We start from the raw sequence: 57671 nt of genomic DNA, 5'->3' as shown, positions 1-57671 counted from the left end.
AATGGTAAAGACATGCTGGATTTGTCGAAATTCTTCCCGGTAGCTATAAAATGTACGGCAGAGAAATGGCAGTGCAGCAGTGTGCCAGTCATGGCTATGGATAATGTCTGGAAAGTAGTTGAGGGCTTCTAACAAACGGCAAGTTGCGTGTTGGAAGAAACCAAAGCGTATGGCATCGTCATCGTAACCGTAGAGTTCGTCGCGTTCAAAGAAATCACGGTGTTCGATAAAGTAGAAGGTAACCCCGTCCACGACTTGTTGATAGACATTGGCCATAGATTGAATATCACCAGCTCGCACATCAAAACTCGAAACATAGGTAAAGTCTGCGTGATTGTTTTTGGCAATTTTCAAATAGAGGGGAAGGACCACACGAACGTCCATTCCTTGCTTGACCAATTCCTTTGGAAGGGAACCGATAACATCCGCCAAGCCACCTGTTTTGATAAAAGGGAGCCCTTCAGAAGCCACAAAGAGAATCGATTTTTTTGACATGGTGTATCCTTTCTCTTAAATGAGGTGGTGTGCCTTGATGTAGGCAGGTGCTTCCGGTGTCCCCTTGATGTCGATGGAGTGAGTGATGGTAGTCGACTTGTCAATAATAGCATTTTCAATGGTTGCACCAGATTTGATGGTCACTCCATTTAGGATAATAGAATTTTTGACAGAGACACCTTCTTCGATAATGACATCACGGTCAATGACAGAGTTTTCTACCTCACCGTTGATATAAGCACCGTTGGAAATCAAGCTGCCGGATACTTCTGCCAGAGGGCCGTAAAGACAAGGAGAACTGTCGCTCGTTTGCGTATGAATCGGCCAGTTTTGCTTGAAGAGGAGTCGGCGCGTGTTACGGTCAATCAATTCAAGCTGGGTATTAAAGTAAGCCTCAACAGTATTGATACAGGCTACATAGTCACGGTGCGCATAGCCCATAATCTTGTATTGGTCTACTACGTCACGAATAATGTCCTTGAGCCAGTAGAGGACAGAAACCTTGTTAGCGCGCTCAATCAATTCTAAAAACAGGCTACGTTTCATGAAGTAGGCTTCGAGTGATACGGACCGATTTTTATATTTTCCATGATTTTCGTCGAATTCGATAATGCGCTTGTCATCATCAAATTTCAATGTTTGGCAACCGATAAAGGCTTCTTTGGCATTGGTCACGTTTTTGTAGAGAACGGTAATGTCTGCACCAGTCTCCACATGTTCTTCCATAACCTTTGTATAATCCTGGCTATAGATAAAGTAAGATGGAGCGATCAGGACGTATTCCTTGTTTGACTTTTCAATGTAGTGGACATTGTCTGAAAATGCTTTGACATCGTGCTGGTAGATAGAGTTTGGATCTGTCACACTATTGAGCAGACGCAATTTGCCCCGTTTGCTGTTGATGTTGTAGTGCTTTCCGGTACCGACGTGCTGGATAGTGGAGCGCATCTTGGCAGGCATGTAGACTTGGAACTCAGTAATACCAGAGTTGGACATGTTGGACAAGACAAAGTCAATCAAGCGGTAGCGCCCGAGAAATCCAAAGGCTTGCACACCACGGTGTCCCATAATATCTCCAAAATGAACGTTTGTACCTTCGATGTTGACGATTCCAAGAGTATTTCTAAGCATCTGTATCCTCCTTTACTTTGCTTACATTTTTGTCAATGAGGAGGATTGCATCTGGTGTTCCCGCAAGCGAGCTACCGTCAGCAATTTTAATTCCTTCAGCAATGATAACATAATCTAATTCAACATTTTCTCCAATCTGCGCATTCGGTAAAATCACAGAATTTTTAACGACAGCTCCCTCCTTGATTTGGGCATCTGTAGACACAATAGAATGTTCTACATAGCCATCGATGATAGCACCTTTGTCGATATAGGCGCTCTTAACCGTCGCATTTGAGCCAATCACTTGAGCGGGAGAACCAGTGTCTTCAGAGTAGATTTTCCAAGTAGGGTCAAAAAGATTGAGGTCGTCATTGTGGTCAATCAAGTCCATATTGGATTCCCAGAGACTATTGACCGTACCCACATCTTTCCAGTAGCCACGGAATGGATAAGCATAAAGCTTGCGACCGTCTTCAAGGTATTTTGGAATGAGGTCATGACCAAAATCGTGAGAAGAAGTGTCTAATTTTTCATCTTCCAGTAGGTATTTTTTCAAGGTTTTCCAAGTGAAGATGTAAATCCCCATGGAAGCAAGATTGCTCTTAGGATCCGCAGGTTTTTCTTCGAACTCTTCGATGCGGTAATCTTCATCGGTATTCATGATACCAAAACGAGACGCCTCTTTTATCGGAACTTCGATAACGGCAATGGTGGCATCTGCCCCTTTTTCAATGTGAGATTCGAGCAATTTGTCATAATTCATCTTGTAGATGTGGTCACCTGACAAAATGAGGACATATTCTGGCTCATGTAAATCGATAAAATCAATATTTTGAGTGATTGCATCAGCTGTACCTTGGTAAAGTCCAAAACCTTCGATTTTTTCACGTGGAGGCAGGACAAATACACCTGAACCATGTACATCTAGTCCCCAGCGTTGCGACTGGGCAACATAAGAGTTGAGCAGGACAGATTCATACTGTGTGAGGACACCAACAATATCGATACCCGAATTAGCACAGTTGCTGAGAGGGAAGTCAATAATGCGATATTTGCCACCGAATGCTACCGCTGGTTTTGCGACTTTGTGTGTCAAACCTTCCAAGCGCGTCCCGCGTCCGCCGGCCAAAATCATTGCTAATAACTTGTTTTGTGCCAAAATAATCACTCCTTATTTGTTTAATAACTTCATTATATCATTACCAAGGGATAAAAGAAAGCGTTTTCTTGTATAAAAATGAAAATCTTTCATCGTTTAAAAGAAAACAGTATTTTCAAAAAAGGATGAAAAAAGACAACCCGAAGGTCGTCGTATTTAGTCTTCTCCAAAAAGCTTAGTTTCCGTTCGTCCGATACAGTGATGTTCCTCATCCCAGTAATGTACCCGCTCAAAAGAGCCTTTTCTCCAGTAAAGGGGAAGTCGGTTACGGATGTCATCCTGCATTGGAATAGTGTCCAATACATCAATGGACCACCACTTGGGAGTGCCTTCCGCGGACTGGTTGAGGACCTGCCCTTCAAAGTCTGTACATAAGAAGTCGTAGTAGACATAGCGCTCAGGAATGGCGGGATTGATGAAGCCAGAGATTCCCTTTAGTTCCAAGTTTAAGGCGGTCAATCCTGTCTCTTCCTTTAACTCTCTTAGAGCAGCACTGAAGACAGTCTCTGCAAATTCAACCTTGCCGCCTGGCTGAATCCAGCCTTTAAAATTATCGTGTTGACGATCTAGCAAGAGTACCTGATTATCTTTTTTTACGCAAATGTTTACCCAGCATTTGACCCTTTCCTCAGTCATTGAATTGGACCTCTTCTAGTAAGTAGTTGATAAACCGTTCTCCCATATTGGACAGATTTGTTTTTTCATGTTGGATGTAAATCAATTCGATTTCGTCGTCAATTTCAAGCGGGATAGATACGATATTATCCCCATTGAGATTACTGTTGAGAATCCCCGTCGCAATGGTATAGCCATCGAGACCAATCAAGAGATTGAAAAGAGTGGCACGGTCAGAGACGACAATGGACTTTTTATGGTGTTCTTGTGACAGGATTTCCTCAGAAAAATAGAAAGAATTATGAATCCCTTGTTCGTAGCTGAGGTAAGGAAATTCAGTCAAGTCATCCAATCGCACAGAGGTTTTCTGGGCAAGCGGATTGGTCTTGCTGACAAAAACATGGGGATGGGCAGTGAAAAGTGGTGTGTACTTGATCCGATTGTCCTCAAACATTTTCAGCAAGACATCGCGGTTGAAATTATTTAGAAAGAGAACACCGATTTCTGAACGGAAATTTTTGATGTCGTCGATAATTTCCCAAGTCCGTGTCTCCCGTAAAAAGAGTTCATAATCTGCCATGTCTGTCTTTTTCAGGAGGGAGACAAAGGCATTGACCACAAAGGCGTAGTGCTGAGAGGACACGCTAAAGAGCTCTCGCTTGGTATTTGGATTTTTATACCGTTCTTCCAAGAGTTCTGTCTGTTCCACTACTTGACGGGCATAGGAAAGAAATTCCATACCATCCTTGGTTAAGGTAATTCCTTTTGGATGACGGTGAAAAATCTCAATCCCCATCTCTTTTTCTAGGTCACGTACAGCGTTGGAAAGACTGGGTTGGGTGATAAAAAGTTGCTTGGAAGCCTCGTTCATAGAACCAGTCTCGGCAATCTTGATGATGTAGTGTAGTTGTTGAATTCTCATAAGAATAGTGTAGCTAAAAAAAATAAAAGATTCAAGTGAAATAAAAAATGTTTCCTCGGTATTTCTCTTGGTATTTAGAGAAAATTATGTTATATTACTTAAGATAATGAATTATATAGAAGAGATGAAATAATCTCAAAATGAATATTATTTTGAGATATCTTAGGAGGCAGAATGGCTAAAAATAGCAGTCGCCAGCGTCATGAAAAGAAATCCAAGACTGGTACGATTATTAACACTACTTTATTGATTTTATATACAGGATTGGTTGGTGCGTTGATGTATCTGATTGTTGCAAAGCAATTTCTACATTTTAGACAACTTCACGTGATTGTGCCAATAGTTCTGTTGCTTGTTTGGCTTTTAGCGCTCATTGCGATACTAAAGAAAAAAGTCAAAGTATTGACAGCAGTTTGTTTAGTGCTTTTTTTGCTAGGAGTGACTGGACTGATTTTTACTTATAAATCAGCCGCTGACTTGACACAAAAATTCAACAGCACAGCTTCATATTCTGAGATTGAGATGAGCGTGGTTGTGGCTAAAGATAGCACGGTCAATAATCTGAGCGAATTGAGTGAAGTGCAGTCTCCTTTAGCGAGTGATCGTGACAACATCGAAGCCCTTTTAGGGAAAGCTCGCCTTGAGAAAAATGTCAATTTGACACCGGTTGAAACAGCCTCTTATCAATCTGCCTACGAAACAATCATGGCAGATAAGTCAAAGGCGATGGTTCTCAACAGCGCTTATAGCAGCCTTCTTGAGTTAAACGATGCTGACTATGTTTCAAAAATCAAAACACTTTATACTTATAAAATTAGTAAAAAAGTGAGCGTCAAGAAGTCATCAGACAAGCAGAAAGATCCAAATGTATTCAATATCTATATTAGTGGTATTGATACCTATGGTTCAATTTCTACCGTATCTCGATCAGATGTCAATATCATCATGACAGTCAATATGGATACCCACAAGGTCCTTCTCACAACAACTCCACGTGATTCTTATGTGAAAATTCCAGACGGTGGTGGAAATCAGTACGATAAGTTGACCCACGCAGGTGTCTATGGTGTTGAAACATCTATGAAAACCTTGGAGAATCTCTACGGTATCGATATTGATTACTACGCTCGGATCAACTTTACATCCTTTATGAAGTTGATTGATGCAGTTGGCGGTGTAGAAGTGAATAATCCAACGGTCTTCACAGCCGGTGGCCAAACATTTGAAGCAGGGACGATTCAACTTGATTCAGCTTCTGCCTTGCGTTTTGTTCGTGAACGTTATTCATTAGCAGGCGGTGACCACGACCGTGGACGAAATCAAGAACGCGTCATTGCAGCTTTGATCAAGAAACTAGCAAGCTTCCAATCATTGACGAATATTTCAGATGTGGTGACGTCTTTACAGGATTCTGTTCAGACTAATATGTCCTTGGATAGTATGATGACCATTGCCAATGCTCAGTTGTCATCAGGTGGTCAATTCGCTGTTACTTCACAAGATGTCACTGGTACTGGCTCAACAGGAGAATTGTCTTCTTATGCGATGCCAGGATATGCTCTCTATATGTTATCTCTTGATCAAGCAAGTGTCGACACAGCTAAAGCAGCAATTAATAGTACAATGGAGGGAAAATAAGTGATTGATCTTCATTCACACATTGTATTTAATGTAGACGATGGACCGGATACTTTGGAAGAAAGTCTTTCTTTGATAGAAGAAGCCTATCGGCAGGGAGTTCGAACTATTGTATCAACCTCACACCGCCGAAAAGGGATGTTTGAAACACCTGAGGAAGAAATCCTCGCGAATTTTCAAATTGTCAAAGTAGAAGCTGAAAAACGATTTGATGGCTTGACTATCTTATATGGTGGAGAGCTCTATTATAGAAATTCTATCTTAAAGAAACTGGAAACTGGAGTATTTCCTACCTTAAATGGGACACGATTTGCGTTAGTTGAATTTTCAGGTGGAACTCCTTGGCAAGAAATACGCCAAGCCTTGGCTAATGTCCAAATGATTGGTCTAACACCTGTTGTTGCCCACATTGAACGCTACGATGTCTTGGAATTCAAAGAAGAACGCGTGCGTGAATTGATTAACATGGGATGCTATATGCAGGTAAATAGTAATCATGTATTGAAGCCAAAATTGTTTGGCGACAAGGAAAAGATTTATAAAAAACGAGGTCGTTATTTCCTAGAAAAAGACCTGATTCACTTTATTTCAAGCGATATGCATAATCTGGACAGACGTCCGCCTTTCATGCAAGAAGCTTACCAAGTAGTAGAAAAAGAATATGGCACAAATTATGCCCGTGCAATTTTTTATGATAATGCTGAAACGATTTTAGCAGATGAATTTATTTAGGAGAAAAAATGAATACCAAAGACCAAACGATTGAAATTGATGTGTTGCAGTTGTTACACAAAATATGGGATAAAAAAGTACTAATATCCTTTGCCGGAATTTTCTTTGCAGCAGTTTCCTTCCTATATAGTACTTTGGTTGTTGTGCCAAAATATGATGCTACAACTCGTATTTATGTTGTAAACAAAACAGGTGAAGCTTCTGTAATAACAGCCCAAGATTTGCAAGCAGGCTCTTTTTTAGTTAACGACTATAAGGAAATTATTACCTCAAGTGACGTCCTCAATAAAGTTGTTGAAAAAGAAGGGCTCAATATGACAGCAGGTGAACTGGGCAGTAAAGTTTCTGTTGATATCCCGACTAATACGCGGGTTATTTCGATTAGTGTGCGTGATAGCGAACCTAAAATGGCTAGTCAGTTAGCAGACTCGGTTCGTGAAGTAGCAGCAGAAAAAATTAAAGAAGTAACCAAGGTAGAAGATGTCACTACTTTAGAAGCGGCGAAACTACCATCTTCTCCGTCAACTCCAAATACAAAACGGAATGTTTTGCTTGGGTTGATGGCTGGTTTTGTATCGGCCATCGCAGCAGTTGTTTTGTTCGAGTTGTTGGATGATCGGATTAAGCGCCCAGAAGATGTAGAAGAAGTATTAGGGCTTCCATTACTTGGTATTGTACCAAACTTTGAAAAAATGTAGAGGAGAGAAAATGGGCATGTTAGAATTGGTGAATTCAAAAGGGCGTCAATTAGCATCTGCTGATGAATACTATAACTCGGTTCGGGCAAATATTCAATTTAGCGGAATAGATTTGAAAACAATTGTATTGACTTCTGTACAGCCAAACGAAGGAAAAACAACTACATCAACGGGGTTGGCCATGTCGTTTGCTACAGCAGGATATAAGACATTATTAATTGATGCGGATACTCGAAATTCAGTACTATCTGGAACATTTACAGCACTAGGAGCAATTGAAGGTTTGACAAGCTACCTCTCAGGAAATGCTAGCTTGGGTGAAGTGATTTGTGACACAAATGTACCAAATCTTTTGATTATTCCTTCTGGAAAACACACTCCAAATCCAACACGCTTGATTCAGAATGACCGTTTTTCAGATATGATGGAAAAGGTTCGTACGGTTTTTGACTATGTGATTGTAGATTCGCCACCGATTGGTTTGGTAGTGGATGCAGCGATTATTGCTCAAAAGTGTGATGGTGTTGTTCTGGTTACGGGAGCAGGCAGTGTGAAACGTCGCTTTCTTCTAAAAGCTAAAGAACAAATGGAAATGAGTGGTGCACAATTTTTAGGTGTCGTTCTTAATAAAGTCGATGTTGAGCAGAGCCGATACGGTTCTTATGGAAATTATGGTTCATATGGGAAAGCAACAGAGAAAAAAGCAGTTAAACATCGTCGAATAAGAAAAGAGAATTAATAAAAGGCTAGAAAAATATAATGGAGAATCTAAGTAGGAGAGTAAAACGTTTCATTCTCATAGTTATTGATATGTCTATGTTGTTCATAGCTATGCTTGTGACAATGCTTTTTGTTGGTGTTTTTGCCGAGGTCAGTTGGGAGCAGATGCTTGGTTCCTATGTTGTGGTAGTAATTATATATTTAGTCGTAGCAAGTCAATGTAAGATATTTTCAATTCTTAATCGTTTTACAGATTATAGAGTGTTGTTTCGTTTAACAGTCTCATTAGTGATTGCTTATATGGCATTATCAGTGTTTGCTGGTGGTGTTTACAAAGGAGGGTATAGTTATCGATTTCTAATTCTTTCTTGGTTACTTTCAACCTTTCTTATGACATCTCCTCGTATTATTTGGCGTGAAATGAATAGTCGTAAAAAAAGATATAAGCTAGATGCTTCTAAAGTAAGAACTCTTGTTGTTGGAGCAGGTAGCGGTGGTTCTATTTTTATTCAAACTGTTTTGGAAACGGATTCAGATATTGATGTTGTGGGTATTGTGGATGCTGATACCAATAAACATGGCACTTATTTGCACGGTATAAAAGTAATGGGAAATCGTGAGAATATTCCAGCTTTAGTCGCCAACTATAATATTGAACAAGTGACAATCGCAATTCCATCTATCTCAGGGACAGAACGGGAAAAGTTAGTTGAAATTTGCAATCAATGCAGTGTTCGAGTGAATAGTATGCCAAGTGTAGAAGATGTTATTACTACAAAAATTTCAACACAAAATTTACGTGAAATTGATATTGCTGATCTTCTTGGTCGGAAAGAAATTGAACTGGACCAGACAACCTTGGGAGAGTTTTTTCGTCAAAAAACAGTTCTTGTGACAGGAGCTGGCGGCTCAATTGGTTCAGAAATTTGTCGTCAGATTTCAAATTTTAAGCCTGAAAAATTATTGCTATTAGGACATGGAGAGAATTCTATTTACTTAATTCACCGAGAACTATTGCAAAAATATGGTAAGGAAATAGAGATTATTCCTATCATTGCGGATATTCAGGACAGAGGCTTGATTTTTAATCTTATGAAAGAGTACCGTCCGAACTATGTTTACCATGCAGCAGCTCATAAGCATGTGCCACTGATGGAGTTTAATCCGAAAGAAGCTGTGAAAAATAATATTTTTGGGACGAAAAATGTGGCAGAAGCGGCTTGGGAGGCTTCAGTTGAAAAATTTGTCATGATTTCGACTGATAAGGCAGTCAACCCACCCAATGTAATGGGAGCAACTAAAAGAGTAGCAGAGATGATCGTGACGGGGCTTAACGATAAGGGAAAAACACAATTTGTCGCAGTTCGTTTTGGGAATGTTTTAGGCAGTCGTGGGTCAGTTGTACCTGTCTTTAAAGAACAGGTTGCAAAAGGGGGGCCACTTACAGTAACAGACTTCCGCATGACACGTTACTTTATGACTATCCCTGAAGCAAGCCGTCTAGTTATTCAGGCGGGTTATCAGGCAAAAGGTGGCGAAGTCTTTGTTCTTGATATGGGTGAGCCTGTCAAAATTGTAGATTTGGCTAAAAAAGTAATCAAATTAAGTGGTCACACTGAAGAAGAAATTGGTATTGTTGAATCTGGAATTCGCCCAGGAGAAAAGCTATACGAAGAACTTTTATCATCGGACGAACGTGTCAACGAGCAAATCCATGAAAAAATTTTTATTGGAAAAGTTACGTTAAAATCAGTTGAAGAAGTTGATAATTTTATTGCGATTCTACTAGACTTAGAAAACAAAACTTTAAAAGAGAAACTCATTGAATTTGCGAAACAGGAGTGAGAAATGTATAACCATTTTAAAAGATTGATAGACTTTTTGTTTTCAGGAGTAGCGATTGTGTTACTAAGCCCAGTTTTATTAATTATTGCTATCTGGATCAAATTAGATTCAAAAGGTTCTGTTCTTTTTAAACAAAGACGAGTAGGTAAGGATAAAGAATATTTTATGATTTATAAGTTTCGGTCTATGTATATTGATACACCAGCCGATACACCGACACACCTACTAAAAGATCCTACAGCAATGATTACTAAATCTGGCGCTTTTTTACGAAGAACAAGTCTAGATGAATTACCACAACTCTTTAATATTTTTAAAGGAGAAATGGCAATTATTGGTCCTCGACCAGCTCTTTGGAATCAGTATGATTTGATTGAAGAACGTGATAAATACGGTGTTAATGATATTCGACCAGGATTGACTGGATGGGCGCAAATCAATGGTCGTGATGAACTTGAAATTGATGAAAAAGCTAAGTTAGACAGCTACTATGTTGACAATATGTCGTTTGCTTTTGATATAAAATGTTTCTTTGGTACTTTCTTGAGTGTCGTAAAGAGTGAAGGCGTTGTTGAGGGGGGGACAGGAATGAAGAAGGAGAACTAGATGAAAAAGGTACTGATTACAGGAGCAAACTCCTATATAGGTACATCTGTTGAGCGCTGGTTACTACACTCTGATAACGAGTATGTAGTTGATACCTTAGATGTGAAGAGCCCCAAATGGATTGAACACGACTTTTCAATATATGATTCAGTATTTCATGTGGCAGGAATCGCACATTTCTCTAAAGATGAGAGTAAGAAAGATTTATATTATCAAGTTAACACTAAATTAACATATCAAGTAGCTAAAAAAGTAAAGGATGCTAATGTTTCTCAATTTATCTTCATGAGCAGCATAATTGTTTATGGAGATAGTACATCTAGAGAACGACTCATTACAAAAGATACAATTCCAACTCCAAGCGATTTTTATGGGGATAGTAAGTATCAAGCAGAATTAAAGATTCAAACTTTGGTAGATGAAAAGTTTAAGGTTGTCATTATTCGACCACCAATGATATATGGCAAAGGTTCTAAAGGAAATTATCCACGACTTTCAAAGTTAGCACAAAAATTACCAGTTTTTCCTAATTATGAAAATAAACGAAGTATGTTGCATATTGATAACCTTTGTGAGTTTATAAAGCAAGTTATTGATGGTAACTTGGAAGGTGTACTGTTTCCGCAAAACAAGGAATACGTAGCTACTAGTCAACTTGTAAAAACTGTTGCTAGTGTACATCATCATAAGATTAATCTAACCAAAATGTTTAATCCAATTATTCAATTGCTATTTTTTAATGATAATATAAAAAAAATGTTTGGAAATTTAATGTATGAAACGACGATGAGTCAGTATGATTTTGAATATCAAATTAGAGATTTTGAAGAATCAATAGAATTAACAGAATTATAATGGGAGTATGATAGTGGAAAAGAAATATGCCCTCATTGTGGCTAGTGTTGCTTCGATGATAGAGCAGTTTAATATGCATAATATTTGTCTATTACAGGAGCAGGGATATGAGGTTCATATTGCGACAAATTTTGAAAACGGGAGTACAATTTCTGATGAGCGAATTATTCAACTGAAAGAAGAGCTAAATAGCAATAATGTTAAGTTTTTTCAGATTGATTTTAGTAGGAATGTCGGTAATTTTATAAGTCATAAAAAAGCATATTCTCAACTAAGAAGAATTAGCGAATTGTATAACTATTCACTCATGCATTGTCATTCTCCAATTGGTGGAGTACTTGCAAGACTTGTATTTAGAAATTCTTCAACGAAAATTATTTATACAGCACATGGATTTCAGTTTTACAAAGGGGGACGTGTCAGAGACTGGGTGTTATTCTATCCTATTGAATATATTTTTTCTTATTTTACTGATATTTTAATTACGATTAACAATGAAGATTATGCTTTGGCTACTACTTCGATGAAAGCAAAGAAAGTTTTCAAAGTGGATGGTGTTGGTATTGAATATTCAAAAATTCGGGCATCTGCTACTGGCAACAAATCATCAAAAATAAGGCATTCTCTTGGATTATCGGAAGAAGAAATAATATTAATTTCGGTGGGGGAATTGAGTGTTCGAAAGAATCATATGATTATTATTAAAGCTCTTGCTATGCTCGATTTACCAAATCTTACGTACTTAATTATTGGTCAAGGGGAACAAGAATTAGTTATTAAAAAATATTTGGAAGCAAATAATTTATGTAATAAAGTTTTGTTACTTGGTTATCGTAAAAACATTCCGCAATTACTTCAAGAGAGCGACATTTTTTGTTTTCCTTCTAAAAGAGAAGGGTTGGGCTTAGCAGCAATTGAAGCGATGGCAGCAGGTCTTCCGATATTAACTTCTAACGTTAATGGAATAAATGATTATTCTATAAGTGGAGAAACTGGTTATAAATACCATTTTGATGATGTAGAGGGGTTTGCAGAGGGGATTTGCCGATTACTAGATAATGAAACACGTCAAAGAATAGGAGAGCACAATGTCCATGCCGCAAAAAAATATGATATTGCACAAGTGAATCAGCAAATGAAAGCTATTTACAGTCAATTATAAGGAGAAAAAATGGTCATTTTTTATTTTATTTTTCTATTGTTGATTTGCCTGAGCCTTGTATTTCCTAGCAGTAAAATAGTATTTGGGATGAATTCTTTGCTACTATGGATTTTGTTTGCTTTCAACCGCGGCGGTGCCGACTATATAGGCTATAGAGCAATGTTTTATACCTTTGGAAATGAGGCAGTACATTTTGATTTTAAAGGAGATTCATTGTGGAAGCTGCTTAATCAAATCTTTTATCAAATGCATTTTAGCTTGGAAATATTTCTAACAGTCATTCTTACCTGTGCAGTTGTTTCCTATTTGCTTTTTATCAAAAAATATTCCAAAAACCCTAATATTGTACTTGCTTTAAGCAGTGTATATCCTTTAGTAGATAACATCATACAGAAACGTTTTTTTTTAGCGATGGCAATTTTAATATGGATTGTTCCGATTTGTTTAAAGTATAGATATAGTTATAAACGATTGTTCTATTCGACAGTATTCATCTACCTATCATATTTGATACACTCAGGATATGCTATCATGTTACTTTTATTAGTACCTATTTATTGTATAGATAGAGAGTTTAAAAGTAGAATGATAGGGTATCTAACAGTATTATCTGTAGTTTTAGGAAGTGTAGCTTTGAAATTTGCTCCGTTATTGATATCTAGTAGTAAGTTATATTTATACTTGGAAGATACTTCTTTAAAGACAAATCTTTGGAAATTGGTGGTTCATGTTGCCATTATTTTTATCTATACAGGACTTGTATATCAATCATATCGACCGTTAGTAAAAGAACATCCAGAAAACAAAGAGTTTCATCAAGTATTAATGTGGATTTCATCAGGGATGTTGCTATTCATTCCTTTTGTATTACTCAATTCTACATTTTTTAGATTTCCGCGACTTTTATTTTTATTCGTGTTTATCATGATTTCCAATTTATTCAATGTGAAAGACTATAAGATAAAATTACATACATTTAATGTATTACTTATAATGATGGGGATACAGGTGGCAATGTTTGCGATGATGTATGTCTTGACAGGAAATGCAGGTTTTAATAGTTTGGTGCGCCCATTGATTGAATTAAATGAAGTTTTGCAGCATGTAGTGAGGTAAGGAGAGAGTAAGTGGATAAAGTTTCAATAATTATACCGGTCTATAATGTAGCACAGTATATTGAAGAATGTTTAAAAAGTATCCAAGAGCAAAGCCATTTTAATATAGAAATTATTCTTGTTAATGATGGTAGCACAGATAAGTCCGAGCAAATCATTGAATCTATTATTTGTAGTGATACACGTTTTGTTTATTTGAAACAAAAAAATAAAGGTGTATCAGCTGCACGGAATGCTGGGATATCAGTTGCTACAGGAGATTATGTGTTATTTGTAGATGGCGATGATGTTTTAGAAAAGAACTGTATAGATATATTACTGAAAGTAGCGCAAAAAGAAGGTTCAGATGTAGTCCTTTTTCCATTTGTGAAATTATTTGAAAAACATCAAGAGGAATGTCTTCTTTTTGGAAGGAGAACGAGTACAAGCTTTAATTTTAGAGATTATGTTTATAGACGATTATTTGGCTTGCTTGACGATGAACTTTGCAAACCTCTAGAAATTGAGCGATTAAATACAGTTTGGGGGAAATTATATACCTATTCTGTGATAAAAAATATAGCATTTCAAGATATGGATAAAATTGGTTCAGAGGATTTGGCATTTAACGTGGCTGTATTGCAACACTGTCGCAATGTACATTACACCGATAAGACATATTATTATTATCGTAAAACATCTGCCGATAGTCTCACTAAACGATATGACAATCAGGCTTTTCAAAAATGGTTTAACCTATATACTCTATTAGAAAAGCATATAGAAATAAATCAGCTTTCAGACGAGTATCGACTTGCTTTAAAAAATAGAATAATTATCAATCTTTTTCCACTATTATTAAATATATTTATGTCTGATTTAGCTTGGAAGAATAAAATGTCAGAGGTCAAGATTTTGTTAAATCATCCTCAATATGAACAACTATTTAAAACATTTTCTATGAATAATTTACCAATGCTATGGAACATTTTCTATACATTGTGCAAAAAAAAGAATGTATATGGTTTGTATTTATTTATAACATTAGCAATGAAAGTGAAGTAAGTTATGAAAGCAGCACTAATTATACCTTATTTTGGTAAATTTAATTCATATTTCTCATTATTTTTGAACTCTTGTTCAAATAGTGAGTTGGTTGATTTTTTGATTTTTACTGATGATAAGGCTCATTACGATTATCCATCAAATTTTAAGGTGGTATATACTACATTTGAGGAGATGAACCAACGGATTATAGACAAAGTTGGTCTTTCTCAGCACTTACAACGTCCGTATAAGCTGTGTGATTACAGACCAATATATGGCTTTCTTTTTGAAGAATATCTAGCGGACTATGCTTATTGGGGATATTGTGATACGGATTTAATTTTTGGGGATTTAGACAGATTTTTAGCTCCCATCTTTAGAGAAAAGTATGAAAAAATTTTTTGTTTTGGGCATTGTACGTTGATAAAAAATACTGCTGAAAATAATCGTTTGCTACTAACAGATGATGTAATGGTCAGTAAACTGAAGGATATAGACAATAATTATTCACTAGATGAAGAATTCAATGGAAGTATCAATAACTTATTTATGCAATGTCAAAAAAGTATGTACACCAAGGAACTTCAAGCAAATACTTATACCAAAACGTCAAATTTTTATTTAACGAAATGGAATAAGAAGCTTCAAAAGTATGAGATTATCAAGCGGAAAAATCATGTATTCGTTCGTGAAGAAAAAGGTTTATTTGAGTATTTTATAGAAGATGGTCAGCTGATAAAGAAAGAGTATCTATATATGCATTTTCAATCACGTCCAATGGAACTTAAGGTGGATTGCAACAGTTCAATCTATAAAATTATACCGAACGCTTTTGAACCATTAGAGTATACAGAAGTTAGTCTAGATAATTTCGCGAAAATCAAAAAGAAAAATTGGAACTTACATTATTTTAAATTACGTTCTAAAAACCTTAAAATAAAACTAGAAAGAAAATTAAAAAAATGGAAGTAGATATTAGCGTTATCATCCCCGCTTACAATGCAGAAAAGACAATAGAAAAATGTATCGAAAGTGTATTGGTACAGACTGGATGTAGCTATGAGATGGTAATTGTGAATGATGGCTCAACAGATCGAACACCAGAAATTATTGAGCAATATAAGAAACAATACGATAATATTGTATATATTAGTCAAGAGAATAAGGGATTGAGTCGTACTAAAAATGTTGCTTTAGACCTTATTTCTGGCAATCATTTTATTATTTTAGATAGTGACGACTATTTGCCAGCTGGTATTTTTAAAGTTATGTCACAGTATTTTGGTGAAGATTTATCATTATATAGTTTTACCCAACATAAGAATGGTAAATGTGTGTCAAAAAGTATTTGGGAACAATTTGGTACATATAGTTTTGATGAACTATTTTCTAATTATAGTAATTTAGAACGATTAAATGCAACAATGGTTCGTCTGTTTAAGACAGAGCTTCAGCAAAAATACCAGTTATTTTATAATGTGGAATCTCATTATTCTGAGGATACCCAGTTTAATTATACTTACTATAAATATTGTAAGGAAATTGTTGTTGAACCAGCAGTAGCTTATTGTGTTGAATTGACAGAAAACTCTTTGTCGCGTCAATTTTACGGTGGTAAAGCTGAGGAAATGAAAGTTTGTTATAGTCTAGCTAAGCAATTTTTAAAGTCTAATGTAGCCTTAGGAAATACTTTTATTAAGTTATATAAAAATTTCGCTTTAGATGAGATAGGTGCGGGTGTTTCAAAAAGTAAATTTATTTCATTGACAAAAGATTTTCATACTGTGGCCAATACGTCACTTCAATCTTCGGGAAGTTGCCATAATCAGATGCTAGCATGGTTATTTAATAATAAGAAGTATGGACTACTTTATTGGATGATGTTATTAAACTTTAGATTAGTATATAAGATGAATAGAGAGTAACTTCTACATCTGCTTTGAAAGATTTTGGAGGTTAAAATAGAATAATGGCTAAGTTATCCGTAATCGTCCCAGTTTATAATGTAGAGAATTATTTAAGACGCTGTTTGGATAGTATTTTGCAACAGACTTATAAAGATATTGAAATTATAGTTGTAGATGATGGTTCGACAGATGACTCTGCTCAGATTATTAAACAATATGTAGAAGAAAATTCTAATATTATAGCTATTTATAGCTCAAATAAAGGTGTTTCTCACGCGAGAAATCTAGGAATACAACATTCAAATGGTGAGTATATTATTTTTGTTGATAGTGACGATTATATTCTTCCTACTTTTTGTGAAAAAATGCTTCAATATACTCAATATGATTTAGTTATATGTCATTATGAGAGAAAGGATTATTGTCCAAAAACTGCAAATCAATTAGGTTTAGAGTCAAATATACTAGTAAATTTTCCAAATTTTTTAATATTGTTTGAGTCTAAATTATTAAATCCTCCCGTTTGTAGGCTATATAGTCGTGATTTAATCTCGGTTTTTTTTGATGAAAATTTGGAGTATGGTGAGGATCTATTATTTAATATAGAATATGTCAAAAATTGTAGTCGAATTAAATTGTTAGATGATGTATTATATTATTATGAATATAATCCGAATTCTATCACATCTACTTATCAGGAAAAAAGGGTTGCTGAAATAAAAAAAGTTACATACAAGTGTCTTGATGTTGTGACAGAGATATTTGGAAAAAACATTAACTATCACTTTATTGTAGAATATTATTTTGTTTGCCAATATGTTTTATTACAGCAGTTAATTTTCTCAAAACAATATTCTTTTAAAGAGAAACGAAGATTCGTGAAAGATGCTTTAGCAAAATTTGATGCATGGCTGATGACTGAACGGAAAAAAGTTTCTTTTAAGAGCTCTACTATAAAATTATTTTCGATGTTTTTGAATATGAAAAATCCGCTATTATTAATCATTTTTGTACAGATGCAAATTTTTTTTGTGAATAGAAAGAAAAGAAAATAGATGAAATTAATAAGTGTTATCATTCCTGTATACAATGTAGAGGAATATCTATCAACTTGCATAGAGAGCATTCTTTGTCAAAACTATCAGTATTTAGAAATTATATTGGTTAATGATGGCTCAACAGATTCTTCGGGGAAGATTTGTGAAAGGTATCAGAAAATAGATGAGAGAATAAAGGTACTTCATAAGCAAAATGGAGGTCTATCGGATGCTCGGAATAAGGGAACAGAAATTGCTAGCGGAGACTATATCACATACGTGGATTCAGATGATTTTATAGCTGAGAACTATATTGAAGAATTATATAATATTTTGTTAAAAAAAGAGGCTGATATAGCAGTTTGTTCTTATATTGATTATAGAGAGGGGGAAACTTGCGAAGAGAAGAGTCTGTTGAAAAATTGGACAATATCTTTGTATAGTTCTGCTGACATCATTCAATTAATGTATGACTTTAATCGATTTAAATCAAGCTTAACAACAGCGTGGGGGCTATTACTTCCTAGCAAGGTTGCTAAAAAAGTCACGTTTCCAAAGGGAAAATTGCATGAAGATGAATTTACGACCTACAAGTATTATCTTGAAGTGGAGAAAGTTGCGGTAACAAATCAGCCGCTGTATTTTTATCGCTATCGAAAAGATTCGATTATGAATAAGGAATTTAATTGTAAGAGATTAGATGCTATAGAAGCATTGGAAGAGCGTTTAAGTATTATTGAGCAAAAAGGCATTGATATTTACAAAACGGTTTGTGCCTATCTCTATTTGTTATTATTGTATAAGTATCAATTGGAAAAAAGCAATATTGTCTATCAAGATGATTTAACTAGTAAATTTAAGGCCTATTTTAAAAAATATAGAAATATTTTGTCGTTGAAAGATAGAGTCCGCTTTTTTGTAATAAAATTGCTTGGGAGTTATTTTTTCGAAATCAAAAGGATTGTTGGACGTATTTGAGAATAAAATGAAAAAAATATATATATGCCACACAGTTTATCATTTGTTAATTGCTCTTTGTAAACTTGATTTAAATGAAAAAAACATGGTTATTTTATTTAATAAAATCCCTAAACGAGAAGAAATTGCGCAAATATTAAGAGAGCACAAGCTAGAAGTTCAAATATATTCCGAGTCAGAAAAAAAATATATAGGTTTTCCTGCTGCTGACGAGGAGAGTCTTTTCTTATTTAATGATTGGACGAATATAGGGGATTTTTTTAGAAAAAATAAAATGGAATATCATTTGATTGAGGATGGATATAACTATTTTTCTGTAAATATTTACAAAAAAAAGACACGATTTCTTATTAGAGCTTACTACACATTATTTAAAAAAGATGAACGTCCCTTAGGTTACTCGCGATTTTGTAAGTCTATTGAGGTTAATTCTTTAGCAGTTATTCCTTGGGATAGTCGTTGGAAGAAGTTTGTCAGTGTTTCAAGAACAGAACTTTTTGAGAAAATTCCATCAAAAAATCGTCAATTGATATTTACATTATTTCATGTAGAGGAATTTCATATTAAAAGTCAATCGGTCTTGGTCTTGACACAACCACTAGCGGCTGATAGATGGTATAAGACAGCTACTGAAAGTTTTCAGACTCTAGATGAACAATTTGACTATTATCAAAAAATTATCGAAAAATATCGTATGTTAGGCTATACTGTTTATCTGAAAATACACCCCCGTGATAAAGTAGACTATAGTTCGCTCAATGTTACACTGCTACCCCAAAATATACCAATGGAACTTTTAGATATGGTATGCGACCAAAAATTTAGTATAGGTGTTACTCATTCGTCAACTGCTCTGGATTTTTTAAATTGTGTAGAGGAAAAAATTACTTTATTCGATCTGAAAGGGATGAAATGAACACAAAAAAACTCATGACCTCAGGTTTCTTATATACACTGGGGAATATATTTGTACAGGCAATTGGATTCATCACTCTTCCTATTTTCACTCGCATTATTTCTCAAGAGGTATTTGGAAAGTTTAGTTTATTCTCTTCCTACATGAGTATCTTTATGTTGGTGATTGGTTTACAGGTTTCTGGTTCCTTAAGTGCAGCAAAAGTAAAATATGCGAATGAGTATGATCGTTATGCTGTCAGTGCCTTTCATTTTTCGGGTTTATTTGCTTTTAGTTTGCTCTTACTAGCGCTCTTATTTCGAAAGTTACTGGGAGACTTATTCGGTTTTTCTGAACAAGTTATTGTTCTCTTAGCTGTCCAAACGTTCAATGGATATTGTTCTGGTTTTTTGGGAGCATATTTTATCCAAAAACAAGAGAGCGTCGCTAATTTTTTGTTATCTTTTGGTAGTGCAATTGTGAATACTGTAATTTCCATAGGATTGATTACAGTTATGACAGATGATTTTTTGGCACGCGTTTATGGAGGTGTTATTCCAAGCAGTGTGCTCATGATAATTACAGTCATTTATTTTCAGCGAAAAAAACAACCGTTTTTTGATAAAAAGTATTTGTCCTTTATGTTGATGATTTCTTTGCCTCTTATTTTTCATCAATTAGGACACTTAGTTTTAAATCAGTTAGATAGAATTATGCTTGGTAAGATGCTGTCTATCAAGGAAGTTGCGATTTATAGTTTTGGCTATACAATGGGAATGATTATACAGACTGTTTTAAATAGCATTAATATGGCGTGGATTCCTTGGTTTTTTGAAGCTAAGAAAAAGAAAGATAAACGTTTACATTACTATGTGTTACGCTATTTGGCTCTTGGGCTATTTTTAACATTAGGTTATTTAACGATTTTTCCAGATTTAGCTCTGTTGATGGGTGGGGAGAAATACAGTCAAAGTATTGATTTTATAGCGATGATTATTATCAGTTACTTTTTTGTGTTTCTATATACTTTCCCAGTCAATATTCAATTTTACTATGCGAATACAAGGATGATTCCTATTGGTACGATTGCTGCGGGAGTAGTAAATGCTGTTTTGAACTACTTTTTCATTCCAAAATTTGGAATTTACGGTGCAGCAGTTGCTACGGTATTATCTTATCTAAGTTTATTGGTTTTTCACCATATCATTTCTAGAAAAAGATATCAATATGATGAGGTAACTGTCAAGGTGTTCCTTATCTTTTCTCTGATTGCAATTGGTTATGCTTTACTGATGAATCAATTTTCAGACAGTTTACCAATTCGTTGGTGTTTAGGAATAATGGTTGTGATCGCTTATGGTGTTTATTTTAAAACAGATGTACAAGCGCTTTATCAAGTGATTGTTCGAAAGAAAAAGGAGTAGTTAAGTGGTTTATATTATTGCAGAAATTGGCTGTAATCATAATGGTGATGTTCAGCTAGCAAAAAAAATGGTCGATGTAGCAGTTGAGTGTGGTGTTGATGCTGTTAAATTTCAAACGTTTAAGGCAGAAAAGCTGATTTCTAAATTTGCCCCTAAAGCAGAGTATCAGAAAGCAACGACTGGTACAGCAGATAGTCAGTTAGAGATGACTAAACGACTTGAATTAAGTTTTGACGAGTACTTGGAAATGCGTGATTATGCACTTACAAAGGGAGTTGATACTTTTTCAACACCTTTTGATGATGAGTCGCTGGACTTTTTGATTTCAACAGATATGCCTGTTTACAAGATTCCTTCGGGGGAAATTACCAATTTACCATATCTCGAAAAAATTGGGAAGCAGCAAAAAAAGGTTATTTTATCAACGGGTATGGCAGTGATGGAAGAAATTCATCAAGCGGTGGACATTCTTCGACAAAATGGGACTACTGATATTTCTATTTTGCATTGTACAACAGAATATCCGACCCCATATCCATCTTTAAACCTAAATGTCATTCATACATTAAAAGAAGAATTCCCAGAATTGACGATTGGTTATTCTGATCACTCTATTGGTTCAGAAGTTCCTATTGCGGCAGCAGCAATGGGTGCAGAAGTCATTGAGAAGCATTTTACATTGGATACTGAAATGGAAGGACCGGATCATAAAGCAAGTGCGACTCCAGAAATTTTAGAAACTTTGGTAAAAGGGGTTAGAATTATCGAACAATCCTTAGGGCGTTTTGAAAAAATTCCAGATCCGGTCGAAGAAAAAAATAAAATTGTAGCTCGAAAATCTGTTGTAGCCTTACGACCAATTAAAAAAGGTGAAATCTTCTCAGAAGAAAATATTACCGTAAAACGACCAGGAAATGGTATTTCACCTATGTCATGGTATGAAGTTTTAGGTAAAGAAGCACAGGAAGACTTTGAAGAAGATGAAGTCATCCGCGATTCTCGCTTTGAAAATCAGTTGTAGCTAAAATATTCTTTTTTACTGAGTTGAGAAACAATTTTGGAAATATATAGGATTTAATATGAAAAAAATTTGTCTGGTTACAGGTTCTCGTGCTGAGTATGGCATTATGAAACCGTTAATTCAAAAACTATTTGACGATGAAGAAATTATTCCGGATATTGTTGTTACCGCAATGCATATGGAAGAGAAATACGGCAATACTTATCGTCAAATTGAAAGTGATGGTTTTCCAATTGCCTATAAAATTCCATTGAACTTAAGAGATACTCAGAAAGAAACTGTTTCAAAAAGTATGGCAAGATTGCAACTGGGTTTGACCGATATTTTCCAAGAAAATGAGTATGATTTAGTAGTCATTTTGGGAGATCGCTATGAAATGTTACCAGTTGTAAATGTTGCTCTTATTTATAATGTGCCGGTTTGTCATTTGCATGGAGGCGAAACGTCTCTTGGTAATTTTGATGAATATATTCGCCATGCGATTACCAAGATGAGTCACTTACATCTTGTTGCAGCTGAAATGTTTCGTCATCGTGTAATCCAGATGGGAGAACAGCCTCGATTTGTGATAAATACGGGCTCATTAGGCGTCGAAAATGCTTTATCAATTCCCTCTTTGTCAAAAATAGAATTAGAGGAGCAATTAGCTGTTAAGTTGGAAGAATCATATGTGGTTGTATTATATCATCCCGTAACTTTTGAAGAAGGCCTATCAGCTGGAGACCAAATGGCAATTGTATTGGAGGCATTAAGTCGATTTGGGCAACAATGTATTTTTATTGGTTCAAACTCCGATACTGGTTCTGATGAAATCTCCACGGCAATTGCTTCTTACCTTAAGAAACATCCAAATTGTCATAGTTTTACCTCATTGTCAACACAGCAGTATCATTCACTCATACGTCATTCAAATGGTTTAGTGGGGAATTCATCATCTGGTTTAATTGAAGTTCCGTCTTTAAATAGAGCTACTTTAAATATAGGTGATAGACAAAAAGGTAGATTGAGTGGTAGAAGTGTTTTAAATGTTTCTGTAGATAGCGATGAAATTTATACTGGATTAAAATCCTTGGAAAAGGTAACAGATTTTTCAAATCCATATTATCAGGAAGATGCCTCTCAGAAAGCGTATCGAGCTATTAAACAGTATCTTAATGAAACTCCTTCTATTTCACAACCTTTTTATGATTTAAACGTGGAGGGTTAATGTGAAAAAAAAATTGGCATTTTTAGGGGCTGGTAGTCATGCAGATGCGATTGTTCCTGTTATTGATAGATTAAGCTATGACTTTATTGGTTTTTTTGATGATAAAGATATTAAGGAACATGATGGCTACCCTATTTTAGGTCATCTGTACGATGTTTTGAAGTTTTTAGAGAGTGGAACAATTGATGCTGTTTTTATTACAATTGGGGATAATGCTAAAAGACGTGAATTGTTTGATTACGTTGCAAAGGATTATTATGATGCCATCATTAATATTATCAGCCCAAATGCTTTAGTACTAACTCCTGAAAGTATTTGTGGTAGAGGGATATTTATTGGATTTGGTGCTTTTATTGGCTCAAAAGTTCAATTATTTGACAACAATGTCGTGAATACTGGTGCCTTGATTGAACATCATACAATTGTGAAATCTCACTGTAATATTGCGCCCAATGCGACAATAAATGGACTTTGTAAAATAGAAGAAGAAGTTTATATTGGTAGTACGAGTGTCATTATTCAAACCTTAAGTATTGCTTCACAAACAACAATTGGTGCTGGTGCAGTGATTGTAAAAGACATTATAGAAAGCGGGACTTATGTTGGAGTTCCAGCGAAAAAAATTAAGTAGAGGTCAAACAATGAAACCAATTTGTATTATTCCTGCACGTTCTGGCTCAAAAGGTTTACCTGATAAAAACATGCTTTTTTTAGCTGGAAAACCAATGATTTTTCATACAATTGATGCAGCTATTGAAACAGGATTATTTGAAAAAGAAGACATTTTTGTTAGCACTGATTCAGACTTATATCGAGATATTTGTTTAGAGCGTGGGATCTCTGTTGTAATGAGAAAACCGGAATTATCATCGGATACAGCTACTTCATATGATATGATGGAAGACTTTTTAGCTGATTATGAGGATGATCAAGTCTTCGTTTTATTACAGGTGACATCGCCATTAAGAAAGGCATGGCATATTGAGGAAGCAGTAGATTACTATACATCTCATGATGTCGATAATGTAGTGAGTTTTTCAGAAGTTGAAAAGCATCCACGTTTGTTTTCAACTTTATCAGAAGAAGGCTTTGCTCAAGATATGGTAGGTGCTGATAGAGGATATCGGAGACAAGATTTACAACCTCTATATTATCCAAATGGTGCTATCTATATTTCGGATAAGCAAACGTATTTAAAAAATAAAAGTTTTTTCACTCCCAAAACCTATGCATATAAGATGGCGAAAGAGTACTCTTTAGATGTTGATACGAGAGATGACTTTATTCATGTGATTGGGCATATTTTCTTTGATTATGATCGTAGAGAGCAGGAAAATAAGGAACTTTATCGACAGGGATTTAAGAAAAAAATGGATAGTAAGGCGAATCGCCTTATTCTAGGAGACTCAAGAACAGTAAATATTGACTTAGAAGGCTTTGCGAATTACTCTCAAGGTGGTTTGACACTCTCTACCCTTTTAGAAAATATTGATATCATTTTAACTGATCATGTAAAAGAAGTCTTTTTATCTATTGGTGTGAATGACTTCATTACAAATCATTCTATCGAATCAATATGTAAAAATTTTGAGAAATTCTACAATATTCTTGTTGAAAAAGAAATAAAATTAAGTATGACAACAGTTGCTTATACGCTTTTTCGAGAAACGGTTAAAAACAGTGAAGTGCACCAGCTGAATAATTGGTTAAATAGCTACTGTCATAAAAATAATATTGCTTTGTTTGACATCAATGAATACGTTGCATATAATGATAGGTTAGATTATCAAAAAACAACAGATGGATTACATTTTAAAGATGAAGTTACACAACAATTACAGATAAAATACCAAGAATTTTTATCTGAATAGAATAAATAATGGAAATTAGTTGTTTAAAAGAGACTAAATTTATATTTTTTCAAACAGTATGTTCGCTATTTCCGAATTTTTATGAAAAATTTTGATAAATTATGCCCAGTTTTTCAAATTTTAGTGTATGATATTACTATAAAAATTTGAAAAAAGGAGAATGTATCATGAGTGATATTAAAAAGCGAGTACACCGGCATATGTTTTGGATTGGCCTAGTTTCTTTAATATTAATGCTGATTGATAATATTACCTTATCTTATTTTGATATGGATTTGAGTACTAAATTAAATCAGATAGAGCAAACTATTTGCATTATTTTAAGTATATTACTCTTTTTAGGGATATTAACCAATCATACAGATAGAGGAGTAAAACTTTCTGGAAAGATTGATGATAAAAATTCAAGATAACATATTTGGAGAAATTTATTTTTAGGATTTGTCTAATTTTTGACATTCCCCGTCATTTGCTCTATAATAATCAATAATTTAATTTCCTTTAACTAAGTCCAGAGAGGCTGGGAAGGATGCGCAGATCAAGGGCAGGTTCTGTCCAATTTTCGTGTACCTTGCCTCTTGGCGAGGTTCTTTTTTTGAAGTGAGGTCTGTGATGATAATGAAAGAAGAGTTGGTTATTGTGGCGCAGGAGGAGATAGCTCCTCGAATTTTTGCCATGGATTTGTCTGGTGAGATGGTGCAGGAGATGACTGCGGGTCAGTTCTTGCATATTCGGGTTCCGGATGCGAGCAAGGTCTTGCGTCGGCCGATTTCGATTTCTCAGGTGGATAGGGAGGCGAACAGGTGTCGGATTATTTATCGGATTGAGGGCGAGGGGACGCGTCAATTTTCCCAGATGCAAGTCGGACAAGTATTGGACTGCATGGGGCCCCAGGGAAATGGTTTTGATATTTCATTTTTGAGTGAGGGGCAGTCGGTCTTGCTGATTGGTGGGGGAATTGGTGTTCCTCCGTTGGTTGAGCTAGCGAAGCAGGTTGCCAACTTGGGCTGTCAGGTGACGTCTGTGATTGGTTTTGCGAATAAGGAGGCGGTCATCTTGGAGGAAGCCTTATCAGCTTATGGGGGAGTTGTGGTCACTACTGATGATGGTTCTTATGGTCGTAAGGGTTATGTTTCGGAGGTTGTGGACGAACTTTCTGAGGAATTTGCAGCAGTCTACTCATGTGGAGCACCGGGGATGATGCGCTATGTGGATGGAAAATTTGCCCAGCATGTTCATGCTTATATGTCGCTCGAGTCGCGGATGGCTTGTGGGATGGGGGCGTGTTATGCTTGCGTAGTGCATCCTAAGGATGGTCAGGAAGCTGATTTGAAGCGGGTTTGTGAAGAAGGACCGGTCTTTCCGACAGGTAGCTTGATCTTATAGGAGGTGGAAATGGTTATGGAGAAAAATTGTTTGGCGATTCGTTTGCCGGGATTAGAGTTGAAAAACCCTATTATTCCTGCATCGGGTTGTTTTGGCTTTGGTCAGGAATTCGCCAAGTACTATCCCTTGGATGTTTTGGGTTCCATTATGATAAAGGCAACGACCAAGGAAGCTTGTTTTGGCAATCCTACGCCACGTGTTGCTGAAACACCATCTGGGATGTTGAATGCTATTGGGCTGCAAAATCCTGGTGTAGATGTCGTTTTGTCTGAAAAGTTACCTTGGTTGGCAGAGCATTTTCCAGAACTACCGATTATTGCAAATGTAGCAGGTTTTTCCAATGAGGAATATGCGTATGTCTCGGAGAAGATTTCCAAAGCGCCAAATGTCAAGGCCATCGAGCTCAATATTTCGTGTCCCAATGTGGATCATGGAAATCACGGGCTTCTGATTGGGCAGGTTCCAGAATTGGCTTACGCTGCGGTCAAGGCTAGTGTAGAGCATTCAGATGTGCCGGTTTATGTCAAGTTGACGCCTTCTGTAGCAGACATTACTCAGGTCGCAAAGGCAGCAGAGGATGCGGGGGCGAGTGGCTTGACGATGATCAATACGCTTGTCGGTACACGCTATGACTTGAAAACGCGTCAACCGATTATCGCAAATGGTCAAGGTGGGATGTCAGGGCCAGCTATTTTCCCAGTTGCTTTGAAGCTAATTCGTCAAGTGGCGCTGGCAACCGATTTGCCAATTATTGGAATGGGTGGGGTTGACTCTGCGGAGGCTGCGCTTGAGATGATGATTGCGGGTGCTTCTGCGATTGGTGTCGGTACAGCGAATTTTACGGACCCCTATGCCTGCCCAAATATTATTGATGAACTCCCCAAAGTCATGGACAAATATAGCATCCAGAGCTTGGAGGACTTGCGGGCACAGGTGCGACAAGAGTTACGAAAGTAGGTGGCAGATGGTATTTGCGACAGAGAAAGAAGCTTATGATTTGTTGGAAAAATTGAATATCCCATATGAGCGGCATGACCACAAGGCCATTACCTCTGTGCAGGATTTGGATTTTACCTTGCCGGGGCAGCAGGTCAAGGATTTATTGTTGAAAAATAAAAAGGGCAATCAGCTTTATCTGGTGATTTTGCATGATGAGAAACAGGCTAATCTAGCGCAGTTAGCTGAAAATTTGGAAGAAAAGCGCTTGTCTTTTGTGAGAGAGGAGGTGCTGGAAGAACTCTTACATGTGTCTGCAGGAACTGTGACGCCTTTTGGTTTGCTATTTGATGTGGAGCATCGGATTCAAGTTATTGTGGATGCTGCTGTGGACCAGATGACTACGGTGGGATTTCATCCCTTTATCAACTCGACGACGCTCAATATTGCCTTTAGTGATTTTGAAAAAATCGTCGCGGAGACCGATCATGTACTTCGGACCATTGACTGTGGTTAGGTTCGGAAAATAATTGACAAATAGAAATCGAAGTGATAGACTGATTCTAAATAAAAACCTTTAACAAAGTCCAGAGAGGCTAAGAAGGGAAACGGTGTAAGAGGGGAAACCCTGATTTTGTCGTACCTTGCCTCAGGCAAGGTATTTTTGTAGAGAAAAAGGAGGTTCGTATGCGCGAAGATAGACCGATTATTGCATTGGATTTTCCAGATTTTGAGACGACGAAGGTATTCTTAGAGAAATTTCCCAAGGAAGAAAAATTGTATGTCAAAATTGGAATGGAGCTCTATTATGCTTGTGGCAGTCAGGTAGTGACCTATACCAAGTCATTAGGACATAGTGTGTTTTTAGATTTGAAATTGCATGATATTCCCAATACGGTCAAGTCAGCCATGACAGTTTTGCGGAAATTGGGCGTAGATATGACAAATGTGCATGCGGCCGGTGGTGTCGAAATGATGCGAGCTGCACGGCAAGGATTTGGAGATGAGGGATTATTGATTGCGGTCACGCAGCTAACCTCGACTTCTCAAGAACAGATGCAGGATTTTCAAAATATCCAGACCAGCTTGGCTGACTCGGTCCGACATTACGCCAAGAAAACAGCAGAGGCTGGTTTAGATGGGGTCGTTTGTTCAGCTCAGGAAGTGGCTCTAATCAAGGAAGCAACTGCAGACGACTTTCTTTGTTTGACGCCAGGAATTCGTCCAAGTGGGGCAGAAAACGGAGACCAAAAGCGGGTGACGACGCCGGGACAAGCTCGGGAAATTGGTTCAGATTTCATCGTGGTCGGAAGACCCATAACTCAGTCGGAAGACCCGGTTGCAGCCTATCAGGCTATCAAAGGTGAGTGGAATTCTTAGTAGATACAGGATTAGTGATATAAAAGGAGAAAATCATGACATTAGCAACTCAAATCGCAGCAGATTTATTGGATATCAAGGCAGTTTACTTAAAACCAGAGGAGCCCTTTACGTGGGCTTCGGGTATCAAGTCGCCAATTTACACGGACAATCGCATTACTCTTTCTTATCCTGAGACTCGGACCTTGATTGAAGATGGATTTGTTGCGACGATTAAGAAAAAGTTTCCAGAGGTGGAAGTGATTGCGGGGACAGCGACAGCGGGGATTCCGCACGGGGCGATTATTGCAGACAAGATGAACTTGCCATTTTCTTATATTCGTTCAAAACCAAAGGACCACGGTGCGGGCAATCAGATTGAAGGGCGTGTGATTAAAGGTCAGAAGATGGTTATCATTGAAGACTTGATTTCAACAGGTGGTTCTGTGCTGGAGGCAGTTGCAGCAGCGAAAGCAGCAGGTGTTGAGGTGCTAGGTGTGGTGGCTATTTTCACCTATGAATTGCCAAAAGCCAAGGCTAATTTTGAAGAAGCTGGTGTAGAATTGCAGACCTTGTCAAACTACACAGAACTCATCAAAGTCGCCAAGGTCCAAGGCTATATCGATGCCAACGGATTGACCTTACTCAAGAAGTTTAAAGAAAACCAAGACACTTGGCAGGATTGATGAGTTAGCACAGACTTTTTCATGTGAAAGAGCGCAAAATAAGGTAAGGCTGGCGATGGTCCAGCCCTTTTGGTACCAAATGCACTTATCATCTGAAATGTGGTAAAATAATAAGAATAATGAATTTTGAAGGAGACAAAGTAGTGATTTCAATCGTGGTACCTTGCTACAATGAGGAAGAGAGCATTCCCTTATTTTTTAAAGAAACCGAAAAAGTCCGTTTGGAGATGCAGGAAGAATTTGAGTATATTTTTGTGAATGATGGTTCACGTGATACGACGTTAGCGGTTTTACGTGATTTGGCGCAAAAAGAGGAACATGTTCACTACCTATCATTTTCTCGGAATTTTGGAAAAGAAGCTGCGCTTTATGCAGGTTTGAAATCGGCCAAGGGTGATTTGGTGACCGTTATGGATGTGGATTTGCAAGATCCTCCAGCCATGCTCATCCAGATGAAGCAGATGCTTGATGAGGATAGGGAGTTGGATTGTGTGGGGACTCGACGGGTAACTCGAGCGGGAGAACCACCGATTCGTTCATTTTTTGCCAAGATGTTTTATCGCATCATCAACCGTGTTAGTCAGATTGAAATTGTAGATGGTGCGCGTGATTTTCGTCTCATGCGACGTCCGATGGTGGACGCCATTCTCTCTGTTGCGGAATACAATCGCTTTTCAAAGGGGATTTTTGCATGGGTTGGCTTTCATACGGAATACCTTCCTTATGAAAATGTTGAGCGTGTGGCTGGTGAGACCAGTTGGTCATTTTGGAAGCTGGTTTCCTATTCGCTAGAAGGCTTTATCAACTTTTCAGAAATGCCTTTGAATTTGGCTTCTTACTCAGGGATTTTTAGTTTTATCTTGTCGATTTTAGGGATGCTCATCATTGTTGGAAAGACTTTGATGTACGGGGATCCGGTTGGAGGTTGGCCATCGTTGGTCTGCATTATTCTCTTTATGGGCGGGATTCAGCTGATGACCATTGGTATTTTAGGGAAATACCTGGCGAAAATTTTCCTAGAAACCAAGAAACGCCCCGTGTATATCGTGAAAGAACAGGATGAAAATGCATGGTAGAACATTCAAGTTGGCACCGGGCCATTCAGGAGCAGTTGCCAGAACATTATTTTGGAAAAATCAATGCTTTTTTAGACCAAGTCTATCAGCAAGGGCAGGTCTATCCGCCTCGTGAGAAGGTCTTTGCTGCGCTTCAAAAAACGCCTCTCGAAGAGGTCAAGGTGGTCATTTTGGGGCAGGATCCCTATCACGGTCCGGGTCAGGCACAAGGTTTGTCATTTTCAGTTCCGACTAACTTCCCAGCTCCGCCGTCCTTGCAAAATATCCTCAAGGAACTCGGTCAGGACTTGGGTGAGAAGAAAGACCATGACTTGACGTCTTGGGCTGAACAAGGTGTACTCTTGCTCAATGCCTGTCTGACAGTACCAGCTGGACAGGCCAATGGTCACGCGGGTTTGATTTGGGAGCCGTTTACAGATGCCGTTATCAAGGTGGTAAATGCGCAAGAGCAGCCAGTTGTCTTTATCCTCTGGGGGGCTTATGCGCGCAAGAAAAAAGCCATGATTACCAATCCGCATCATCTAGTATTGGAATCTGCTCATCCGAGTCCCTTGTCTAGTTATCGAGGTTTTTTTGGTAGTCGTCCTTTTTCAAAAGCCAATCATTTTTTGGCGGAAAATGGCAGAGCAGCAATAGATTGGTTGAGGTAATATGGTTAAGTTAGCAACAATTTGTTATATCGATAACGGGAAAGAATTTTTGATGCTTCATCGGAATAAAAAGCCAAATGATGTTCATCAAGGGAAATGGATTGGTGTCGGAGGCAAGCTGGAAAAAGGCGAGACGCCTCAAGCTTGTGCCCGTCGAGAGATTTTAGAAGAGACAGGTCTGACAGCTGAAAAAATGGAATTGGTAGGCATTATTACCTTTCCAGAGTTTACAGTTGGGCATGACTGGTATACCTACGTTTTTCGTGTGACGGAGTTTTCTGGAGACATCATTGACTGCGATGAGGGGACTTTGGAATGGGTTCCTTACGATCAGGTCGGAGACAAGCCAACCTGGGAAGGGGACCATACCTTTGTCGGCTGGCTCTTAGATAGAAAGCCCTTCTTTTCAGCCAGTTTTACCTATGAAGGAGACCGTCTAGTGGATGAGTCTGTAGATTTTTATGGAAAATAGAATGTTTACATTAGAAGCAATTCAAGCGGCGCATGCTCAGTTTACTGGACCCGATTTTCAAAAATTAATTCAGGAATTTAAGAAAATGGGTATGAAAACCAATACAGTCGACATCGAAAGTGAGCTAGTATCCTATGCGACTGCAGACGAGGTTTTGCAGACGGAAGGTCTCAAGGCTCGGGGATCAGTTGCAAATGTGGCCAATCAAACAGCTGCTCAAGTAGATTTGGCTCGTCATCAAGAAGGTCAGACTGATTTTCAGACTTTTTGTGATGATATGGCTGCAGCAGGTATTTACAAGTGGGTGATTGACTTGGAGAAAATGACCTGTACCTACTATGATAAGGCAAATCAGCCAGTGATCGCAGAAGTTATTCCTGGTGGAGAATAGCCATGTACGCAGTTATTTTGTGTTTTGACCAGCAGGTTGAGGCTGCGGTGAGGGCCATTTGGCGAGAATTAGCAGACAAACAGATTTCGGATTATGCTGCTCAGGTCAGGGAGCGAAAGCCGCACATTACGCTGGCTTCATTTGATGGTCTGGAAAATGTGTCGGACCTTGTGTTGGATTTGGAGTAATTCTGCAAGGAAATTTCTCACTTTGCAGTTACCTTTTCATCGGTTGGGTCCTTCTTGAGGTCCGGTACTGTCTATCTCAGTCCAGTTCTGTCGAGCGAGCTCTATCAGTGTCATGCGAGAGTGTATGAGCGACTGACTGTGTCAGCTGATAGCTTGTATAGCCCTGGGAAGTGGATTCCACATATGACGCTGGCTAATTATCTGGCAGAAGACGAGTTACCAGCAGCCTTTGCCTTGTGTCAAAACCAAACACAGCTGGAGGGACGAGCTGTCGAAATTCAGCTGATTAAGATTCAAAAAGACAAGCAAGTTCAAGTCGTTTACCAAGCAAATTTTCAAGAATAAAGGAGAGTCTATGCTGTTAATCAAGAATGGTCGAGTGGTAGATCCGCAATCAGGTTTGGATCAGGTGGCAAATGTACTGATTGATGGGAAAAAAATTGTCAAGATTGGGCAAGATTTATCCAGCGATGATGCGCAAGTTATTGATGCGACGGGGCTAGTGGTGGCACCGGGCTTAGTCGATGTGCATGTGCATTTTCGTGAGCCAGGTCAGACGCATAAGGAAGACATTCATACTGGAGCGCTCGCAGCCGCTGCCGGTGGAGTGACATCGGTGGTCATGATGGCCAATACTAATCCGACGATTTCCACGGTTGAGACCTTGAAAGAAGTGCTTGACTCTGCAGCAAAAGAGAAGATTCATATCCATACGGTAGCGACGATTACAAAGGATTTTGATGGGGAAAATCTGACGGACTTTGAAGTCTTGCTGGAAAATGGTGCTGTCGCCTTTTCAGATGATGGTATTCCCTTAACAAATGCAGGCGTCGTCCGAGATGCGCTCAAATTAGCCAAAAAACACGGCAGTTTTATTGCCCTTCATGAGGAAGACCCAAATCTGAACGGAGTTCTGGGTTTCAACGAAGATGTGGCAGAAAAGCATTTTCATATCTGTGGTGCAACTGGTGTGGCAGAGTACAGCATGGTGGCGCGTGATGTCATGATCGCCTACGCGACACAAGCGCATGTGCATATCCAGCATTTGTCTAAGGCGGAATCGGTAAAAGTCGTTGAATTTGCTCAGCAATTGGGCGCGCAAGTGACAGCAGAAGCCGCACCGCAGCACTTTTCTCGGACAGAAGATCTCCTGCTTACCAAGGGTGTGAATGCCAAAATGAATCCGCCCCTTCGATTGGAATCAGACCGCCTTGCAGTCATCGAAGGGCTCAAATCAGGAGTGATTTCCGTAATTGCGACGGACCATGCTCCTCATCATGCGGATGAAAAAAATGTAGCGGATATGAAGCAGGCTCCATCTGGCATGACGGGACTGGAGACCTCTTTATCGCTAGGCTTGACGCATTTGGTGGAAGAAGGTTATCTGACTTTGATGGATTATTTGGCGAAAATGACCAGCAATCCAGCTCGTTTGTATGGCTTGGATGCAGGCTATCTGTCAGAAAATGGCCCTGCAGATATTACTGTTTTTGCGGACAAAGAAAAGCGGATTGTGTCCGATCAATTTCACTCCAAGGCAGCCAATTCGCCATTTATCGGTGATGAGTTAGTCGGAGTTGTCAAATATACGATTTGTAATGGAGAGATTGTCTATCAGGATGGTCAATAAAACACAGAAAAACGATAGAAAACAATATAGCCCCAAAAAGAGAGTCTCGTTCAAGGGATTGTGTCAGGGTGTTAACTGGAAAAAAATTGCTCTACAGTTGGGGCTTGTAGTCGCTATTTTCCTGACATTCTGGGGCTACTTTACTTGGAAAATACAGGCTGAACAGAAAGCATTTGAAGCAGCGGACAAGTCGGAATTTATCCGGATGGTTGGCCACACAGCACAGGATTTGGCAGCAGACCATGATTTGTATGCCTCTGTCATGGTAGCGCAAGCCATTTTAGAAAGTGACTGGGGCAAGAGCCGATTGACGCAGGAAGCCAATAATCTCTTTGGTGTCAAAGGCAGTTTTAATGGAAAATCCTATGAAATTGAGACCCAAGAGGATGATGGTACGGGTAAATTGTCGACCGTCGTGGCACAATTTCGGCAGTACCCGACCTACCATGCCTCCTTGCGAGACAATGCTAATTTATTGGCAAATGGAGTGTCTTGGGATGCCAACTACTATGCGGGTGCTTGGAAAAGTCGGACAAATTCCTATCAGGAGGCGACTGCTTATTTACAGGGACGTTATGCGACGGATACCAGTTATACCAGCAAATTAAATGCCTTGATTGAGCAGTATAATTTAACACGATTTGATAAATAACCTTTACTTGCGCTGTTGAGTAAAGGTTTTTCTATGAACTGAATTTTGTACAGTTTTTGTGACTTGTCTAAAAAGAGCAGAATTATGCTCATTCAGGAAAGATTCTGCTATAATGATGTGAGCATTTTATCATTATGAGTAGGAGATGTCATTATGCAAGACGGTCAGAAGAGAAACTTTGATCAGGCTAGTCGGTCGGGTTTTCTCATTGCACTGGGAATTGTTTATGGAGATATTGGGACGAGTCCGCTGTACACCATGCAATCTCTCGTTGAAAATCAAGGTGGAATTAAATCGGTAAGTGAGACATTTATATTAGGAGCAATTTCGCTGATTATTTGGACTTTGACCTTGATTACCACGATTAAGTATGTATGGATTGCATTGAAAGCGGATAATCATCATGAAGGTGGGATTTTTGCTCTCTATACCTTGGTTCGGAAAATGGCCAAGTGGTTGATTATTCCTGCCATGATAGGTGGAGCGACCTTGTTATCGGATGGAGCCTTGACTCCTGCGGTGACGGTTACAACGGCCATCGAAGGTTTGAAGGCTGTTCCGAGCTTGAGTGTCATGTATGGCAACCAGCACGCAGTCATCATTACAACGCTCTTGGTGCTAGCAGTACTCTTTGGTATTCAACGATATGGTACGGGCTTGGTTGGTCGGATTTTTGGACCGGTCATGGTGGTCTGGTTCAGTTTTTTAGGGCTGAGTGGCCTGCTTAATAGTTTGACACATCTGTCCGTCTTTAAGGCGATCAATCCATACTATGCGATTCAGCTGTTGATGAGTCCTGAAAATCACCGTGGTATTTTTATTCTGGGTTCGATTTTCCTTGCGACAACGGGGGCTGAAGCCCTGTATTCTGACTTAGGGCATGTTGGTCGTGGCAATATTTATGTCAGCTGGCCATTTGTCAAGATTTGTATTATTTTGTCCTATTGTGGTCAAGGTGCTTGGATTTTGCAGCACCAATCCAAGGGCAGTCAGCTTAACCCATTTTTCGCCAGTCTTCCGTCCTGGATGGCGGTCTATGCAGTTATTCTCGCGACATTAGCGGCAATCATTGCCTCGCAAGCCTTAATTTCAGGTTCATTTTCTCTGGTATCAGAAGCCATGCGCCTTAAATTATTCCCAATTTTCCGCATCAATTATCCCGGTAAAAACTTGGGTCAACTCTATATTCCCGTTATCAACTGGATGCTCTTTGCCACCACATCAGCTATCGTTCTATTTTTCCAAACGTCTGAGCGCATGGAGGCAGCGTATGGATTGGCCATTACTATTACCATGCTGATGACCACGATTTTGCTGACGGCTTACCTGATACAAGTTGGGACAAAGCCGCTAGTAGCTATTATCATGATGGCATTTTTTGCTGTGATTGAAGGAATATTTTTCCTCGCCTCTGTTGTCAAATTCATGCATGGTGGCTATGTGGTTGTGATCCTTGCCCTAGCAATCATGTTTGTCATGTCTATCTGGTCCGAGGGCAATAAAATTGTCTTTCGCTACATCAAGTCCCTCAATATCAATGAGTACAGGCCACAGATAGCCCGCCTCAGAAACGACAATCGGTACGAGCAGCAACAGACTAATTTGGTTTACTTGACCAATCGGATGAAGGGCAATAAAATTGACCGTTCCATTCTCTACTCCATTTTAGACCGTCAACCAAAACGAGCCCAGGTCTATTGGTTTGTCAATGTAAAAGTAACCGATGAACCCTATACGGACCGCTATAAGGTGGATACTCTGGGTACTGATTTTCTAGTTTGCGTAGAACTTTATCTTGGCTTTAAGATGCCTCAGACGGTGCCGCGTTATATGCGGACCATTATTCGAGAAATGATAGTGGATGGTCGCTTGCCGAAGCAGGTTCAAGACTATGGACTACATCCGACTCGCGATATTGGCAATTTCCGTTATATTATTCTAGATGAGAAGGTCTCAACTCTTAGTCAGATGAGCTTGTTTGAAAAATTCGTTATGCAGACAAAGGCAGCTATCAAGCACTTGACAGCTAGTCCGATTCGATGGTTTGGCTTGCAATTTTCCGAAACACAAGTTGAAACAACTCCCTTGACATTTACAGAGTTGCCAGACTTGCCTATTCAAGCCATGAAATAAAAAAGAAAACTCCTTGAAAATTTCAGGGAGCTTTTATTTTTTCGGATTTTGCTTGGAGATGTTGAGTCCCCAAGGGACCAAGTTTTCAGAGTGGTTACGTATGCGCTGGATATTATCTTTGTGGCGAATAATAATCACTGAAGCGATCAAGAATATCAAGGCTGAAAAGAGGAGGTCATAGCCGGCTAAGATGAAGTGAAATGCTGGGAAAATCAAGATAGAAATGATAGCCACCACCGCACAAGCTACGCTTGATAGGGAAATCATGCTAAAGAGATAGAGGGTTACAAAAAAGATAACCGCTAGATAAAGCAAGAAAGCTGGTGCAAATCCAAGCAACACACCCGCACTCGTTGCGACGGCCTTGCCGCCCTTGAACTGAGCAAAAATCGAGAAGGTATGTCCCAAGATGGCAAAGAATCCAATGATCAGTGGTGAAAGAGCCGCACCGCCAAACCAGATAGGGAGTAGCACCGCCAAGGTACCTTTCAGCATATCAACCAAGAGAGTTACTGTGCCGGCTTTTTTACCAAGAATACGAAAGGTATTGGTTGTACCAGTATTCCCAGAGCCATGCTCACGCAAGTTAACATTGAAAAATTGTTTTCCGATCCAAAGACCAGTTGGGATCGAACCCAATAAGTAGGCAATAAGTATAAAAAGGATTGTTTTCATAGGCTATATTATAGCATAAGTTACCTGAAAATTCTTCTCTTATCTGTGACTGCTGAAAATGAGGTTACACTCTTTAAATGGGAAAAACTTGCTTATTTTCCCTATTTTCTGTTAATATAGAAAAGATGAATACAGTGGAGGTCAATTTTGGCTAAGAAAGATATCAATATCAATAATTATAATGATGACGCCATTCAGGTGCTAGAAGGGTTGGATGCGGTCCGTAAACGTCCAGGGATGTATATCGGCTCAACGGATGGTACAGGATTGCACCACTTGGTTTGGGAGATTGTGGACAATGCGGTCGATGAAGCCTTGTCAGGTTTTGGAGACAAGATTGATGTCACTCTTAACAAAGACGGTTCGGTCAGCGTATCCGATAGTGGTCGTGGGATGCCGACTGGTATGCACGCTATGGGAATTCCAACCGTTGAAGTGATTTTTACCGTTCTCCATGCAGGTGGTAAATTTGGCCAAGGTGGATACAAGACATCTGGTGGCCTGCACGGAGTTGGTTCTTCTGTCGTAAATGCCCTTTCAAGCTGGTTAGAAGTTGAAATCACTCGTGATGGTGCGGTTTACAAGCAGCGCTTTGAAAATGGTGGAAAACCAGCTGGGACCTTGAAAAAAGTGGGAATAGCCCCCAAGTCAAAAACGGGGACAACCGTGACTTTCCTCCCCGACAAGAGCATCTTTTCAACGACAGACTTCAAGTTTAATACCATTTCAGAACGCTTGAAAGAATCGGCTTTCTTGCTGAAAAATGTTACCATGTCCTTGACCGACTTGCGAGGCGAAGAAGCCGTACACCAAGAATTTCATTATGAAAATGGTGTGCAGGACTTCGTCGTTTACTTGAATGAAGACAAGGAAACCTTGACGCCTGTTATCTCAATTGAAGGACAAGACCAAGGTTTTCAAGTGGAAATCGCCATGCAGTACAATGATGGCTTTTCCGACAACATTCTTTCTTTCGTCAACAATGTCCGCACCAAGGATGGCGGAACTCACGAGACTGGACTTAAAATGGCCATTACCAAGGCTATGAATGACTACGCTCGAAAGACTGGGCTCCTCAAGGACAAGGATAAAAACCTGGAGGGCTCAGACTACCGCGAGGGGCTATCAGCTATTCTGTCCATTTTGGTTCCCGAGGAGCACTTGCAATTTGAAGGTCAGACCAAGGATAAACTCGGTTCACCACTGGCTCGTCCGATTGTGGATGGGATTGTTTCAGAGAAATTGACCTATTTCCTTTTGGAAAACGGCGAGCTAGCAACCAATCTGGTTCGCAAGGCTATTCGTGCGCGTGATGCCCGTGAGGCGGCTCGAAAAGCGCGTGATGAGAGTCGAAACGGCAAGAAAAATAAAAAGGACAAGGGCATTCTTTCAGGGAAATTAACACCTGCCCAGTCCAAAAATGCGGCTAAAAATGAACTCTATCTGGTCGAAGGAGATTCGGCCGGTGGTTCTGCCAAGCAAGGTCGCGACCGTAAGTTCCAAGCCATTCTTCCTTTGCGAGGTAAGGTGCTCAACACCGAGAAGGCAAAGATGACCGACATTCTCAAAAACGAAGAAATCAACACCATGATTTACACCATTGGTGCTGGTGTCGGAGCCGACTTTAAGGTCGAGGATATCAATTACGACAAGATTATCATCATGACCGATGCGGATACGGATGGGGCCCACATTCAGACCCTGCTCCTGACCTTTTTCTACCGCTACATGCGTCCGCTGGTTGAAGCGGGGCACGTCTACATCGCTTTGCCTCCTCTTTATAAGATGTCAAAAGGCAAGGGCAAAAATGAGCAAATCGCCTATGCGTGGTCAGATGGTGAGTTAGAAGAGTTGCGCAAGCAATTTGGCAAGGGCTCCATGCTCCAGCGCTACAAAGGTCTGGGGGAAATGAACGCCGATCAGCTTTGGGAGACGACCATGAATCCTGAAACCCGCACCCTCATTCGCGTCACCATCGACGACCTCGCGCGTGCCGAACGCCGTGTCTCCGTCCTCATGGGTGACAAACCCGCCCCACGTAGACAATGGATTGAGGATAATGTCCGATTTACCTTGGAGGAGAGTACGGTGTTTTAATGAATTATATTGAAACAGAACGATTAGTTTTTCGTTCGTGGAAAAGCAGTGACTTTGATGACTTCTTATCCATGAATCAAGATCCAGAAGTCATGCGTTATTTACCAAACTTCTACTCGATTGAACGTGCAAAAAAAATATTTCAACTGATTCAAAAAGAGTTTGAGAACTATGACTATAGTTTGTTTGCTGTAGAGACAAAGGAAAATGGACAATTTATTGGATACGTTGGCTTGCACCATACTCAATTGGCATGTATAAAAAATGAAATAGTAGAGATTGGTTGGAGGTTAAAGAGAGAGTTTCGGGCGAAGGGCTATGCGACAGAAGCTGCTCAAGCCTGCCTAAAGTATGCTTTTACTGAATTAAAATTACAAGAAGTATATACTTTTATAGCTGAAGGCAATATACCGTCAAAAAATATTATGAGAAAAGTAGGAATGGAATTTGTTCAATTTTTTTCAAGCTCGGAAGTGAACGAAGATGATGATTTATATTGTCAGGTACTTTATAAAATTTCCAAAGAACTCTACATTGCCAATGACGATAAAAAATAGGAAACTACTTGTATTCACAACAAGAACCCTTTTGTTAAAGTGTTAGCTTTTAGAGGATAACAGAAGTCAGTTATCAGTTGCAGTAGTATAAAACTAAATAGAAAGGTCAAGTTTGGTTATTGAAAAGTAGCTGAACATGGGACTAATTTCCTAGAAAAAAGGATAAAATCATCTCGTCGCAGGCGACATCGCTGATTTTTCTATTTTCTACAGAAATTTTCGGCAAGCCGAATCGTCCCTTTGTATCTTAATTATGTCCAACATTCAAAACATGTCCCTCGAGGACATCATGGGAGAGCGCTTTGGTCGCTACTCCAAGTACATTATTCAGGAGCGGGCGCTGCCTGATATTCGTGATGGGCTCAAGCCCGTTCAGCGCCGCATTCTTTATTCTATGAATAAGGATGGCAATACTTTTGAAAAAGGCTACCGCAAGTCGGCCAAGTCTGTCGGAAATATCATGGGTAATTTCCACCCGCACGGGGATTCGTCCATTTATGACGCCATGGTTCGCATGAGTCAGGACTGGAAAAACCGTGAGATTTTGGTGGAAATGCACGGAAACAACGGTTCCATGGACGGTGACCCACCTGCGGCCATGCGTTATACTGAGGCTCGCCTATCAGAGATTGCTGGCTACCTTTTGCAGGATATCGATAAGAAGACCGTGCCTTTTACTTGGAACTTTGACGATACCGAAAAAGAGCCAACGGTCTTACCAGCAGCCTTTCCAAACCTTTTGGTCAATGGGGCAACGGGGATTTCAGCCGGATATGCCACGGACATTCCACCGCACAATCTAGCGGAAGTCATCGACGCTGTGGTCTACATGATTGACCACCCGTCAGCCAAGCTGGACAAACTCATGGAGTTCTTGCCTGGACCGGATTTCCCGACAGGCGGCATTATCCAAGGGGCTGATGAGATTAAAAAGGCCTACGAGATTGGGAAAGGTCGTGTGGTTGTTCGCTCCAAAACGGAGATTGAACAGCTGAAAGGTGGCAAAGAGCAAATCATTGTGACCGAGATTCCCTATGAGGTCAATAAGGCGGTGCTAGTCAAGAAAATTGACGACGTCCGTGTCAATAATAAAGTGCCTGGTATCTCTGAAGTGCGTGACGAGTCTGACCGAACGGGTCTTCGTATCTCCATTGAGCTCAAGAAAGACGCTGATAGTCAGACTATCCTCAATTACCTGCTCAAGTACACGGATTTGCAGGTCAATTACAACTTCAACATGGTGGCCATTGACAACTTTACCCCTCGTCAAGTGGGCTTGCAGAAGATTTTGTCTAGCTACATCGCTCACCGCCGTGATATCATTGTAGCGCGCAGCCGTTTTGACAAAGAAAAAGCCGAAAAACGTCTCCATATCGTTGAGGGGCTGATTCGTGTCTTGTCCATTCTGGACGAAGTTATTGCCCTTATCCGTGCCTCGGAAAATAAGGCTGATGCCAAGGAAAATCTCAAAGTCAGTTATGATTTCTCAGAAGAGCAGGCGGAAGCTATCGTGACCTTGCAACTGTATCGTTTGACCAACACCGATATCGTGACCTTGGAAAATGAAGAGGCTGAACTGCGAGACAAGATTGCCATGTTGACGGCTATCATTGGTGACGATCGGACTATGTTTAACGTCATGAAGCGGGAACTGCGTGAGATTAAGAAGACTTTCGGCAATGCTCGTCGTTCTGAACTGCAGGCTGAAAGCGAGACCATTGAGATTGACACAGCTAGCTTGATTGTAGAAGAAGACACGATTGTCAGCTTGACACGCGGTGGCTATATCAAGCGTACGAGTCTTCGTTCCTTCAATGCTTCCTCACTTGATGAACTAGGCAAGCGGGATGATGATGACTTGGTCTTTATGGCACAAGCCAAGACCACTCAGCATCTCTTGATTTTCACCAATCAGGGAAATGTTATCTATCGTCCTGTCCATGAATTAACGGATATTCGCTGGAAGGATGTGGGGGAGCATTTGTCGCAGACCATTACCAATCTGTCTGCGGACGAGGAAGTGCTCTACGCAGACATTTTGGACGAGTTTGAGACGGGTGTCTATTTTGCAGCGACCCGTCTAGGACAAATCAAGCGTTTCGAACGTAAGGAATTTGCGCCGTGGCGGACCTATCGTACCAAGTCCGTTAAATTTGCCAAGCTCAAAGACGAGACAGATAGCATTGTAGCTGTAGCACCGATTTTACTAGATGATGTCATGATGGTCACTCAAAATGGTTACGCGCTACGCTTTAACATTGATGAAGTGCCTATCGTTGGCGCTAAAGCAGCAGGTGTCAAGGCTATTAATCTCAAGGACGGCGACTTGCTTCAAGCGGCCTTTATTGCTAACACCAAGTCCCTCTACATCTTGACCCAACGCGGCAGCCTTAAGCGGATGGCGGTTGAGGACATTCCTTTGGCTAAGCGGGCTGGACGTGGACTTCAGGTCTTGCGTGAGCTCAAAGCCAAGCCGCATCGCGTCTTTGTGGCTGGTCCAGTTCTTTCGGAAAATGGCAGAGCTGAGCTTGATTTATTTGCCACAGAAGTGGACAATACCGATCAGCAAATTCTCCAAGTCATGTCCAAAACTGGGGATGTCACTGAAGTCAATCTTGCAGACCTCACCCTGTCAGAACGCACTAGCAACGGAAGCTTCATCTCAGATAAAATTTCTGACCAAGAAGTTTTTGCGGCTAAGCTAAAATAATAAATATCAAAAGGAGCTGGGCAAAAGTCCAGCTCCTTTTAATTTGTATTCTTCTAAATGCAAAGTGCAGGTTTGCTTGCTCCTCTCTCATGATAGTTTTTTCTTATACCCATCTATAAAAAATCCATATTTGTAGGATACTGGATTTTTGATATAATGTAACAATTACAAAGGAGGTTCTATGGAAAATCATAAATTTGATAATGAAGGGCAATTTCAGCGTAAGATGACGAGTCGTCATTTGTTTATGTTATCCCTCGGAGGAGTAATCGGGACAGGGCTGTTTTTAAGTTCTGGCTATACGATTGCACAAGCTGGGCCGCTAGGAGCAGTGTTATCTTACTTAGTTGGGGCCGGTAGTCGTCTACTTAGTCATGTTGTCCTTAGGGGAGCTGGCAGTTGTCATGCCGGTTACGGGTTCGTTTCACACCTATGCCACAAAATTCATCAGTTCGGGAACAGGATTTACAGTTGCGTGGCTGTATTGGATTTGCTGGACAGTGGCTCTTGGTTCTGAATTTTTAGGAGCAGGAATGCTGATGGGAAGATGGTTTCCTACCGTACCAGATTGGGTATTTGCAGCTATTTTTGCGAGTCTGATTTTCATTTTAAACGCGCTCTCCGTCCGATTATTTGCAGAAGCAGAGTTTTATTTTTCAAGCATTAAAGTTTTGGCGATTATCGTGTTTATTGGTTTGGGGCTATTGGCTATCTTTGGACTTATTCCTTATGCTGGTTCGTCCCAAGCGCCGCTATTTTCAAATCTGACGGCACACGGTGCTTTTCCACACGGAATAGTCGCTCTGGTCTCGGTTATGTTGGCAGTTAATTATGCTTTCTCAGGGACAGAATTGATTGGAATCGCAGCAGGTGAGACAGACAATCCGAAAGAAGCCGTTCCACAAGCTATCAAAACAACTATCGGTCGGTTGGTTATTTTCTTTGTTTTGACCATCATTGTACTGGCTTCACTCCTTCCTGTAAAAGAAGCAGGCGTGACCGATGCGCCATTCGTACTGGTTTTTGACCGGATGGGAATTCCTTTTGCGGCTGACTTGATGAATTTTGTCATTCTGACAGCCATTTTATCAGCTGGGAATTCAGGACTTTATGCCTCTAGCCGCATGCTCTGGTCTTTGGCAAATGAAGGAATGTTGAACAAGCGGGTCGTGAAAATCAACGAACACGGTGTGCCAATGCGAGCGCTTCTTTTGTCTATGGTCGGTGCCTTACTTTCTCTCTTTGCCAGTGTATTTGCAGCTGATACAGTATTCTTAGCGCTCGTTTCTATTGCTGGATTTGCAGTTGTGGCGGTTTGGCTGTCCATTCCAATCGCGCAAATTCGTTTCAGAAGAGAGTGGTTGAAAGACCACAGTTTAGAAGAATTAAGCTATCGTACGCCATTTACACCTGTGTTGCCGTATATTACCATCACTCTATTGGTTATCTCAATTATTGGGATTGCTTGGGATAGTTCTCAGAGAGCAGGTCTTTATTTTGGGATTCCATTTACAGTTCTATGCTACATCTATCATTATGTCAAATATAGAAAGTGGTGAGAAGATGGGGAGATTTAAAGAATTATTACGTCAAGATAAGGTCTTGATTTTGCATGGTGCTCTAGGAACTGAGTTGGAATTTCAAGGGCATGATGTTTCTGGAAAACTCTGGTCAGCCAAGTACTTGATTGAAAATCCTCAACTGATACAGGACATCCACGAAGCCTATCTAAAAGCAGGCAGTGATATCGTGACAACTTCCAGCTACCAAGCTACTTTACCTGGTTTAGAGGAAGTTGGTCTGACAGCAGAAGAGGCTAGAGAGATCATCCGTCTGACGGTCACTCTTGCAAAAGATGCCAGAGACAATATCTGGGCGCAGTTAACAGAGGAAGAAAAGGCAAGTCGTTCATTTCCGCTTATCAGTGGCGATGTAGGTCCCTATGCTGCTTATTTAGCAGATGGTTCTGAATATACTGGTCAATATGGCGAAATTTCAGCAGAAGCGTTAAAAGCTTTTCATCGGGAACGGCTTACTTTATTGCTCGAAGAAGGTAGCGAACTTTTGGCTCTAGAAACCATACCAAATTTACTAGAAATCCAAGCCCTATTAGACTTGTTAGCTCAAGAATTTCCAACTGTTGAAGCCTATCTCAGTGTAACTACTCAGGACGGGCAAACTCTTACAGATGGCTCCGATATAGCACTTGTCGCAGACCTGGTCAATCAGTCCAAACAGGTCTTGGCACTGGGTGTTAATTGCAGTGCGCCAGCTCATGTATCCCAGTTCTTGGTACACTTGAGCCAGATGACGCAGAAGCCGTTGGTAACTTATCCAAATTCAGGCGAGGTTTACGATGGAAAGACGCAGACTTGGACACAGCAGGCAGACCATAGCCATACTTTACTGGAAAATACAGAAAAATGGATTGACCAAGGTGCACAAATAGTTGGAGGATGCTGTCGAACTAGACCAGTAGACATTGCATTCTTAGCTGATCATCTAAAAAATTCATAAAAATTTTCTAAAAAACTGTTACGATAGTAGCAGTTTTTTAGCTTGTTTCAGCCGGATCGAAAGAGTACAATAGAGTCAGGATGATAATGAGCAACGGAATGTTCATATTTGAAAATAAAATTTGTAGAATTTTCTGAATATTTCTTGATTTTTTCATAAAAAAAGGCTAAAATAGTTAAAAATAAAAGGAGTACTGTTATGACTGTGAATCTTGACTGGGAAAACCTTGGTTTTTCCTATATGAAATTACCATATCGTTACCTTGCAACCTATAAAGATGGTCAGTGGCAAGAAGGTGTCTTGACAGAGGATGCGACCCTGCATATTTCAGAGAGTTCGCCAAGTTTGCACTATGGTCAGCAAGCATTTGAAGGCTTAAAAGCCTACCGAACGAAGGATGGTTCTATTCAACTTTTCCGTCCCGATGAAAATGCCAAACGCTTGCAGAGAACAGCGGATCGCTTGCTCATGCCTCAAGTGCCAACGGATATGTTTGTCGAGGCTTGTAAGCAAGTAGTAGCCGCTAATCATGAGTTTGTACCGCCTTATGGTACTGGTGGCACGCTTTATCTTCGTCCGCTTTTGATTGGTGTGGGAGATATTATCGGTGTGAAGCCAGCTGATGAGTACATTTTTACGATTTTTGCCATGCCAGTAGGAAATTATTTCAAAGGTGGTTTGCAGCCAACTAATTTCTTGATTCAAGATGAGTACGACCGTGCAGCACCAAACGGAACTGGTGCGGCTAAGGTCGGTGGAAATTATGCAGCAAGCCTGCTTCCAGGTAAAAAGGCGAAAACGAGTGGATTTTCAGATGTCATTTATCTAGACCCAGCTACTCATACTAAGATTGAAGAAGTTGGTTCCGCTAATTTCTTCGGGATCACAGCTGATAACGAATTTATCACACCAATTAGCCCATCTATCTTGCCATCAATCACCAAATATTCATTGCTGTATTTGGCAGAAAATCGTTTGGGCATGAAAGCAATCGAGGGCGATGTCTTGGTTGATGAACTTGGAAAATTCACTGAAGCCGGTGCCTGCGGTACAGCAGCTGTCATCTCACCAATCGGTGGTGTGCAGCACGGTGATGATTTCCATGTTTTCTATAGTGAAACAGAAGTCGGACCTGTCACTCGGAAACTCTACGATGAATTAACGGGTATTCAGTTTGGCGATGAGGAAGCACCCGAAGGCTGGATTGTCAAAGTAGACTTGTAAAAATAGAGCTTGCACTTGCAAGCTTTTTCCTTTTTTTGTACAATGGAGAGAGTGAGTAAAGAGAGGATTTACGATACATTATGAGTAAAAAAGATAAAAAAATTGAAATTCAGATTGAGGACAGCCAAGTTGTTGTAAACGGCGATACATTCCCAGGTTACCGTTTGACAATTGGTAAAAAAGTGATTGGAGAGATTGCTGAGCTTGGTGAATCTCATTTTGCAGTTGTAAAAAATGGGAATACCGAAAGTTTCTTCAAAAAATTGGAACCAGCAGTCGGAAATATTATTGAAAATTACAATTTGAGCAATTAAGGTCTTGAATTAGCCACTATTTTATGATAAAATAGTGGCTGTTAGTGTTGGAAAGATAGCGAAGAGGCTAAACGCGGCGGACTGTAAATCCGCTCCTTCGGGTTCGGGGGTTCGAATCCCTCTCTTTCCATTAAATTTTGGGGTATAGCCAAGCGGTAAGGCAAGGGACTTTGACTCCCTCATGCGTTGGTTCGAATCCAGCTACCCCAGTCAAGGTATTAGAGGAAACTCTAATTCGTCAAAGCTGCTGTGTCTGTCCTTGCGTGTGCCTTAAATAAAATATATTTTTAGTCAGTTGGCAATGGGGCCTGCTGACATCGGAGGTTTTTTTAATGAACGAATTTGAAGATTTGTTGAACAGTGTAAATGAAGTTGCAACTGGTGATGTGGTAACTGCAGAAGTATTGACAGTTGATGCTGGTCAAGCAAATGTAGCTATCTCAGGTACTGGTGTCGAAGGTGTCTTGACTCTTCGTGAGTTGACAAACGACCGCGACGCTGACATCAACGACTTGGTAAAAGTTGGTGAAACACTTGAATTGCTTGTACTTCGTCAAGTTGTAGGTAAAGATACTGACACTGTTACATATCTTGTATCTAAAAAACGCTTGGAAGCACGCAAAGCATGGGACAAGCTTGTTGGCCGTGAAGGCGAAGTTGTAACTGTTAAAGTAACTCGCGCCGTTAAAGGTGGTTTGTCAGTTGAATTTGAAGGACTTCGTGGTTTCATCCCAGCTTCAATGATCGACACTCGTTTCACTCGTAACACTGAGCGTTTCGTAGGTCAAGAATTTGATGCTAAAATCAAAGAAGTTGATCCAGCAGAAAACCGCTTCATCTTATCACGTCGTGAAGTTGTTGAAGAATCAGCAGCAGCTGCACGTTCAGAAGTATTCTCAAAAATTGAAGTTGGTTCAGTTGTAACTGGTACAGTTGCACGTATCACAAGCTTTGGTGCTTTCATCGATCTTGGTGGTGTTGATGGATTGGTTCACTTGACTGAATTGTCACACGAACGCAACGTTTCACCTAAATCAGTTGTAACTGTTGGTGAAAAAGTTGAAGTGAAAGTACTTGCTATCGACGAAGAAGCAGGTCGTGTATCATTGTCATTGAAAGCTACAACACCTGGACCATGGGATGGTGTTGAGCAAAAATTGGCAGCTGGCGATGTAATCGAAGGTAAAGTTAAACGTTTGACTGACTTTGGTGCTTTCGTTGAAGTATTGCCAGGTATCGATGGACTTGTACACATCTCACAAATTTCACACAAACGTGTTGAAAATCCAAAAGATGCATTGACTGTAGGTCAAGATGTAACTGTTAAAGTTCTTGAAGTGAATGCTGCTGATGAACGTGTATCACTTTCAATCAAAGCACTTGAAGAGCGTCCAGCACGCGAAGAAAATGCTTCTGAAGAAGGTGAAAAACGTCAATCACGTCCAGCTCGTCGTCCAAAACGTGAAGCGAAACGTGACTACGAATTGCCAGAAACTCAAACAGGTTTCTCAATGGCAGACCTTTTCGGTGATATCGAATTGTAATAAATAGAAAGCTAGGAGTATTCCTAGCTTTGTCTATCCACCCTTAGTGTAATGGATATCACGTAAGATTCCGGTTCTTGAGATGGGGGTTCGATTCCCTCAGGGTGGATTGTTAGAGTGAAAGTCTGTTTTTACAGGCTTTTTCTTATTGAGAAAGATTAATAACTCTTATTAAGAGATTATTGAAAATTTTCTGAAAAATGCTATAATGAGGTGAATTATGTTACATTTTGAAAATGATTATAATAAGGGGGCGCATCCTGCACTCTTGCAGGCGCTTGTAGAGACGAATGATGAGGGGCTTTCTGGTTACGGGACAGATGTCTATACAGAGTCTGCGATTGAGAAGATTCGCCAGGCTTGTGACTGTCCGCAGGCACAGATTACGTTTTTGACGGGTGGTACTCAGACCAATCAAGTGGTGATTAATTCTATGTTGGCTTCCTACGAGGGAGTTGTGGCCGCAGAAGCAGGTCATATTTCTGTTCATGAGGCAGGTGCCATTGAGTTTTCTGGGCACAAAGTTCTCACGCTTCCACATGAAAATGGGAAAATTTCTGCAGCAGATGTCCGCCAGCTTTTGGTAGATTTTTATGCGGATGGCAATCGTGAGCATATGGTCTTCCCAGGAATGGTCTACATCTCTCATCCGACGGAATATGGTACGCTATATAGCAAGTCTGAATTGGAAGAGTTGTCTGCGCTTTGCCGTGAGTACAAGATTCCTCTTTTCTTAGATGGCGCTCGTTTGGGCTATGGTTTAGCGGCTAAGGATACGGATGTTGACTTGCCAACGATTGCCAAACTCGTAGATGTCTTTTATATTGGTGGGACTAAGATGGGAGCCTTGATGGGCGAAGCCATTGTCTTTATGCAGAATAATGAGCCAAAACATTTCACTCCAATTGTCAAGCAACATGGTGCTCTCTTGGCTAAGGGGCGTTTAAATGGAGTGCAGTTCGATCGTTTCTTTACGGAAAATCTTTACTTTGAATTAGGACAACATGCTGTTGATTTGGCTGAGGAATTGAAAGTGATTTTGGAAGAGAAAGGCTTTGAATTTTATCTCAAGTCACCAACAAACCAGCAATTTGTTATCGTAGAAAATGAGCAATTGACTGAGTTGACGGAAAAAGGAATCGTCTATGGCTTCTGGGAAAAATATGATGACAGCCGTACAGTCATCTGTTTTGCAACAAGCTGGTCTACAACCCGAGAAGAATTAGAAGAATTGAAAAATAGACTGTAAAACTCTGCTTAGCAGGGTTTTCTTCTATTATTGAACTTGAATTTTTGGTATAATGAGAGGTAATGTAGAAAAGGAAACAGGTATGATTTACTTCGATAACTCGGCAACGACTCAGGTCTATCCTGAAGTCTTAAAAACGTATACGGAGGTAGCCACTAAGATTTGGGGCAATCCGTCTAGTCTTCATCATTTGGGTAGTCAGGCAACGCGTATTTTAGAAGCTGCACGCCAACAAATTGCAGAACTCTTGGGAAAAAAGGCAGAGGAGATTATGTTTACTTCTGGCGGTACTGAGGGGGATAACTGGGTCATTAAGGGTGTGGCTTTTGAAAAAGCCTATCTTGGCAAGCACATTATCGTTTCTGCAGTGGAACATCCTGCTGTTAAAGAATCAGCTCTTTGGCTGAAAACGCAAGGCTTTGAAGTTGATTTTGCACCGGTAGATGAAGCAGGTTATCTAGATCTTCAAGCACTGGAAAACCTCATCCGCAAGGATACGATTCTTGTCTCTGTTATGGCGGTCAATAATGAAATAGGTGCTGTTCAGCCGATTCAAGCAATTGCGGACTTGCTAGCGGATAAGCCAACTATTTCTTTTCATGTAGATGCAGTTCAGGCTGTTGGCAAAGTGCCGACAGATAGTTATTTGCCAGAGCGAGTTGATTTTGCGACTTTTTCAGGGCATAAATTTCATTCGGTACGCGGTGTCGGCTTCATCTATGCCAAAGCTGGCAAGAGATTGCAGCCTTTATTGACAGGTGGTGGTCAAGAGGGTGACCACCGTTCGACCACGGAAAATGTGGCAGGGATTGCAGCGACAGCTAAGGCACTTCGAATGACGCTGGAAAAAGCAGAAGTGGCTCAGAAACGCCTGCAAGCCATGAAAGAAGTGATTGTGGCTGGATTACAAGACTATAAGGACGTTGTTGTTTTTTCTCAATTGGAAAATGCTGCGCCCAATATCGTGACATTTGGTGTTAAATACATCCGTGGAGAAGTGATTGTCCATGCATTTGAAGAACATCAAATCTATATCTCCACAACATCAGCTTGCTCTTCCAAGGCTGGAAAACCAGCTGGAACTCTGATTGCTATGGGTGTGCCACAAAAATTAGCCCAGACAGCTGTCCGTGTTAGCTTAGATGAAGACAATGACATGGGACAGGTTGAGCAATTCTTAACCATTTTCAAACAAATTTACAACAAAACTCAGAAAGTGAGATAAATGAACTATTCAGAAATCATGGTGCGCTACGGTGAATTGTCGACCAAAGGCAAAAATCGGATGCGTTTCATCAATAAATTAAAAAATAATATTCAAGAAGCCTTGTCTATCTATCCAGATGTAACAGTTCACTTTGACCGTGACCGTGGGCACGTCTACCTAAATGGGACGGATTATCAGCCAGTAGCTGCTTCTTTGCAGAAGATTTTCGGTATCCAGAATTTTGCGCCGTCTTATAAGGTTGAAAAGTCTGTATCAGCTTTGCGTCAAGCCGTTCAGGATATTATGAAAGCCATCTATAAGGAAGGCATGACCTTTAAAGTGGCTGCACGTCGTAGCGACCACAGTTTTGAGTTGGATAGCCGCGATTTGAACCAAGAATTGGGTGGAGCAGTCTTTGAAGCTATTCCGAATGTTCAAGTACAGATGAAATCGCCCGATATCACTCTTCGTGTAGAAATTCGCGAAGATGCGGCTTATATTTCCCATAAAGAAATCAAGGGTGCGGGTGGGCTTCCAGTTGGTACTGCTGGTAAAGGGATGCTGATGTTATCTGGTGGTATTGATTCGCCAGTGGCGGGGTATTTGGCCCTAAAACGTGGTGTGGATATCGAAGCGGTACACTTCGCAAGCCCACCTTATACCAGCCCTGGTGCGCTTAAAAAGGCTCATGATTTGACACGAAAACTGACAGCTTTTGGTGGTAATATTCAGTTTATCGAGGTGCCTTTTACAGAGATTCAAGAAGAGATCAAAAACAAGGCTCCGGAAGCCTATCTTATGACTTTGACTCGTCGCTTCATGATGCGGATTACAGATGCCATTCGTGAGAAACGAAACGGCCTTATCATCGTAAATGGCGAAAGTCTAGGGCAGGTAGCTAGTCAGACCTTGGAGTCTATGCAGGCAATCAATGCCGTGACCAATACGCCAGTGATTCGTCCCGTTATTACCATGGATAAGCTAGAAATTATTGATATTGCGCAGAAGATTGATACATTTGACATTTCTATTCAGCCATTTGAAGATTGCTGTACAATTTTTGCACCAGACCGTCCCAAAACCAATCCTAAAATCAAAAATGCAGAGCAATATGAAGCGCGTATGGATATTGACGGTTTGGTCGAACGAGCAGTTACGGGCATTATGATTAGAGAAATCACTCCTGTTGAAGAAGTGCAAGATGAAGTTGATGGACTTATTGAAGATTTGCTGTAATGATGCATCCGGTTTTGAGTGATTTTTTTGATGGGCTATTAGGATCGTACACATTTTCAACGGGAGTAGAGAATGTATTCTACGCTCGCCTTCCTTATGTGACCTATTATGTAGGACAATTAACCAAGTTCCTTTTGTGGATTGGTGTCATCCGCTATGCTTTAAGAAAACAACATCCAGAGGTGGGCTTGTTTCAACTGAAAAACATAGCAAAAGAGATGTGGAGGACAACTAGTGGAAAATTAGAATGTGTGGTTCTCCTTTTCTGGGTGACGTTCCTATTTGTCAGCACGATAAATAGTGTGCCTACTGCTTTGCCTATGATGCAAGGATATTTTAAAACGGCAGGCGATGGAATCGATGAGGAAATTCAGGTTCTTCATACTCGGAGTGGAGGAAGTAAGTCGTCAGCTGGAGAAATAGATGCTCTCTTCGTATCTTCAGTAGACGAACGCAGTTATTTTCTTCATGTCATCAATGCTAGTAAACTTTGGTTAAACAGACAGAAGAAGGGCAAATTTACGAGACGGTATTGTATCTAGACAACAGAGGTCAACCATTTTTAGTTGATGACTTTATCAGTGAATAATAAAGGAGTTTTATATGACACACGTATTAAAAGGCTTTGAACCGCGTCGTCATTATTTAGACTTTCACTTGGCTGCTTTTGCTTATTATGATGGCTTAGAAGTCATCGACCAGTTAAAATTAGGTGCACCAGTTCAACTCATGACAGAACCGGAAAATATTCACGATCCACATGCTGTAGTCATTTTCTTTGAAAATACAAAAATTGGTTACGTACCAGCTGATTATAATCAAGAATTGTCCAAATTTCTCTACTTTGGGTATGGCGATATTTTCGAAGCTCGCATTCAAATGGTAAATCACGAAACGCATCCAGAACGTCAATTTAGAGTAGTAGTGAAATTGAAAGATAATCGCTAAAAATTCTCTAAAAACTACAGCCTTTCTCTTGTCAAATAGCGAGAGGAGTGCTATACTAGGAGTGTTGACTATGCACACCCTGTGCAACCGCACGATTACCGTTTTAAGTGGTTCGCCCCACGGTACTAGGCGAGTCTTCACAAAAATAGCGGGGAAACCCAAAAATCCATAGGAGGTGCATAATGAGCACATATGCAATCATTAAAACTGGCGGTAAACAAGTTAAAGTTGAAGCTGGTCAAGCTATCTACGTTGAAAAATTGAACGCAGAAGCAGGTCAAGAAGTTACATTTAACGAAGTTGTTCTCGTTGGTGGCGACAAAACTGTTGTTGGTACACCACTTGTAGAAGGTGCAACTGTTGTAGGTACTGTTGAGAAACAAGGTAAACAAAAGAAAGTTGTTTCTTATAAATACAAACCTAAAAAAGGTAGCCACCGTAAACAAGGTCACCGTCAACCTTATACAAAAGTTGTTATCTCAGCTATCAACGCTTAAGAGCGTCTAGCCTAACAACTGTCATCACATAATTTTGGAGGAATAACATTATGTTAAACTTGAATCTTGCTCAATTAAACCTCTTCGCCCACAAAAAAGGTGGAGGTTCAACATCAAATGGTCGTGACTCACAAGCAAAACGCCTTGGTGCTAAAGCTGCTGATGGTCAAACTGTATCAGGTGGTTCTATCCTTTACCGCCAACGTGGTACAAAAATCTACCCAGGTGCTAACGTAGGCCGTGGTGGAGATGACACTCTTTACGCTAAAGTAGAAGGTGTTGTACGTTTCGAACGTAAAGGTCGCGATAAAAAACAAGTTTCTGTTTACCCAATCGCTAAATAAGCAACTTGTCTATGAAAAAGTCTTCTTTTTGAGAAGGCTTTTTTTCGTATTTAGGATTCGATTCAAATTTTTGACAAAGGAATTTTTCTAGTTTAAAATGTAATTATAAAAATTACCTTTAAAGAAGAACAATGAATTTATATTTTAATATGGCTGTGCATGCCTTGGCATATTTGGTAAAGCATGCCGGGGAGAGTTTTTCTTCGCAAGAACTAGCGGAGCTGATTTGTGTTAATCCTGTTCAATTGCGCTCGGTCATGCGCCCGTTAGTGGAGCACCAGCTTGTTATTTCTAAAAAAGGCAAGTTCGGTGGCTACAGTGTTGATGCCCACATTGGCGAGATTTATCTGGATTAGATTTTTCTTTTGTTTCGGGAAGTGGAGCAGGATAGTCGCATTTATACAGGGACAGGTGAGAGTCATTGTGAAATTGCCCGCAATATGACCAAGGTCATGAAGTCTTATGCAGAGCAGGAGTACCAAGCTCTAAAAAATCTTTATTCTGGGGTTCAACTGAAGGATGTTTTAAATAAAATAGAAGCTATGGAGGCTGTCAAATGAAAAAATATCATCTAATTGTAATTGGTTTTGGTAAAGCAGGAAAAACCATCGCCAAACAAGCAAGTAAGCATGGCGAAAAAGTTGCACTTATTGAAAAAAGTGCTGGCATGTATGGCGGAACTTGTATCAATATTGCCTGCATTCCGACCAAGGTATTGGTAGAGGCTAGCCGTGAAGGATTGGCTTTTCAAGAAGCGATTGCTCGTAAAAATGCGGTTGTGTCTGCCCTCAATCAAAAGAATTTTCATTTATTAGCAGATGATGAAAATATCGATGTCATCGATGGTTTGGCGACCTTTAAGGATGATAAAGTGATTGCGGTTACGAAAGAAAATGGTGAAATAGAGACGCTAACTGCGGATAAAATTGTGATCAATACTGGTGCTAGTCCATTTATCCCTGAGATTAAGGGAGTGAGAGAGTCGCGTTTTGTTTATGACTCAACATCCATGATGAATCGGGAAGAACTCCCTGAAAAATTGGTTATTATCGGTGGAGGCTATATTGCGCTTGAGTTTGCCTCTTTCTTCGCTAATTTCGGTAGCAAGGTAACGGTTGTGGAGCGGGCAGAAAATATTTTAATAAAAGAAGACCCAGAAATTGCGGCTCAAGTGGTGAAAGATTTGTCAGGTGCGGGAATTGAATTTGTCCTTAGCGCAGACACGCAAGAAATCAAGGACGGGGAACAGTTTACTACAGTGGTGACAAATAAGGGTGAATTTGAAGCCGATGCAGTCTTGGTTGCTGCTGGAAGACGTCCAAACACGCAAAATCTTGGATTGGAAAATACAAACATCCAAGTCGGAAAAGGTGGAGAAGTGGTCGTTAATGACTTTTTAGAAACCGATGTTACTGGTGTTTATGCGGCTGGTGATGTCAAAGGTGGACTACAATTTACCTATATTTCCTTAGATGATGCACGGATTTTGCAGGACCAATGGTATGGAAAGAAAGAACGTTCATTGAACAATCGTGGGAATGTTCCTTACTCAGTCTTTATCACACCTGTCCTAGGACGAGTTGGTTATACATTGGATGAAGCCTCGAAAAATGGCTACCAAGCGGTTGAAAACAGCCTGCCAGTTAGCCAAATTCCAAGACATAAGATCAATAATGACCCACGAGGCCTCTTTAAGGTAGTAGTGGACAAAGAAAGTCGTGAAATTCTAGGTGCCAGCCTCTACGGAGAAAATGCAGAAGAGTTAATCAATGTGATTAAAATGGCTATGGATAACCATCTTCCATTTACCTATCTCCGAGACAATATCTACACGCATCCAACTATGATTGAGTCCTTTAACGATCTCATGAATCTTTCTCTCTAATCAGATAAATATGCTTTTGCGATGGTTTTTACAAAAATAAATATAGAAAACGGATAAAATACGAACTAAATGGTTTCGTCGATACTTTTTTAAAAAAGTATCGACGAAACCAAACTTACATGCTACATTTAAAAAGCTTAGAAAAGGTGTTTTCTAGCAAATATAAACTCGAGTAAACAAAAGCCTACGGACAGGCAGGGTTGAATGCCGAAGCGAGATTAGTCACCAACTTTTCCCATTATTGATAGGGTTAAAAGCCTACATTTTATAAGTTGATTTCAGTGGTCAAGGGACATACTGAAGGCTCAATATTAGTGTGGTCAAGCACACGTCATCTTGTGAAACGGTCAATAAAGTACGTAATATTTGCAACTAGAGAGTTAGGAAACATCTGGAACGAATTACTCAACAGAAACAAGGACAAAAAACGTCATACGATTGTAGAGCAGGTGAAAACCTGCTCTTTTTTCATAAATGATAAACACTTGATGGGGTACCAGAGGTGAAAGTGCTAGGGTACTGCGTAGGATTTTTTGGAATATTCCAAAAAATTAACTTTGTAAGGAGTGTATCATTGAATAGAGTGAATCAGGGAAATGCCCCGATCTATCAAGGATTGGTCAATCTGTGGAAACAACGGATTGTTCCTTTTGATGTGTCTGGGCATAAGCGCGGGCGTGGCAATCCAGAGTTGGTAGAATTGCTGGGAGAACTCTTTCCGCATCGGCGGATTGTCGGAATTCCTGCTCGTGAAATTTTGCTAGGTGGGGGCAATATTCATTGCATTACCCAGCAGATTCCCTTATAGATTGGAGTTTTATGAGAAATATTAGAGTGGCTGCCATTCAGATGCAGTGTCAGACTGAGGTGGCAGAAAATATCAAGCCAGCCGAGCGCATGGTGCGGGAAGCTACTCGTCAAGGGGCACAAGTGATTCTCTTGCCAGAACTATTTGAGCGACCGTATTTTTGCCAAGAACGGGCCTATGGGTCCTATGCATTTGCCCAGTCGGTAGAGGAAAATGAAGCCATCCGTCATTTTAGGCCGATTGCGCGTGAGTTGGCGGTAGTGCTGCCTATTTCATTCTATGAAAAAGATGGAAATGTCCTCTATAACTCGATTGCGGTACTCGATGCGGATGGAACGGTTTTAGGCGTTTACCGCAAGACACACATTCCAGATGACCATTTTTACCAAGAGAAGTTTTACTTTACACCTGGCAATACAGGCTTCAAAGTTTGGGAAACACGTTACGGTAAGATTGGAATTGGGATTTGTTGAGACCAATGGTTTCCAGAAACAGCTCGCTGTCTAGTTTTACAAGGAGCAGAGTTGTTGCTCTACCCGACAGCAATTGGCTCGGAGTCTATATTGGATACGGATTCGAGCGGGCATTGGCAACGGGTCATGCAGGGGCATGCCGCTGCGAACATTTTGCCAGTTGTCGCTGCCAACCGCGTTGGACTAGAATGCGTTACGCCGTCAGAGGAAAATAATCAGCAGAGCTCGGAGTTGATTTTTTACGGTTCTTCCTTTATCACAGATGAAACTGGCTTGAAAATCGCTGAAGCGGATCGAAGTAGCCAGCAAATTTTACTTGCGGATATTGACTTGGACAAAGTTGCCAGAGAGCGATTAAACTGGTGACTGTTTCGCGATCGCCGTCCAGAAATGTACACTGAAATCACAAAATAAGCCCGAAGGGTCTTATTTTTTAGATTCTATGGTAAAATAAATCAGGAGTGATAAGATATGAAAATAAAGAGATATAGGCAGTTAGAAGACAAAGAATTGAAAGAGGTTCGGCAGGTCTTAAAAGAATGCCAAGAATATGACCAGACCAGTCGTGAGCCCTATCTGTCCAATCAATTAAACTTTGACCAAACTATGCCAGCCTTTTTTCTTGCCTATGACCAGCAAGTTTTGCAGGGGTTTTTAGCTGTTTATGCAGATGATTATGAGCCAGAGATTTCGATTTATGTCCGACCTGAGGCACGTCGAAAAGGATTAGCGCGTTCCTTGTATCAAGACTACCAAGAAGCGACAGCTGGGTTTGGTTTGCAGAAG

At 39.9% G+C, this 57671-nt stretch carries 60 protein-coding genes, 3 tRNA genes, 2 pseudogenes and 1 other annotated feature (2 of these 66 only partly in view); of the genes and pseudogenes, 59 read left to right on the top strand and 6 right to left on the bottom strand.

Annotated elements, in window-relative coordinates; genetic code table 11:
- The 5 genes from glgA to ABID27_RS05610 form a co-directional block, all read right to left on the bottom strand.
- On the bottom strand, positions 1-495 hold the 5' end (the start) of the coding sequence (gene glgA / locus ABID27_RS05630; RefSeq protein WP_354280849.1) for a glycogen synthase GlgA. The gene continues 951 nt to the left of window position 1, outside the view; only the first 495 of its 1446 coding nucleotides appear in the window; its start codon is at positions 493-495; its stop codon lies off the left edge, out of view.
- Between the two features lie 15 nt (positions 496-510).
- Positions 511-1626: a glucose-1-phosphate adenylyltransferase subunit GlgD gene (glgD, locus tag ABID27_RS05625; RefSeq protein ID WP_354280847.1), complete on the bottom strand. Its 1116-nt coding sequence runs from the start codon at positions 1624-1626 to the stop codon at positions 511-513.
- A complete protein-coding gene (locus tag ABID27_RS05620) occupies positions 1619-2767 on the bottom strand; it encodes a glucose-1-phosphate adenylyltransferase (protein WP_354280845.1) in 1149 nt (382 codons plus the stop codon). The genes glgD and ABID27_RS05620 overlap by 8 nt, the downstream gene beginning before the upstream one ends.
- A gap of 156 nt (positions 2768-2923) precedes the next feature.
- Entirely contained in the window at positions 2924-3403 is a 480-nt protein-coding gene (locus ABID27_RS05615; RefSeq protein ID WP_253364139.1) for an 8-oxo-dGTP diphosphatase, read from the bottom strand.
- The gene (locus ABID27_RS05610) at positions 3396-4304 is read right to left on the bottom strand and encodes a LysR family transcriptional regulator (protein WP_253364141.1); all 909 of its coding nucleotides are present in this window, start codon (positions 4302-4304) and stop codon (positions 3396-3398) included. Before ABID27_RS05610 ends, ABID27_RS05615 begins: the two co-directional genes overlap by 8 nt.
- Before the next feature lie 174 nt (positions 4305-4478).
- On the opposite strand from ABID27_RS05610, the gene cpsA reads away from it, so the two are divergent.
- The 35 genes from cpsA (at position 4479) to ABID27_RS05435 (ending at position 36600) form a co-directional block, all read left to right on the top strand.
- Entirely contained in the window at positions 4479-5942 is a 1464-nt protein-coding gene (cpsA, locus tag ABID27_RS05605; protein WP_354280843.1) for an LCP family glycopolymer transferase CpsA, read from the top strand.
- Positions 5943-6674, top strand: coding sequence for a capsular polysaccharide biosynthesis protein Cps4B (gene cps4B, locus ABID27_RS05600; RefSeq protein ID WP_253364145.1), 732 nt, complete (start codon positions 5943-5945; stop codon positions 6672-6674). It abuts the gene before it with no gap.
- Between the two features lie 8 nt (positions 6675-6682).
- Positions 6683-7372 (top strand): Wzz/FepE/Etk N-terminal domain-containing protein, encoded by a 690-nt coding sequence (locus ABID27_RS05595; RefSeq protein ID WP_354280840.1) that lies wholly within the window; start codon positions 6683-6685, stop codon positions 7370-7372.
- A gap of 10 nt (positions 7373-7382) precedes the next feature.
- Positions 7383-8111, top strand: a complete 729-nt coding sequence (locus tag ABID27_RS05590) for a tyrosine-protein kinase (protein ID WP_253364149.1) — start codon at positions 7383-7385, stop codon at positions 8109-8111.
- A gap of 20 nt (positions 8112-8131) precedes the next feature.
- Entirely contained in the window at positions 8132-9937 is a 1806-nt protein-coding gene (locus ABID27_RS05585) for a polysaccharide biosynthesis protein (protein WP_253364151.1), read from the top strand.
- A 3-nt stretch (positions 9938-9940) separates the two neighbouring features.
- A complete protein-coding gene (locus tag ABID27_RS05580) occupies positions 9941-10543 on the top strand; it encodes a sugar transferase (RefSeq protein ID WP_354280838.1) in 603 nt (200 codons plus the stop codon).
- Positions 10544-11398: an NAD-dependent epimerase/dehydratase family protein gene (locus ABID27_RS05575; protein ID WP_253636091.1), complete on the top strand. Its 855-nt coding sequence runs from the start codon at positions 10544-10546 to the stop codon at positions 11396-11398.
- A 13-nt stretch (positions 11399-11411) separates the two neighbouring features.
- Positions 11412-12560 (top strand): glycosyltransferase, encoded by a 1149-nt coding sequence (locus ABID27_RS05570; protein ID WP_253636090.1) that lies wholly within the window; start codon positions 11412-11414, stop codon positions 12558-12560.
- Positions 12561-12569: 9 nt separating this feature from the next.
- The gene (locus ABID27_RS05565) at positions 12570-13676 is read left to right on the top strand and encodes an EpsG family protein (protein WP_354280835.1); all 1107 of its coding nucleotides are present in this window, start codon (positions 12570-12572) and stop codon (positions 13674-13676) included.
- An 11-nt stretch (positions 13677-13687) separates the two neighbouring features.
- Positions 13688-14719, top strand: coding sequence for a glycosyltransferase family 2 protein (locus ABID27_RS05560; protein ID WP_354280833.1), 1032 nt, complete (start codon positions 13688-13690; stop codon positions 14717-14719).
- A 3-nt stretch (positions 14720-14722) separates the two neighbouring features.
- Entirely contained in the window at positions 14723-15673 is a 951-nt protein-coding gene (locus ABID27_RS05555) for a DUF6625 family protein (protein WP_354280831.1), read from the top strand.
- Positions 15664-16626, top strand: coding sequence for a glycosyltransferase family 2 protein (locus ABID27_RS05550; protein WP_354280829.1), 963 nt, complete (start codon positions 15664-15666; stop codon positions 16624-16626). The genes ABID27_RS05555 and ABID27_RS05550 overlap by 10 nt, the downstream gene beginning before the upstream one ends.
- Before the next feature lie 44 nt (positions 16627-16670).
- Positions 16671-17663, top strand: a complete 993-nt coding sequence (locus ABID27_RS05545; RefSeq protein ID WP_354280827.1) for a glycosyltransferase family 2 protein — start codon at positions 16671-16673, stop codon at positions 17661-17663.
- Positions 17664-18623: a glycosyltransferase family 2 protein gene (locus ABID27_RS05540; protein ID WP_354280825.1), complete on the top strand. Its 960-nt coding sequence runs from the start codon at positions 17664-17666 to the stop codon at positions 18621-18623.
- A 7-nt stretch (positions 18624-18630) separates the two neighbouring features.
- Positions 18631-19539, top strand: a complete 909-nt coding sequence (locus ABID27_RS05535; RefSeq protein ID WP_354280823.1) for a glycosyltransferase family 52 — start codon at positions 18631-18633, stop codon at positions 19537-19539.
- Entirely contained in the window at positions 19536-20942 is a 1407-nt protein-coding gene (locus ABID27_RS05530) for an oligosaccharide flippase family protein (RefSeq protein WP_354280821.1), read from the top strand. Before ABID27_RS05535 ends, ABID27_RS05530 begins: the two co-directional genes overlap by 4 nt.
- A gap of 4 nt (positions 20943-20946) precedes the next feature.
- A complete protein-coding gene (gene neuB, locus ABID27_RS05525) occupies positions 20947-21963 on the top strand; it encodes an N-acetylneuraminate synthase (protein WP_354280819.1) in 1017 nt (338 codons plus the stop codon).
- Between the two features lie 58 nt (positions 21964-22021).
- Positions 22022-23170, top strand: coding sequence for a UDP-N-acetylglucosamine 2-epimerase (gene neuC, locus ABID27_RS05520; protein WP_354280817.1), 1149 nt, complete (start codon positions 22022-22024; stop codon positions 23168-23170).
- A gap of 1 nt (position 23171) precedes the next feature.
- Positions 23172-23801, top strand: coding sequence for an acetyltransferase (locus tag ABID27_RS05515; RefSeq protein ID WP_354280815.1), 630 nt, complete (start codon positions 23172-23174; stop codon positions 23799-23801).
- A gap of 10 nt (positions 23802-23811) precedes the next feature.
- Positions 23812-25041 (top strand): cytidylyltransferase domain-containing protein, encoded by a 1230-nt coding sequence (locus ABID27_RS05510; RefSeq protein ID WP_354280813.1) that lies wholly within the window; start codon positions 23812-23814, stop codon positions 25039-25041.
- 167 nt (positions 25042-25208) lie between these two features.
- On the top strand, positions 25209-25454 hold the full coding sequence (locus ABID27_RS05505) for a phage holin (protein ID WP_253364173.1): 246 nt from the start codon (positions 25209-25211) through the stop codon (positions 25452-25454).
- Between the two features lie 199 nt (positions 25455-25653).
- Complete coding sequence (locus tag ABID27_RS05500; protein WP_354280810.1) at positions 25654-26427, top strand: dihydroorotate dehydrogenase electron transfer subunit; 774 nt, start codon at positions 25654-25656, stop codon at positions 26425-26427.
- Between the two features lie 15 nt (positions 26428-26442).
- Positions 26443-27384 carry a dihydroorotate dehydrogenase gene (locus tag ABID27_RS05495; protein WP_354280921.1) on the top strand — a complete coding sequence of 314 codons (942 nt, stop codon included), beginning with the start codon at positions 26443-26445 and terminating at the stop codon, positions 27382-27384.
- A gap of 7 nt (positions 27385-27391) precedes the next feature.
- Positions 27392-27880 carry a YbaK/EbsC family protein gene (locus ABID27_RS05490; protein ID WP_354280808.1) on the top strand — a complete coding sequence of 163 codons (489 nt, stop codon included), beginning with the start codon at positions 27392-27394 and terminating at the stop codon, positions 27878-27880.
- Positions 27881-28050: 170 nt separating this feature from the next.
- Complete coding sequence (gene pyrF, locus ABID27_RS05485; RefSeq protein ID WP_354280806.1) at positions 28051-28743, top strand: orotidine-5'-phosphate decarboxylase; 693 nt, start codon at positions 28051-28053, stop codon at positions 28741-28743.
- A 35-nt stretch (positions 28744-28778) separates the two neighbouring features.
- Positions 28779-29408, top strand: coding sequence for an orotate phosphoribosyltransferase (gene pyrE / locus ABID27_RS05480; RefSeq protein WP_354280804.1), 630 nt, complete (start codon positions 28779-28781; stop codon positions 29406-29408).
- A 119-nt stretch (positions 29409-29527) separates the two neighbouring features.
- Positions 29528-30484, top strand: a complete 957-nt coding sequence (locus ABID27_RS05475) for a glycosyltransferase family 2 protein (RefSeq protein WP_354280803.1) — start codon at positions 29528-29530, stop codon at positions 30482-30484.
- Complete coding sequence (locus ABID27_RS05470) at positions 30478-31134, top strand: uracil-DNA glycosylase (RefSeq protein WP_354280801.1); 657 nt, start codon at positions 30478-30480, stop codon at positions 31132-31134. The genes ABID27_RS05475 and ABID27_RS05470 overlap by 7 nt, the downstream gene beginning before the upstream one ends.
- 1 nt (position 31135) lies before the next feature.
- Positions 31136-31606 carry an NUDIX hydrolase gene (locus ABID27_RS05465; RefSeq protein ID WP_354280799.1) on the top strand — a complete coding sequence of 157 codons (471 nt, stop codon included), beginning with the start codon at positions 31136-31138 and terminating at the stop codon, positions 31604-31606.
- 1 nt (position 31607) lies between these two features.
- Positions 31608-31997, top strand: coding sequence for a DUF1398 domain-containing protein (locus ABID27_RS05460; RefSeq protein WP_354280797.1), 390 nt, complete (start codon positions 31608-31610; stop codon positions 31995-31997).
- A gap of 2 nt (positions 31998-31999) precedes the next feature.
- On the top strand, positions 32000-32185 hold the full coding sequence (locus tag ABID27_RS05455; RefSeq protein WP_354280795.1) for a hypothetical protein: 186 nt from the start codon (positions 32000-32002) through the stop codon (positions 32183-32185).
- 12 nt (positions 32186-32197) lie between these two features.
- The gene (locus ABID27_RS05450; RefSeq protein WP_354280918.1) at positions 32198-32530 is read left to right on the top strand and encodes a 2'-5' RNA ligase family protein; all 333 of its coding nucleotides are present in this window, start codon (positions 32198-32200) and stop codon (positions 32528-32530) included.
- 10 nt (positions 32531-32540) lie between these two features.
- Entirely contained in the window at positions 32541-33815 is a 1275-nt protein-coding gene (locus ABID27_RS05445) for a dihydroorotase (RefSeq protein WP_354280793.1), read from the top strand.
- On the top strand, positions 33805-34467 hold the full coding sequence (locus ABID27_RS05440; RefSeq protein WP_354280791.1) for a glucosaminidase domain-containing protein: 663 nt from the start codon (positions 33805-33807) through the stop codon (positions 34465-34467). The genes ABID27_RS05445 and ABID27_RS05440 overlap by 11 nt, the downstream gene beginning before the upstream one ends.
- A 153-nt stretch (positions 34468-34620) precedes the next feature.
- A complete protein-coding gene (locus ABID27_RS05435; protein ID WP_354280789.1) occupies positions 34621-36600 on the top strand; it encodes a KUP/HAK/KT family potassium transporter in 1980 nt (659 codons plus the stop codon).
- Between the two features lie 33 nt (positions 36601-36633).
- On the opposite strand, the gene plsY is transcribed toward ABID27_RS05435, so the two are convergent.
- The gene (gene plsY, locus ABID27_RS05430; RefSeq protein WP_253364196.1) at positions 36634-37275 is read right to left on the bottom strand and encodes a glycerol-3-phosphate 1-O-acyltransferase PlsY; all 642 of its coding nucleotides are present in this window, start codon (positions 37273-37275) and stop codon (positions 36634-36636) included.
- 147 nt (positions 37276-37422) lie between these two features.
- Here plsY and parE point away from each other — a divergent pair, with 147 nt between their 5' ends.
- The 24 genes and pseudogenes from parE to ABID27_RS05310 all read left to right on the top strand — a co-directional run.
- Positions 37423-39372 (top strand): DNA topoisomerase IV subunit B, encoded by a 1950-nt coding sequence (gene parE, locus ABID27_RS05425; RefSeq protein ID WP_354280787.1) that lies wholly within the window; start codon positions 37423-37425, stop codon positions 39370-39372.
- Positions 39372-39929, top strand: coding sequence for a GNAT family N-acetyltransferase (locus ABID27_RS05420; protein WP_354280785.1), 558 nt, complete (start codon positions 39372-39374; stop codon positions 39927-39929). The genes parE and ABID27_RS05420 overlap by 1 nt, the downstream gene beginning before the upstream one ends.
- 253 nt (positions 39930-40182) lie before the next feature.
- Positions 40183-42639, top strand: a complete 2457-nt coding sequence (gene parC, locus ABID27_RS05415) for a DNA topoisomerase IV subunit A (protein ID WP_354280783.1) — start codon at positions 40183-40185, stop codon at positions 42637-42639.
- A 181-nt stretch (positions 42640-42820) separates the two neighbouring features.
- A pseudogene (locus ABID27_RS05410) lies at positions 42821-44198 on the top strand (amino acid permease).
- 4 nt (positions 44199-44202) lie between these two features.
- Positions 44203-45156, top strand: coding sequence for a homocysteine S-methyltransferase (mmuM, locus tag ABID27_RS05405; RefSeq protein WP_354280916.1), 954 nt, complete (start codon positions 44203-44205; stop codon positions 45154-45156).
- 171 nt (positions 45157-45327) lie between these two features.
- Positions 45328-46380 (top strand): branched-chain amino acid aminotransferase, encoded by a 1053-nt coding sequence (locus ABID27_RS05400; protein ID WP_354280914.1) that lies wholly within the window; start codon positions 45328-45330, stop codon positions 46378-46380.
- Positions 46381-46460: 80 nt separating this feature from the next.
- Complete coding sequence (locus ABID27_RS05395) at positions 46461-46694, top strand: DUF2969 domain-containing protein (protein WP_253364204.1); 234 nt, start codon at positions 46461-46463, stop codon at positions 46692-46694.
- A gap of 49 nt (positions 46695-46743) precedes the next feature.
- Positions 46744-46824, top strand: a tRNA-Tyr gene (locus tag ABID27_RS05390).
- Between the two features lie 8 nt (positions 46825-46832).
- Positions 46833-46904 (top strand) — tRNA-Gln (locus ABID27_RS05385).
- Between the two features lie 122 nt (positions 46905-47026).
- A complete protein-coding gene (gene rpsA, locus ABID27_RS05380; RefSeq protein WP_354280781.1) occupies positions 47027-48238 on the top strand; it encodes a 30S ribosomal protein S1 in 1212 nt (403 codons plus the stop codon).
- A 37-nt stretch (positions 48239-48275) separates the two neighbouring features.
- Positions 48276-48347: transfer RNA gene (locus ABID27_RS05375), tRNA-Arg, on the top strand.
- Positions 48348-48458: 111 nt separating this feature from the next.
- Positions 48459-49487, top strand: a complete 1029-nt coding sequence (locus tag ABID27_RS05370) for a threonine aldolase family protein (RefSeq protein ID WP_354280779.1) — start codon at positions 48459-48461, stop codon at positions 49485-49487.
- An 82-nt stretch (positions 49488-49569) separates the two neighbouring features.
- Positions 49570-50712 (top strand): cysteine desulfurase family protein, encoded by a 1143-nt coding sequence (locus ABID27_RS05365; RefSeq protein ID WP_354280777.1) that lies wholly within the window; start codon positions 49570-49572, stop codon positions 50710-50712.
- Positions 50713-51930 carry a tRNA uracil 4-sulfurtransferase ThiI gene (gene thiI, locus ABID27_RS05360; protein ID WP_354280775.1) on the top strand — a complete coding sequence of 406 codons (1218 nt, stop codon included), beginning with the start codon at positions 50713-50715 and terminating at the stop codon, positions 51928-51930. It begins immediately after the preceding gene.
- Positions 51930-52472, top strand: a complete 543-nt coding sequence (locus ABID27_RS05355) for a hypothetical protein (protein ID WP_354280773.1) — start codon at positions 51930-51932, stop codon at positions 52470-52472. Before thiI ends, ABID27_RS05355 begins: the two co-directional genes overlap by 1 nt.
- A gap of 61 nt (positions 52473-52533) precedes the next feature.
- Positions 52534-52878 (top strand): HIRAN domain-containing protein, encoded by a 345-nt coding sequence (locus ABID27_RS05350; RefSeq protein WP_354280771.1) that lies wholly within the window; start codon positions 52534-52536, stop codon positions 52876-52878.
- 75 nt (positions 52879-52953) lie between these two features.
- Positions 52954-53025: a sequence feature (ribosomal protein L21 leader region), on the top strand.
- A gap of 35 nt (positions 53026-53060) precedes the next feature.
- Positions 53061-53375, top strand: coding sequence for a 50S ribosomal protein L21 (gene rplU, locus ABID27_RS05345; protein ID WP_049617884.1), 315 nt, complete (start codon positions 53061-53063; stop codon positions 53373-53375).
- A gap of 50 nt (positions 53376-53425) precedes the next feature.
- Positions 53426-53719, top strand: coding sequence for a 50S ribosomal protein L27 (gene rpmA / locus ABID27_RS05340; RefSeq protein WP_018167286.1), 294 nt, complete (start codon positions 53426-53428; stop codon positions 53717-53719).
- Positions 53720-53850: 131 nt separating this feature from the next.
- Positions 53851-54075 (top strand): Rrf2 family transcriptional regulator, encoded by a 225-nt coding sequence (locus ABID27_RS05335; RefSeq protein WP_354280768.1) that lies wholly within the window; start codon positions 53851-53853, stop codon positions 54073-54075.
- Between the two features lie 9 nt (positions 54076-54084).
- Positions 54085-54279: a hypothetical protein gene (locus ABID27_RS05330; protein ID WP_354280766.1), complete on the top strand. Its 195-nt coding sequence runs from the start codon at positions 54085-54087 to the stop codon at positions 54277-54279.
- On the top strand, positions 54276-55604 hold the full coding sequence (merA, locus tag ABID27_RS05325) for a hypothiocyanous acid reductase MerA (RefSeq protein ID WP_354280764.1): 1329 nt from the start codon (positions 54276-54278) through the stop codon (positions 55602-55604). Before ABID27_RS05330 ends, merA begins: the two co-directional genes overlap by 4 nt.
- A gap of 574 nt (positions 55605-56178) precedes the next feature.
- Positions 56179-56412, top strand: a complete 234-nt coding sequence (locus tag ABID27_RS05320) for an agmatine deiminase family protein (protein WP_354280762.1) — start codon at positions 56179-56181, stop codon at positions 56410-56412.
- A gap of 11 nt (positions 56413-56423) precedes the next feature.
- A pseudogene (locus ABID27_RS05315) lies at positions 56424-57251 on the top strand (nitrilase-related carbon-nitrogen hydrolase).
- Between the two features lie 105 nt (positions 57252-57356).
- Positions 57357-57671: the start of a GNAT family N-acetyltransferase gene (locus ABID27_RS05310; protein WP_354280760.1), read on the top strand. 546 nt of this gene lie beyond the right edge of the window; the window shows 315 of its 861 coding nt (coding positions 1-315); the start codon lies at positions 57357-57359; its stop codon lies beyond the right edge, outside the window.

Source organism: Streptococcus gallinaceus (genome assembly GCF_040545695.1).
GTDB lineage: Bacteria > Bacillota > Bacilli > Lactobacillales > Streptococcaceae > Streptococcus > Streptococcus gallinaceus.
The sequence above is the reverse complement of the archived record's forward strand: the minus strand, read 5'-3'. Positions and strand labels throughout refer to the sequence as shown.

Excerpts from the sequence above, each read along its gene's own strand:
- plsY (WP_253364196.1), bottom strand. The coding sequence starts at position 37,275 with ATGAAAACAATCCTTTTTATACTTATTGCCTACTTATTGGGTTCGATC.
- ABID27_RS05535 (WP_354280823.1), top strand. The coding sequence starts at position 18,631 with ATGAAAAAAATATATATATGCCACACAGTTTATCATTTGTTAATTGCT.
- ABID27_RS05610 (WP_253364141.1), bottom strand. The coding sequence starts at position 4,304 with ATGAGAATTCAACAACTACACTACATCATCAAGATTGCCGAGACTGGT.
- glgD (WP_354280847.1), bottom strand. The coding sequence starts at position 1,626 with ATGCTTAGAAATACTCTTGGAATCGTCAACATCGAAGGTACAAACGTT.
- pyrF (WP_354280806.1), top strand. The coding sequence starts at position 28,051 with ATGCGCGAAGATAGACCGATTATTGCATTGGATTTTCCAGATTTTGAG.
- thiI (WP_354280775.1), top strand. The coding sequence starts at position 50,713 with ATGAACTATTCAGAAATCATGGTGCGCTACGGTGAATTGTCGACCAAA.
- cpsA (WP_354280843.1), top strand. The coding sequence starts at position 4,479 with ATGGCTAAAAATAGCAGTCGCCAGCGTCATGAAAAGAAATCCAAGACT.
- pyrE (WP_354280804.1), top strand. The coding sequence starts at position 28,779 with ATGACATTAGCAACTCAAATCGCAGCAGATTTATTGGATATCAAGGCA.
- merA (WP_354280764.1), top strand. The coding sequence starts at position 54,276 with ATGAAAAAATATCATCTAATTGTAATTGGTTTTGGTAAAGCAGGAAAA.
- parC (WP_354280783.1), top strand. The coding sequence starts at position 40,183 with ATGTCCAACATTCAAAACATGTCCCTCGAGGACATCATGGGAGAGCGC.
- ABID27_RS05530 (WP_354280821.1), top strand. The coding sequence starts at position 19,536 with ATGAACACAAAAAAACTCATGACCTCAGGTTTCTTATATACACTGGGG.
- ABID27_RS05420 (WP_354280785.1), top strand. The coding sequence starts at position 39,372 with ATGAATTATATTGAAACAGAACGATTAGTTTTTCGTTCGTGGAAAAGC.
- ABID27_RS05580 (WP_354280838.1), top strand. The coding sequence starts at position 9,941 with ATGTATAACCATTTTAAAAGATTGATAGACTTTTTGTTTTCAGGAGTA.
- mmuM (WP_354280916.1), top strand. The coding sequence starts at position 44,203 with ATGGGGAGATTTAAAGAATTATTACGTCAAGATAAGGTCTTGATTTTG.
- ABID27_RS05510 (WP_354280813.1), top strand. The coding sequence starts at position 23,812 with ATGAAACCAATTTGTATTATTCCTGCACGTTCTGGCTCAAAAGGTTTA.
- ABID27_RS05505 (WP_253364173.1), top strand. The coding sequence starts at position 25,209 with ATGAGTGATATTAAAAAGCGAGTACACCGGCATATGTTTTGGATTGGC.
- ABID27_RS05335 (WP_354280768.1), top strand. The coding sequence starts at position 53,851 with ATGAATTTATATTTTAATATGGCTGTGCATGCCTTGGCATATTTGGTA.
- ABID27_RS05455 (WP_354280795.1), top strand. The coding sequence starts at position 32,000 with ATGTACGCAGTTATTTTGTGTTTTGACCAGCAGGTTGAGGCTGCGGTG.
- ABID27_RS05590 (WP_253364149.1), top strand. The coding sequence starts at position 7,383 with ATGGGCATGTTAGAATTGGTGAATTCAAAAGGGCGTCAATTAGCATCT.
- rpsA (WP_354280781.1), top strand. The coding sequence starts at position 47,027 with ATGAACGAATTTGAAGATTTGTTGAACAGTGTAAATGAAGTTGCAACT.
- ABID27_RS05435 (WP_354280789.1), top strand. The coding sequence starts at position 34,621 with ATGCAAGACGGTCAGAAGAGAAACTTTGATCAGGCTAGTCGGTCGGGT.
- ABID27_RS05465 (WP_354280799.1), top strand. The coding sequence starts at position 31,136 with ATGGTTAAGTTAGCAACAATTTGTTATATCGATAACGGGAAAGAATTT.
- ABID27_RS05370 (WP_354280779.1), top strand. The coding sequence starts at position 48,459 with ATGTTACATTTTGAAAATGATTATAATAAGGGGGCGCATCCTGCACTC.
- ABID27_RS05595 (WP_354280840.1), top strand. The coding sequence starts at position 6,683 with ATGAATACCAAAGACCAAACGATTGAAATTGATGTGTTGCAGTTGTTA.
- ABID27_RS05550 (WP_354280829.1), top strand. The coding sequence starts at position 15,664 with ATGGAAGTAGATATTAGCGTTATCATCCCCGCTTACAATGCAGAAAAG.
- ABID27_RS05460 (WP_354280797.1), top strand. The coding sequence starts at position 31,608 with ATGTTTACATTAGAAGCAATTCAAGCGGCGCATGCTCAGTTTACTGGA.
- ABID27_RS05615 (WP_253364139.1), bottom strand. The coding sequence starts at position 3,403 with ATGACTGAGGAAAGGGTCAAATGCTGGGTAAACATTTGCGTAAAAAAA.
- neuC (WP_354280817.1), top strand. The coding sequence starts at position 22,022 with ATGAAAAAAATTTGTCTGGTTACAGGTTCTCGTGCTGAGTATGGCATT.
- ABID27_RS05565 (WP_354280835.1), top strand. The coding sequence starts at position 12,570 with ATGGTCATTTTTTATTTTATTTTTCTATTGTTGATTTGCCTGAGCCTT.
- rplU (WP_049617884.1), top strand. The coding sequence starts at position 53,061 with ATGAGCACATATGCAATCATTAAAACTGGCGGTAAACAAGTTAAAGTT.
- ABID27_RS05350 (WP_354280771.1), top strand. The coding sequence starts at position 52,534 with ATGACACACGTATTAAAAGGCTTTGAACCGCGTCGTCATTATTTAGAC.
- ABID27_RS05475 (WP_354280803.1), top strand. The coding sequence starts at position 29,528 with ATGAATTTTGAAGGAGACAAAGTAGTGATTTCAATCGTGGTACCTTGC.
- ABID27_RS05575 (WP_253636091.1), top strand. The coding sequence starts at position 10,544 with ATGAAAAAGGTACTGATTACAGGAGCAAACTCCTATATAGGTACATCT.
- ABID27_RS05490 (WP_354280808.1), top strand. The coding sequence starts at position 27,392 with ATGGTATTTGCGACAGAGAAAGAAGCTTATGATTTGTTGGAAAAATTG.
- ABID27_RS05395 (WP_253364204.1), top strand. The coding sequence starts at position 46,461 with ATGAGTAAAAAAGATAAAAAAATTGAAATTCAGATTGAGGACAGCCAA.
- ABID27_RS05445 (WP_354280793.1), top strand. The coding sequence starts at position 32,541 with ATGCTGTTAATCAAGAATGGTCGAGTGGTAGATCCGCAATCAGGTTTG.
- ABID27_RS05365 (WP_354280777.1), top strand. The coding sequence starts at position 49,570 with ATGATTTACTTCGATAACTCGGCAACGACTCAGGTCTATCCTGAAGTC.
- ABID27_RS05500 (WP_354280810.1), top strand. The coding sequence starts at position 25,654 with ATGATAATGAAAGAAGAGTTGGTTATTGTGGCGCAGGAGGAGATAGCT.
- ABID27_RS05545 (WP_354280827.1), top strand. The coding sequence starts at position 16,671 with ATGGCTAAGTTATCCGTAATCGTCCCAGTTTATAATGTAGAGAATTAT.
- ABID27_RS05470 (WP_354280801.1), top strand. The coding sequence starts at position 30,478 with ATGGTAGAACATTCAAGTTGGCACCGGGCCATTCAGGAGCAGTTGCCA.
- ABID27_RS05540 (WP_354280825.1), top strand. The coding sequence starts at position 17,664 with ATGAAATTAATAAGTGTTATCATTCCTGTATACAATGTAGAGGAATAT.
- ABID27_RS05355 (WP_354280773.1), top strand. The coding sequence starts at position 51,930 with ATGATGCATCCGGTTTTGAGTGATTTTTTTGATGGGCTATTAGGATCG.
- ABID27_RS05440 (WP_354280791.1), top strand. The coding sequence starts at position 33,805 with ATGGTCAATAAAACACAGAAAAACGATAGAAAACAATATAGCCCCAAA.
- ABID27_RS05555 (WP_354280831.1), top strand. The coding sequence starts at position 14,723 with ATGAAAGCAGCACTAATTATACCTTATTTTGGTAAATTTAATTCATAT.
- ABID27_RS05585 (WP_253364151.1), top strand. The coding sequence starts at position 8,132 with ATGGAGAATCTAAGTAGGAGAGTAAAACGTTTCATTCTCATAGTTATT.
- ABID27_RS05495 (WP_354280921.1), top strand. The coding sequence starts at position 26,443 with ATGGAGAAAAATTGTTTGGCGATTCGTTTGCCGGGATTAGAGTTGAAA.
- rpmA (WP_018167286.1), top strand. The coding sequence starts at position 53,426 with ATGTTAAACTTGAATCTTGCTCAATTAAACCTCTTCGCCCACAAAAAA.